The 57,671-nt window shown below is 40.5% G+C and carries 42 protein-coding genes and 1 tRNA gene (2 of these 43 running past the window's edge); 18 read left to right on the forward strand and 25 right to left on the reverse strand.

Features of this window, described 5'->3' with window-relative positions; genetic code table 11:
* Nucleotides 1-825, reverse strand: partial view of a DUF3530 family protein gene (locus tag ABMY35_RS16445; protein ID WP_349287196.1) — the 5' portion only. It extends 24 nt beyond the left edge of the window; 825 of the gene's 849 nt are visible here — the first part of the coding sequence; it begins with the start codon at nt 823-825; its stop codon lies beyond the left edge, outside the window.
* Nucleotides 826-977: 152 nt separating this feature from the next.
* Between ABMY35_RS16445 and ABMY35_RS16450 the strand changes: the two genes are divergently transcribed.
* Nucleotides 978-1,913 carry a DUF368 domain-containing protein gene (locus tag ABMY35_RS16450; RefSeq protein ID WP_349287197.1) on the forward strand — a complete coding sequence of 312 codons (936 nt, stop codon included), beginning with the start codon at nt 978-980 and terminating at the stop codon, nt 1,911-1,913.
* A gap of 96 nt (nt 1,914-2,009) precedes the next feature.
* Nucleotides 2,010-3,446: a sodium:proton antiporter NhaD gene (nhaD, locus tag ABMY35_RS16455; protein WP_349287198.1), complete on the forward strand. Its 1,437-nt coding sequence runs from the start codon at nt 2,010-2,012 to the stop codon at nt 3,444-3,446.
* Here nhaD and ABMY35_RS16460 read toward each other — a convergent pair.
* From ABMY35_RS16460 to ABMY35_RS16480, 5 genes are all read right to left on the reverse strand, one after another.
* Nucleotides 3,438-4,052: a 6-phosphofructokinase gene (locus tag ABMY35_RS16460; RefSeq protein WP_349287199.1), complete on the reverse strand. Its 615-nt coding sequence runs from the start codon at nt 4,050-4,052 to the stop codon at nt 3,438-3,440. The two genes, nhaD and ABMY35_RS16460, sit on opposite strands and share 9 nt — an antisense overlap.
* Entirely contained in the window at nt 4,033-4,368 is a 336-nt protein-coding gene (locus tag ABMY35_RS16465) for a 6-phosphofructokinase (protein ID WP_349287200.1), read from the reverse strand. The genes ABMY35_RS16460 and ABMY35_RS16465 overlap by 20 nt, the downstream gene beginning before the upstream one ends.
* Before the next feature lie 160 nt (nt 4,369-4,528).
* A complete protein-coding gene (locus ABMY35_RS16470) occupies nt 4,529-4,912 on the reverse strand; it encodes an MmcQ/YjbR family DNA-binding protein (protein WP_349287201.1) in 384 nt (127 codons plus the stop codon).
* 634 nt (nt 4,913-5,546) lie between these two features.
* A complete protein-coding gene (locus ABMY35_RS16475) occupies nt 5,547-7,808 on the reverse strand; it encodes an EAL domain-containing protein (RefSeq protein ID WP_349287202.1) in 2,262 nt (753 codons plus the stop codon).
* A 74-nt stretch (nt 7,809-7,882) separates the two neighbouring features.
* Entirely contained in the window at nt 7,883-10,555 is a 2,673-nt protein-coding gene (locus ABMY35_RS16480; protein ID WP_349287203.1) for an insulinase family protein, read from the reverse strand.
* 162 nt (nt 10,556-10,717) lie between these two features.
* Between ABMY35_RS16480 and sixA the strand changes: the two genes are divergently transcribed.
* From sixA to yegD, 6 genes are all read left to right on the forward strand, one after another.
* Entirely contained in the window at nt 10,718-11,185 is a 468-nt protein-coding gene (sixA, locus tag ABMY35_RS16485; protein WP_349287204.1) for a phosphohistidine phosphatase SixA, read from the forward strand.
* Between the two features lie 379 nt (nt 11,186-11,564).
* Nucleotides 11,565-13,844, forward strand: a complete 2,280-nt coding sequence (locus ABMY35_RS16490) for a TonB-dependent receptor (protein WP_349287205.1) — start codon at nt 11,565-11,567, stop codon at nt 13,842-13,844.
* A gap of 178 nt (nt 13,845-14,022) precedes the next feature.
* Complete coding sequence (locus ABMY35_RS16495; protein ID WP_058029251.1) at nt 14,023-14,322, forward strand: hypothetical protein; 300 nt, start codon at nt 14,023-14,025, stop codon at nt 14,320-14,322.
* A 30-nt stretch (nt 14,323-14,352) separates the two neighbouring features.
* Nucleotides 14,353-15,012, forward strand: a complete 660-nt coding sequence (locus ABMY35_RS16500) for an HAD family phosphatase (RefSeq protein ID WP_349287206.1) — start codon at nt 14,353-14,355, stop codon at nt 15,010-15,012.
* A gap of 94 nt (nt 15,013-15,106) precedes the next feature.
* Nucleotides 15,107-15,937 (forward strand): DNA ligase, encoded by an 831-nt coding sequence (locus ABMY35_RS16505; protein ID WP_349287207.1) that lies wholly within the window; start codon nt 15,107-15,109, stop codon nt 15,935-15,937.
* 53 nt (nt 15,938-15,990) lie between these two features.
* On the forward strand, nt 15,991-17,352 hold the full coding sequence (yegD, locus tag ABMY35_RS16510) for a molecular chaperone (RefSeq protein WP_349287208.1): 1,362 nt from the start codon (nt 15,991-15,993) through the stop codon (nt 17,350-17,352).
* A gap of 24 nt (nt 17,353-17,376) precedes the next feature.
* Here yegD and ABMY35_RS16515 read toward each other — a convergent pair whose 3' ends face one another.
* From ABMY35_RS16515 to ABMY35_RS16525, 3 genes are all read right to left on the reverse strand, one after another.
* The gene (locus ABMY35_RS16515; protein ID WP_349287209.1) at nt 17,377-17,838 is read right to left on the reverse strand and encodes a methylglyoxal synthase; all 462 of its coding nucleotides are present in this window, start codon (nt 17,836-17,838) and stop codon (nt 17,377-17,379) included.
* Between the two features lie 22 nt (nt 17,839-17,860).
* A complete protein-coding gene (locus tag ABMY35_RS16520) occupies nt 17,861-18,490 on the reverse strand; it encodes a LysE family translocator (RefSeq protein WP_349287210.1) in 630 nt (209 codons plus the stop codon).
* 265 nt (nt 18,491-18,755) lie between these two features.
* Nucleotides 18,756-19,949 carry a multidrug effflux MFS transporter gene (locus ABMY35_RS16525; RefSeq protein ID WP_138634700.1) on the reverse strand — a complete coding sequence of 398 codons (1,194 nt, stop codon included), beginning with the start codon at nt 19,947-19,949 and terminating at the stop codon, nt 18,756-18,758.
* 189 nt (nt 19,950-20,138) lie between these two features.
* On the opposite strand from ABMY35_RS16525, the gene ABMY35_RS16530 reads away from it, so the two are divergent.
* On the forward strand, nt 20,139-20,603 hold the full coding sequence (locus tag ABMY35_RS16530) for a hotdog fold domain-containing protein (RefSeq protein ID WP_349287211.1): 465 nt from the start codon (nt 20,139-20,141) through the stop codon (nt 20,601-20,603).
* On the opposite strand, the gene ABMY35_RS16535 is transcribed toward ABMY35_RS16530, so the two are convergent.
* The 12 genes from ABMY35_RS16535 to ABMY35_RS16590 form a co-directional block, all read right to left on the reverse strand.
* Nucleotides 20,590-20,976: a polymer-forming cytoskeletal protein gene (locus ABMY35_RS16535; protein ID WP_138566459.1), complete on the reverse strand. Its 387-nt coding sequence runs from the start codon at nt 20,974-20,976 to the stop codon at nt 20,590-20,592. The two genes, ABMY35_RS16530 and ABMY35_RS16535, sit on opposite strands and share 14 nt — an antisense overlap.
* Complete coding sequence (locus ABMY35_RS16540; protein WP_349287212.1) at nt 20,966-22,027, reverse strand: M23 family metallopeptidase; 1,062 nt, start codon at nt 22,025-22,027, stop codon at nt 20,966-20,968. The genes ABMY35_RS16535 and ABMY35_RS16540 overlap by 11 nt, the downstream gene beginning before the upstream one ends.
* A gap of 133 nt (nt 22,028-22,160) precedes the next feature.
* On the reverse strand, nt 22,161-23,474 hold the full coding sequence (gene fahA, locus ABMY35_RS16545) for a fumarylacetoacetase (protein ID WP_349287213.1): 1,314 nt from the start codon (nt 23,472-23,474) through the stop codon (nt 22,161-22,163).
* Between the two features lie 149 nt (nt 23,475-23,623).
* Complete coding sequence (hppD, locus tag ABMY35_RS16550; protein WP_130253968.1) at nt 23,624-24,670, reverse strand: 4-hydroxyphenylpyruvate dioxygenase; 1,047 nt, start codon at nt 24,668-24,670, stop codon at nt 23,624-23,626.
* Between the two features lie 428 nt (nt 24,671-25,098).
* Nucleotides 25,099-26,535, reverse strand: coding sequence for a peptide MFS transporter (locus tag ABMY35_RS16555; protein ID WP_349287214.1), 1,437 nt, complete (start codon nt 26,533-26,535; stop codon nt 25,099-25,101).
* Nucleotides 26,536-26,828: 293 nt separating this feature from the next.
* Nucleotides 26,829-30,914, reverse strand: a complete 4,086-nt coding sequence (locus ABMY35_RS16560) for a poly-gamma-glutamate synthase PgsB (protein ID WP_349287215.1) — start codon at nt 30,912-30,914, stop codon at nt 26,829-26,831.
* The gene (locus ABMY35_RS16565) at nt 30,904-35,157 is read right to left on the reverse strand and encodes a hypothetical protein (protein ID WP_349287216.1); all 4,254 of its coding nucleotides are present in this window, start codon (nt 35,155-35,157) and stop codon (nt 30,904-30,906) included. The genes ABMY35_RS16560 and ABMY35_RS16565 overlap by 11 nt, the downstream gene beginning before the upstream one ends.
* Complete coding sequence (locus ABMY35_RS16570; RefSeq protein WP_349287217.1) at nt 35,136-35,909, reverse strand: hypothetical protein; 774 nt, start codon at nt 35,907-35,909, stop codon at nt 35,136-35,138. The genes ABMY35_RS16565 and ABMY35_RS16570 overlap by 22 nt, the downstream gene beginning before the upstream one ends.
* A complete protein-coding gene (locus ABMY35_RS16575) occupies nt 35,896-38,190 on the reverse strand; it encodes a hypothetical protein (protein ID WP_349287218.1) in 2,295 nt (764 codons plus the stop codon). The genes ABMY35_RS16570 and ABMY35_RS16575 overlap by 14 nt, the downstream gene beginning before the upstream one ends.
* Nucleotides 38,177-41,287 carry a poly-gamma-glutamate biosynthesis protein PgsC/CapC gene (locus ABMY35_RS16580; RefSeq protein WP_349287219.1) on the reverse strand — a complete coding sequence of 1,037 codons (3,111 nt, stop codon included), beginning with the start codon at nt 41,285-41,287 and terminating at the stop codon, nt 38,177-38,179. The genes ABMY35_RS16575 and ABMY35_RS16580 overlap by 14 nt, the downstream gene beginning before the upstream one ends.
* Nucleotides 41,287-43,257 (reverse strand): hypothetical protein, encoded by a 1,971-nt coding sequence (locus ABMY35_RS16585; protein ID WP_349287220.1) that lies wholly within the window; start codon nt 43,255-43,257, stop codon nt 41,287-41,289. The genes ABMY35_RS16580 and ABMY35_RS16585 overlap by 1 nt, the downstream gene beginning before the upstream one ends.
* 21 nt (nt 43,258-43,278) lie before the next feature.
* Nucleotides 43,279-45,513 carry a CapA family protein gene (locus tag ABMY35_RS16590; protein WP_349287221.1) on the reverse strand — a complete coding sequence of 745 codons (2,235 nt, stop codon included), beginning with the start codon at nt 45,511-45,513 and terminating at the stop codon, nt 43,279-43,281.
* A 222-nt stretch (nt 45,514-45,735) separates the two neighbouring features.
* Between ABMY35_RS16590 and tyrR the strand changes: the two genes are divergently transcribed.
* Complete coding sequence (gene tyrR / locus ABMY35_RS16595) at nt 45,736-47,292, forward strand: transcriptional regulator TyrR (protein ID WP_138483239.1); 1,557 nt, start codon at nt 45,736-45,738, stop codon at nt 47,290-47,292.
* Nucleotides 47,293-47,327: 35 nt separating this feature from the next.
* On the opposite strand, the gene ABMY35_RS16600 is transcribed toward tyrR, so the two are convergent.
* On the reverse strand, nt 47,328-47,813 hold the full coding sequence (locus tag ABMY35_RS16600; RefSeq protein WP_349287222.1) for a hypothetical protein: 486 nt from the start codon (nt 47,811-47,813) through the stop codon (nt 47,328-47,330).
* Nucleotides 47,814-47,938: 125 nt separating this feature from the next.
* Here ABMY35_RS16600 and ABMY35_RS16605 point away from each other — a divergent pair, with 125 nt between their 5' ends.
* On the forward strand, nt 47,939-48,478 hold the full coding sequence (locus tag ABMY35_RS16605) for a thioesterase family protein (protein WP_349287223.1): 540 nt from the start codon (nt 47,939-47,941) through the stop codon (nt 48,476-48,478).
* 40 nt (nt 48,479-48,518) lie between these two features.
* Here ABMY35_RS16605 and ABMY35_RS16610 read toward each other — a convergent pair whose 3' ends face one another.
* A complete protein-coding gene (locus tag ABMY35_RS16610) occupies nt 48,519-49,169 on the reverse strand; it encodes an OmpW family outer membrane protein (protein WP_349287224.1) in 651 nt (216 codons plus the stop codon).
* Between the two features lie 263 nt (nt 49,170-49,432).
* Between ABMY35_RS16610 and dapE the strand changes: the two genes are divergently transcribed.
* From dapE to ABMY35_RS16625, 3 genes are all read left to right on the forward strand, one after another.
* Nucleotides 49,433-50,602 carry a succinyl-diaminopimelate desuccinylase gene (gene dapE / locus ABMY35_RS16615; RefSeq protein WP_349287225.1) on the forward strand — a complete coding sequence of 390 codons (1,170 nt, stop codon included), beginning with the start codon at nt 49,433-49,435 and terminating at the stop codon, nt 50,600-50,602.
* Between the two features lie 167 nt (nt 50,603-50,769).
* Nucleotides 50,770-51,588 carry a MipA/OmpV family protein gene (locus ABMY35_RS16620; protein WP_349287226.1) on the forward strand — a complete coding sequence of 273 codons (819 nt, stop codon included), beginning with the start codon at nt 50,770-50,772 and terminating at the stop codon, nt 51,586-51,588.
* Nucleotides 51,578-51,970: a DUF3019 domain-containing protein gene (locus ABMY35_RS16625; protein ID WP_138483227.1), complete on the forward strand. Its 393-nt coding sequence runs from the start codon at nt 51,578-51,580 to the stop codon at nt 51,968-51,970. The genes ABMY35_RS16620 and ABMY35_RS16625 overlap by 11 nt, the downstream gene beginning before the upstream one ends.
* Nucleotides 51,971-52,049: 79 nt before the next feature.
* On the opposite strand, the gene ABMY35_RS16630 is transcribed toward ABMY35_RS16625, so the two are convergent.
* Both ABMY35_RS16630 and ABMY35_RS16635 read right to left on the reverse strand, forming a co-directional pair.
* Nucleotides 52,050-52,556 carry a hypothetical protein gene (locus ABMY35_RS16630; protein ID WP_349287227.1) on the reverse strand — a complete coding sequence of 169 codons (507 nt, stop codon included), beginning with the start codon at nt 52,554-52,556 and terminating at the stop codon, nt 52,050-52,052.
* Between the two features lie 31 nt (nt 52,557-52,587).
* The gene (locus tag ABMY35_RS16635) at nt 52,588-52,782 is read right to left on the reverse strand and encodes a hypothetical protein (protein ID WP_349287228.1); all 195 of its coding nucleotides are present in this window, start codon (nt 52,780-52,782) and stop codon (nt 52,588-52,590) included.
* Between the two features lie 540 nt (nt 52,783-53,322).
* On the opposite strand from ABMY35_RS16635, the gene ABMY35_RS16640 reads away from it, so the two are divergent.
* The 4 genes from ABMY35_RS16640 to infB form a co-directional block, all read left to right on the forward strand.
* Nucleotides 53,323-53,399: transfer RNA gene (locus ABMY35_RS16640), tRNA-Met, on the forward strand.
* 240 nt (nt 53,400-53,639) lie between these two features.
* The gene (gene rimP, locus ABMY35_RS16645; RefSeq protein WP_349287229.1) at nt 53,640-54,095 is read left to right on the forward strand and encodes a ribosome maturation factor RimP; all 456 of its coding nucleotides are present in this window, start codon (nt 53,640-53,642) and stop codon (nt 54,093-54,095) included.
* A 38-nt stretch (nt 54,096-54,133) separates the two neighbouring features.
* A complete protein-coding gene (gene nusA / locus ABMY35_RS16650) occupies nt 54,134-55,636 on the forward strand; it encodes a transcription termination factor NusA (protein ID WP_349287230.1) in 1,503 nt (500 codons plus the stop codon).
* Between the two features lie 27 nt (nt 55,637-55,663).
* On the forward strand, nt 55,664-57,671 hold the 5' portion of the coding sequence (infB, locus tag ABMY35_RS16655; RefSeq protein WP_349287231.1) for a translation initiation factor IF-2. It continues 644 nt past the right edge of the window; 2,008 of the gene's 2,652 nt are visible here — the first part of the coding sequence; it begins with the start codon at nt 55,664-55,666; its stop codon lies beyond the right edge, outside the window.

Below are 57,671 nucleotides of genomic sequence, written 5' to 3' on the forward strand. Positions count from 1 at the left end.
CACTTCTTTTCTCAGTCTTTGGTGTTGCCTCAGCTCGTGACTTAGCCCAAACAGCTCCCTTTGTCTGTAATCGTACTTACTGTTTCTCTTTGCCCAGCGCTTTCTATTCGAAATACTCTGCGTGACCGCAGGCCCATCATTGCTATAAAAAATATCTAGCAAAGGGGGGCTAACAAGGGAAAATGTTGCGGCTAAATCTTTATTGCGTTTTGGGTGGGGGAGATGCGCGCTGATAGTGACTAATGCATCAACGGGAAGCTGCGGTTGCTCTGATATCAGCTCTGCAAATACGCCCGCACTGGTACCGAGTGCTATAACCACAATATGTTCATCAGGCATTTTGCTCAGCTCCTGTGTCAATGCTTGAAAACGTGCTGCCAGCTCATTCTTGTATTCGTTAAGCATGCTTTCAGATTGAAAAAACACCGCTTTAGCAAATGGATTAGGTTGTTGCTCTTGTGTAAAGTCAGGTATTTCTAAAGATTCAAATAGCACTGCTGGTGAAGGCAAAACATACGTATCGTAGCCATCATCAGCGAGGGCCTGTTGTAAAAATTGGCTTCCATTTGAAGACAGCAGTGAGTGGCCAATATCAGGTAAGATAATCGCTATGCCACGTTTGGTTGCATTCATGTAGGTTTGAAATAACACATCTAAGGGTTGCTCGTTAACCGTTATATTGATGATATTACTGGCATCTATATAATTTTTCAGATCTTGTTGGTGCCACACTTTGGGTTCCGTAGGTATTACATGCTCACTCGGTGCTGCGTTGAGCGCAGGCGTGGCAAATAGCAACATCATAAATGCAATAAAATAGGGCATAGTGATTTTAATTGGTTTACATAATTACATTATCGGGCAATGTAAGCATTACTTTAGAAACATAATTTGCATTATCAAAGCTGAGAGTGGTTCTTGTCTAAACCAATTTAGGATAACATGACTCGCTGTTTTGATTAGGAGAAAAGGACACTATGTCGCAGTTGCAAAGTAAGCGTGACTTTTTATTTTTATTTTTGAAAGGTGCTGGCATGGGGGCCGCTGATGTTGTGCCAGGCGTATCGGGTGGTACGATAGCATTTATTACTGGCATCTATACCAGATTATTAAATGCCATAAAAAGTGTTAATTTAGATGCACTTTTATTACTTAAAAAAGAAGGCATTAAAGCCACTTGGCGCTATATAGACGGGACCTTCTTAGTGACGCTTTTCGCTGGACTATTAACAAGCGCCGCTTCTTTAGCAAAACTGATCACCTACTTACTGGAACATCATAAACTACTTGTGTGGGCATTTTTCTTCGGCTTGATCATTGCCTCTTTTATCTATGTTGCAAAGCAAGTTAAAGCTTGGAACCTAAAGACAGTGACAAGTTGTCTTTTAGGCGCGTTAATCGCATACGCTATTACGTCAATGTCACCTGCTGAAGCGAATCCGAGTTGGTGGTTTTATTTTGTTGCCGGCTCGATTGCCATTTGTGCGATGATATTACCTGGTATATCGGGCAGTTTTATATTATTGCTATTGGGAATGTACGGCCATGTTCTGACAGCCGTGACAGAAAAACAATTTGCGTTAATTGCCTTATTCTTGATGGGCTGTGTTGTTGGCCTGATGGTCTTTTCTCGTTTTCTGGCTTGGTTATTGAGTCGCTTTGAGCAGTTAACTTTTGCATTATTGGCAGGCTTTTTAGTTGGCTCTTTGAATCTACTTTGGCCGTGGAAACAAGTGCTGACGACTTACACTAATTCAAAGGGCATTGAAAAGCCGCTCATGCAGCAAAATATTTCGCCTTCAGAATTTGCAACATTAAATGGGCAAGACCCAATGACATTGTTATGTATTGCGCTTGCCATTACTGGGTTGGTATTAATTTTAGCTATTGAAAAATTAACCGCGGAAAAATAGTAAATATAGACTTCTGTACAATTGGTAATCACTGCCGTTGTGCTATTTTATTGCCTACTTAAATACTCTCTTTTGACTATCATAGTAGGCAATAACATGTCCTTTCGGCGCTATACACTTCTACTTCTATTAGCTTTGATAGCTAGCTTTACTCCTTCAGTTTGGGCAGCAGGTGCTCACTTAGACTTAACAAATTCTGCGGTAGGTTTTGCTGCAATCGCAATTTTTATTCTGGCTTATACCCTAGTTATGTTGGAAGAAAAGTTACATTTGAGAAAGTCTAAGCCTGTGCTGGTGGGTGCAGGTTTAATCTGGATCCTCATTGGCAGCTTTTACGTCAGTGAAAATATCCCTCATGTTACCGAAGAGGCATTTAGACATAATTTACTCGAATTCGCAGAGCTGATGCTGTTCTTGTTGGTAGCAATGACCTATATCAATGCGCTTGAAGAACGCCGAGTTTTTGATGCTTTAAGAGCTTGGATGATCCGCAAAGGCTTTAACTATAAAAATCTATTTTGGATCACGGGCTTTTTATCATTCTTTATTTCACCCATTGCGGATAACTTAACTACCGCGCTATTAATGTGTGCCGTGGTGATGAAAGTGGCTGAAGGTGATAAACCCTTTATCAATATATCTTGTATCAATATTGTCATTGCAGCTAATGCTGGTGGGGCATTCAGCCCGTTTGGAGATATTACGACCTTGATGGTTTGGCAAGCAGGTATGGTGACCTTTGGTGAGTTCTTAGTCTTATTTATACCTTCTTTAGCAAACTTCTTAGTCCCTGCGGCTATTATGAGTTTTTATGTTGAGAATAAACAACCAACTGCGGCTTATGAAGAAGTTGAATTAAAACGTGGTGCCTTACGTATTTTGTCATTATTTTTATTTACCGTGGCAACAGCAGTTGCGTGCCATAGTTTCTTACACCTTCCACCTGTATTAGGCATGATGATGGGGCTAGGTTATCTTCAGTTTTTTGGTTATTTCCTAAGAGTAACATTACCGGGGTCTTTGGCTCGCAAAAAAGCACTGGCAGAACAACAGGGTGATAAGGAACGTTTAGCGAAATTAGGCAGTGTCGTGCCGTTTGATGTATTTAGCAAAGTGTCGCGTGCGGAGTGGGATACATTATTGTTTTTCTACGGTATTGTGATGTGTGTTGGTGGGCTAGGGTTCTTGGGCTATTTGAGCTTGATGTCTGAAGTACTGTACGGAGGTTGGTCAACAACCGCTGCGAATGTGTTTCTTGGTGTCATCTCGGCTGTGATTGATAATATTCCAGTGATGTTTGCAGTACTCACAATGCAGCCAGAAATGTCACATGGTCAATGGTTGTTAATTACTTTGACTGCAGGCGTTGGTGGTAGCTTGTTATCAATTGGTTCAGCGGCGGGTGTGGCACTGATGGGGCAAGCTCGAGGTTATTATACTTTCTTTGGTCATCTTAAATGGACCCCAGTTATTGCACTGGGGTATGCAGTAAGTATTGTTTTACACTTATGGCTAAATGCTGACCTATTTTAAATAGTGGGTGAGTGGACCTTTGTGGGCGTTGACTAGTTCATCGCTCACTGGTTTATTTATTGAAACAGCTTTGTTTAGGTCAGTTTTGGTCAGTTGCGCTGCACTTAAGCCAAGCATAACCTTATCTTCACCCTTGATTAAGGCATCAACAGCTTGTAGTCCAAGTTGAGTGGCAAGCACTCTATCTTCAGGGACGGGGTCTCCCCCTCTTTGCGTATGACTCAAAATACAAATTGCACTTTCAATGTTCCCCTGAGACTTTAATTGCTCTTGAAGGGCATTAGCACCACCAGGCCATAAGTTCTCTGCTATTAAAATTAAATAACTTGCATGGCGATTTAGCTGTTGTTTCTGTATTTTCTCAATTAGGTCTTCGAGTATGATGTCGTGTTTTTCATTGCTGTAATTCTCGAATGAAAAAATGCTCTCAGCACCACAAGATAAGCCAACTTGAAAGGCGATATGGCCACTGTGTCTACCCATAACCTCTACAATAAACACTCTATCAAATGCGTTAGCGGTATCTCTGATTTTATCTATTGCTTGCGTTGCGGTATTAACCGCAGTCGCAAAACCTATGGTTTTATCACAGCCATAAAGGTCCATTATCTATGGTGCCAGGTAAGCCAATAACTTGACCATGCCAATGGGCCTTAATTGCTAATAAGCCATGAAATGAGCCATCTCCCCCAATTACGATTAGGGCGTCAATTTCGTGCTTTAATAGCGTGTTACATGCTTGCTTTACACCCGTGTTAGTCATCATGGCAGGACAACGCGCACTTTTTAATAGGGTGCCACCATTTTTTATTTCGGCATTAACTAATTGGCTAGATAAAGGAAGCAGATGGTCTTCTATTTTGCCGTTATAACCATGATAAAAACCAAAACAAGATAAATTGTTATATTCACAATTAAGCACAATTAAGCACAATTGCACGAATAGCAGCGTTCATGCCTGGGGCATCACCACCGCTGGTGAGTAAAGCGACTTTTTTCATATTGGTAGTCTTCATACGAAGGGGAAGTGGAATGGCCCTCGTCAGATAACGAGGGAGGCCATTACACGTATACTCAGGTTATTAAAGATTCGCTAATGCTTCTTTCTGAGCTGTAGGTAGGTTATCAACAACAATCTGATAAGAGTCATCGATAAACTTTTTGATTTCGTCTTCAGGTACCGTGCCATCAAGGACAATCGTATTCCAAAGGCGTTTATTCATGTGATAACCCGGCAAAATTGATTCGTACTTATCTCTAAGTATTAATGCCTCGTCAGGATCACACTTCACATTTAACCAAAAAACAGGCTCATTGTTTTCGTCTAGCTGACCTTCTTTACCTTCGTAAAGGGTGGCAAACATTTTATGTTGCACTTTGTAAACATCGCTATCCTGCGAAAAAGGCTGCGTTATAAACGCGCCTGGTTTACTTTGCAAATAATCATGTACGCTTTGTTTATTCATAGCTCTTATCCTTGAAGTAACTATTAATTAAAACCACATGGTTTGAGTTTAGCACTTAATTCGTAAAGACAATAATCTTAAGAAAAAACATTTTAGTCTGTTTACTGAGTTTGCTTACACAATTGGGTAAACTGGGAACTCAGTTTGCTCGAAAGTGATGAGCAATAGTCAATAAACGCCTTTCTTTACACTCACAAAACCTGTGCGTAAAAACTGTGCTAAAACCTCGCCATGACGACCAGTTTAAATTTCACTTAACCTCACTATAAATCAGTTAGTTATGAAAAAATGAATAAAATACCATTTTAAGAGTGAAATTATGGCTTGGTATTAAATGAAATAATGCAATATTTTGCAACAATTAAACGTTTTTTTGTGCTTCTTTTATGCTGGTTGCTGTATAATTCGCCAGTTTGAAGGGGAGTGCTAATGTTAGTGATGTTTTGTTTGCTTTTAAGTGCAATGGCCATATATTGCGAAACTATTCGCCTAGGCATGCCGACAAAGCGTTGGGTTGCATTTAGTTTGGCTGTTGGTCCTATTTGTTGGGTGTTTTTGAGAGTGCATTACAGAATGGCTATTTTAAGAAATATGCAAATGGGAAAACTAAAGTGCTTTAAGGTAACCTGAACAGCTAGCTAACTACTTTTAAATCTGGTTTAACTTGTTTATTTTTGACAACTCTTTGTTGTTTCAAAAACTCAGTAAACTCGTCAGCTGAAAGGGGCTTAGAGTAATAGTACCCTTGCACAGTTTGGCAATTTAACTCTTCTAATATTGCCAGTTGCTCCGCCTTTTCAACACCTTCTGCGACAACGTGTAACTCTAGGTTTTGAGCTATTGTTACAATCGAGTCTACCATATTCCGACCACGCTCATTGTGCATGTCGTCGACAAAAGCTTTATCGACTTTTAACGTATTCAGAGGAAACTGCTTTAGATAAGCCAGTGATGAATAACCTGTACCAAAGTCATCAATCGCCAGGTGAATACCTCTGGCACTGAGCGAGCGCATAATATTAATGGCTTCTTGTGGGTCGTCCATGACTGTACCTTCAGTGATTTCAAGCTCAAGAAAGTAAGAGGGCAAATGGTTTTTCTGTAAGATGATATCGATGCGCGTGGTAAGGTCGGGCAAACTAAATTGCTTTGCAGATAAATTAACGGCAACGCGACCGTCAAATAAATCTTGATCTATCCATCGTTTTACATCTTTACAAGCTTTGTCGAGCACTACCTCACCAATATCAATGATTTGTCCTGTTTCTTCTGCGATAGGAATAAACACACCTGGGCTTATAATACCTTTTTTAGGGGTAATAAAACGCACTAGCGCTTCCATGCCGACAAGCAGACCTGATTTGATGTCCATTTTAGGCTGGTAATAAACGACAAAATGATCTTCTTTTAAACCAAAACGCATCAGGTTTTCGATTTGTAACCGTTTAACGGCTTGTTCGTTCATAGAGTCGTTAAAGAATAAGTAGTGGTTACCTTTTTGTTTTGCATGATACATGGCTGTATCTGCATTCTTAAGTAAGATTTCTGGCGTTGCTCCATCTTCAGGAAATAGCACAATACCAACGGAAGAGGTGATCACAAGTTCATGGTTGGCCATTTTAAATGGCGTTGCAATGGCTGCCAAAAACTGCTTAGCAGTTTTGGTAATGGTGTGAATATCATTCGTGCCTGTCATCACTAATGCGAACTCATCGCCACCTAAACGATAAAAAGTATCTTGCTGGCGAGCTAATTTGTTGAGGCGCATTGCCAGTTTCGCAAGCAAACTATCGCCAAGTTGATGGCCTAGAGAATCATTAATCTTTTTGAAGTTGTCTAAGTCAAAGACAAGTAGTGCGTGGTGGACATCTTGTTGCGCTAACTTTTTTAAGTTGGTGAAAAACAAGTTCCTATTTGGAAGACCTGTTGTTCTATCTCTGTTCGAGAGATTGTGAAGTTGTGACTCTGCTTTTTTACGTTCGGTTAAATCTGAAAAAATAACCACATAGTTTGTTACCTGGCCATGACTGTTTTTTATTTCATCAATGCTGACTTCGATTGGCAATAAGATGTTCTTAAAGTTTCTGAGTTTAAGTTCTTCTTGCCAATGTTCTGACTTTCTTAGGTTTGATTTGATTTCACGGATGTATCTTTCATCATACCCAGGGAGAGTGAACGGCTTTCCGATATTGTGAGTTCTCAACCCCCCAAAGAGCTTTAAGTAGCTCGGGTTAACATCCACAAGTTGATAGTTTTTATCATAAATAGCAATGGCGTCAGTAAGAGATTCGACACATTTAGCGAATAAGTTGAGTCTCTCTTCGGTACTTTTTAGGTGGCTAATATCACGCACAGTGCCTGTCATTCTTACAGGATTTAAATTGGCATCTTTTTCAATGATTTTTCCACGATCTAACACCCAGTGATATTGACCTAATGTATCTTTTAGACGGTAACTTGCCTCAAAAAAAGCAGTTTGCTCGGCAAAATGTTGCTTAAGTAATTTGTCTACTAAAGAAAGATCTTGAGGGTGAATGCGATGTGCGTTGGGTAAAAAGTGTACATTTTTTTCAGGTGGGTCTTGGCATACCATGTACTTATCGTTTATGCGTATAATTTCTCCTGAGCTGATGTTCCAATCCCATAATGTATCACCACTACCCTCAACAGTCCGCTTTAAGCGTAATTCAGACATAGCCAAGTCTTGCTGTGAACGCCTTAGCCTGCGGTTTATAAATAGCAAATAAGTGGTGAACAATGTCATTAAGCCCACAGGAGCTAGCCAATAAATACTAATTCCTAGGCTATGCTGATTAAACTCAAATGCCATCAAAGGCATACTAAATAATGAGCTTAATAACGCTATGAACATCATTATTGTTATATTTTTAATCATAGATGTTTATTTCTTAGAACAACGCTTAATCTAATCTATGCTGAACTGAGAGTAAAGTAGATAACAGAACCTTATCAGTTGAAAGTTAACGTTGCGTGAGAGTCTTTATTACTTATCAAAGATATAGCACTGTTGATGAAAGCATCTTTTGTTAATGCGCGAAGTGCTGTGAGTAATCTAGATTGCATTGAAAAGTTGTGGTCTTCATTGGTTATTGCGACCCAAAGTCGCTGAGCTCTTAGTCTCAAATTTTTGTCATTTTCTGCAATTTGTAGCTCTAAAGCTTGTTTAGCATCTAAAAATTCGTCCAAGCTCAATTTAGACAAGTTATCTAAGAACATGTTGATAAACTCCTCATGACTTTTCAGTATTAATTGGCCTGAACTATTTGGAGATTGGACGTAAAACGCAAGCCCTGCACGAGTATTAAAGGGAGCGTAACCTGCGCCTACTAAATAACCTAATTGTTGCTTGGTTCTGAGTTCATCAAAGTACAAATGTTGTACTAGTTGATTAATGAGCATAAGTTGCACTTTTTCACCAACATCCGACGTTTTTGCTTGAATATAATACAGTAATCCATGTTCAGCCTGTTCTTTAAATAAAGTATGCGTCATGTGTTGTTTCAGTTTTATAAGAGGACGCTTTAAATCTTCTAATATTTCGCTCTCTTTAAAGATTTCTTTAATACTACTAAGCATATTTTCTGCATCACTTTCACGCCAGTTACCATACATGAATGCTTTTATGTGTATGGCTTCAAAAAATGCACGCCTAAATTCATTGAACTCATTAAATGTAATGCTTTTTAGACTTTGCGCTAAGTCCTCAGGCGCAGGGTTCCATGGCATTAGACTTGCACCTAAAACGCTAAATAGCGCAGACACAGGTTTATTATGATTATGTTGAAGCCAATGTCTCGACAGTTGTTTCTTATATTCAGCAAATCGAATTGGGCTAATGCCCTGAGATAAAATATAGTTGAGTAACTCTATTGCAAATTCCGGCTGATTTGCCGAGAGGCCTGCTGTATTTAGCGTCAAACCACCTTGATGAGAGGTAATATGATAATTAAGCCCAGCAAGCTCTGCTGAATAGAAAGGCTCAGCGAGACTGTCCATCAATAAATCAGCCAATAACCTTGTGAGTGCCATGTTTTTAACACAACTGACCGCGACTTTTGAATCTAACTCAATATAAAGGTGGCCTTTTGTGACTTTAAACTCTGTGTCTTGTTTAAACCAGAAATTTAACCCCTCTTTAAATGCAAGTTTTTTTGGTACAGAGAAAGAAGACGCGCTAGTGTGTAAAACTTGTTTTGCTTTTAGATAAGGATTGACGCTAGGCAGCTTCATTTCAGGAAGAGGGTGTTTTATCCTATCAAGTGTCTCAAGCCAATGTTCGGGTAAATCTTCTACTAGATAAGCGGTGTTATACCACTGAGCTCGTCTATTAGTTGCAACGCCTTGGTGAATTAAAACAACTCTCATGTTCTTCGCAGACAAATACTTGCAAAGTTTTTTATGTAATTGGGGCTCAAACCCTGTCATAACATAATCACCGTACAAGTAATCCGCTTCATCGAAGTGGTGCATATTAACGCTTAACGCATTAACCCACTCAACTAATTTGCTCGGTTCTTGATTGTTAAAGGCGATTTCTAATAAAGCTTGTTTGTCGGCATAGAGTGCAGGTAAGTCGGCAAACTTATGCTCGATAAGTGCTATGTATTCGAATAACATTTCAATAATGTCTTCGTAAAATTCAATGCCTTGTTCTGTGAGGGCAAAGCTGACATTGAAGTCTTTATAATTACTTCCACTGACTCCGCCACCGGCTGAAAGTGCATTGATCCAACCCTGAGCTTTTAATATGGAGTACAGCGAGCCCGCGCCCTCAAAACCAATCAAGTGAGCTAGAAAGCTTAAACTTTTGGATTTGTAAAGATTATGAATATTTGGCATAGCAAAGCTAACAGTCAGTTTTTGCATTTGCTTTTTAGGCGTTATATGAATGAGTTTACCCAAATCATTGCTTCGATAAAGAGGAACAGAGATAGCGGGTTTATTACTTTGGCTTGAAGGAACCTTAGAAAAATATTGTCTAGCCATATCGGCTAACTCATTTAAAGATTGAGGTCCTGCAATGGTTAATGTCATCCATTGGGCAAGATAATGTATGCTGAAAAATTGACGTAACTCGTCTGAGATACAAGTGTCTCGGTCTTCTAAAGTTTCGAGGTTGCCAACGGCAAATTTTGCAAATGGATGAGCAGGGTTTGCCGTTTCTTTATGAACCTGATAGATGCGTCGACCATCATCTTTGGTTTTCATCTTGTATTCGGCATCTATCGCATTCCGCTCACTCGTTGCTTGAAGTTTGTCGAATAAAGGAGCAATAAAAAACTGGCTGAAAATGTCTAACGCGGCATGTAATTGTTGATGATCACAATCGAAAAAATAGCTACTGTGTTCTGTGCCTGTCCATGCATTACAATGCCCGCCTGCTTGACTTATGAATTGAGAGAATTGACCGGGGTCTGGGTAGGCTTTGGTACCGAGAAACAGCATGTGTTCAATAAAATGTGCCATACCTTGACGATCTTTAGGATCATCAAAATGCCCTGCATTGACAGTCAGTGAGGCTGCAGATTTTTTTGAATCTAGGTCTTGTACAAGCAGTACTTTTAGACCATTGTCGAGTGTAAGAGTTTGATAGCTGCGTTTATCATTATTGCTAATTTTCAAGTGTCTGCCGCCGATATAAATTAAGAGATGAGGCCAATTTGAACTAACTTACCGCTGCTAAGGTTCTTTGGATTGTCATGTGTTTTGTTTTAATATAGCGAACAAAGTGGCTAAGTTGCTACTGCTTTACTGAAAATTATTACTCTAAGTGTTTGAGGTTTTATGAAAACAATCTTAATTATGCGCCATGGTGAAGCCGAGCCTATGCAAGCTGATGATGCCGCAAGAGCGCTGACCCCGCGTGGAGTAAGCCAAGCGAGTGAAATGGCGCTATGGATTAAAGCGCATTATCAGCCCAAAGCGATACTCGTAAGTCCTTTTATTAGAGCGCAGCAAACAGGCGAGCAAGTTATTAAACACAACCCCGTAGATTATTTTGAAGTAAGTAAAGATATTGTCCCCAGTGGCGATGCGCGATTTGCGATTGATTACCTCGAAACTTTAATGAGCTTGAATCCAGAGATTGATACCTGGCTTTTAGTAGCGCACATGCCAATTGTAAGTTATTTGGTCGATCAATTGAGCCCAGGTGATATGCCAATCTTTTCTACAGCTGGCATTGCGGTTATTCGCTATGATGAAAAAAACAGAAAAGCGGATTTTTTAAAAATAGTCTCTCCTTCACTTTAGTCAGTTTATTTACTGTACAAATCTTAAAACTCTCCCTTACCCAAATAAAGCGTTAATTTTAACGGTTTTCACTATCGATACAGGACAAATGTCCTTGTTTTGTTTTTTTGGTGGCAAAATAAAAGTTGTTAAAATCGGTAATATTGTAGATAAAATTTATTATTTCTGGCTTTTTTGGGGTTATTTGAAGCAAATTTGAAATTTGCTGTTATAATTATGCTGTTAGATTCAGCCTTAGAATTCGTTTTGCACTCTCGTCTCTAAGGTCCGCATTGTACGTTCAGTATAGGCGAAAAATTGAACTAATCACGCCAATGTGATACGGCGCCCATATTTTACCGTTGAACAATAGAGTGCTTATAAAAGGTTTACCCCAAACATGAAAGCAATCAAAAGATCTACGTTAGCAGTTTTAGTCAATGCAGCGTTGTTCTCTACTGTAGCAAGTACTTCGTTCATCTCGCATGCTGAAGAGCAAGAAGCTAAAAGCAATCAGCTAGAAGTTATTCAGGTAACAGCACGTAAACGTGTTGAAAATGCGCAAGAAGTACCTGTGTCTGTGTCAGCCCTACAAGGCGATGGATTAGACGCATATAGCTCAGCGGGTATGGATATTCGCTTCATGAACGCAAAAATCCCAAGTTTATCAGTTGAATCATCATTCGGCCGTACTTTCCCGCGCTTTTATGTTCGTGGCTTGGGTAATACCGATTTTGACTTGAACGCGTCACAGCCTGTTTCATTAGTTGTAGACGAAATAGTTCAAGAAAACCCTATTCTTAAAGGTTTCCCTGTATTTGACATCGAGCGTATCGAAGTACTTAGAGGCCCACAAGGCACACTGTTTGGCCGTAATACGCCAGCAGGTCTTGTAAAGTTTGATTCAGTTAAGCCAAGCCAAGAGTTCGATGCATACAGTGCGGTGTCATACGGTAGCAAAGGGTCAGTAGACTTTGAAGGTGCAGTAGGTACTGGTCTTACTGACAAACTTTCAACGCGTGTTTCTCTACTTATTCAAGATCGTCCAGACTACATCGACGTTAAAGCACCGGGCTTCGAAAAAGAAGATTCGCTTGGTGGTTACAATGAAAAAGCAGCACGTGTTCAGTTTTTATATGAAGGTGATGACTTCACCGGTCTTTTAAATTACCACAAGCGCGACCTTGACGGTCGTCCAATTGCATTCCGTGCAAACCTAATCGAAAAAGGCACAAATAACATTAACCCATTGTATGACAATGATGTTGTTTATCACGACGCCGCTTCTCGTTCTACTCAACAGGTTAATACTCAAGGTTTAAGCCTTAAACTTGAATGGGATCTAAAAGAGCACACAGTAACGTCGATCACTGGTTGGGAAAGTGCTGAAATCTATTCTCGTGCAGACGTCGATGGTGGTTATGGTGCATCATTCTTACCAGCAATGGGCCCAGGGGTTATCCCGTTTGCATCTGAAACTGCTGATGCAATCCCTGAGCATGACCAATATACTCAAGAGCTTCGTCTTTCAAGTAACTTCTCTGGCGATATGAACTACCAAGTAGGTGTGTTCTTATATGAAGAAGATTTAGTAATCGAAAGCTTCAGTTTTGATACGTTTGCTTGGGACGCAGCAGCAAACAATTATGGCTTACAAAACGGTTATGCAATCCAAGACCAAAGTACGTCGGCATGGGCACTATTCGGTTCATTTGATTACACAGTATCTGATGAACTAAAAGTAACAGCTGGTATTCGTTACTCTAACGATGAAAAAGAGTTTTATGCGAAGCGCACGAAAACACCAGTGCCATTTACAGGAGCAACAGACTTTAAAGAGGGCTCTGCAAACCCGGATGACAGCCATGTATCTTGGGACTTAAGTGCAACCTATAAGTACACTGATGATATTAACCTATTCGCACGTATCGCTAACGGTTTCCGTGCGCCGAGTGTTCAGGGGCGTATCTTATTTGGTGATGAAGTAACAGTTGCTAAGTCTGAAACGACTAACTCAATTGAAGCAGGTATTAAGTCTGATGTTTTAGATGGTCAAGGCCGTGTTAACGCGACAGTATTCTATTACCAGATGAATGACCAACAGTTAACAGCTGTAGGTGGCGACGCTAACTTTAACCGTCTGATCAATGCTGATAAGACAACGGGCTACGGTATCGAGCTTGACTCAGAGTGGGTTTTAACTGACGAGTTAAACGCAACATTTAACCTGAGCTACAACAAAACTGAGCTGAGCGATAAAGACCTAGCTGTTCAAGTGTGTGCTCAGTGTACGGTAACAAACAAAGTAGAGAACGGTTTAGCGGTTTTAGATGGTAACAGCTTACCACACGCGCCAGAGTGGATTGCGAACGCGACTCTTCGTTACACCAAAGAACTTGAGGGTGGCGATTTCTTCGTCTACTCAGATGTGTCTTACCGTAGCGAAATTGACTTCTTCTTATATGAAGCGGTTGAGTTCAAAGGTGAAGCGTTATTTGAAGCAGGTGTACGTGCAGGTTACCAGTGGCTAGCTGGCGACAACGAATATGAAGCATCTGTATTTGTACGTAACTTATTTGACGAGCAAGTGGTTATTGGTGGCGTAGACTTCAATAACAACACAGGTATGTTAAATGAAGAGCGTTACATTGGTGCTGAATTTAAAGTACGCTTCTTCTAATCTTATTTCGAAATAGAAATTTGTTTTAGTAAAAACCCGCATTTTTGCGGGTTTTTTTATATTTCGAAAACATAGTCTTTAGTCTTTTGCCGATTACTCTCAAATAAGTCACATTGAGGATTGGTATTAATAAAATGAGCTGGTAAAGTTGCCCTAAATTGAAAGTAAGAGAAAAATTATGTCTGGATTTTGGAATTACCGTGTTATTTTTTGTGAAGCAACTAAAGATGAAGCGGCGCTTTATCAAATTCACGAAGTTGAATATAACTTAAATGGTAAAGTAACAAATTGGTCTGAAACAGGTGCTGCACCTTTTGGCCGCACAGTTGAAGAGCTTCAAGCTGATACAGACCGTTTAAAGTCTGCGTTTGAAAAGCCAATCTTAAAAGTAGTACGCCAACCTCGGGGCTATACGCTTGTAGAGGTTGAATCAGGTGAAGAAGCAACAGCAGAAGTACCAGAGAGCTTAAAGCAATAAGCTAAAAGCAACTAATTCAAGGAGAGAAACGTGGAAAAACGAGCATTATTGATAGATTTTGACGGTACCTTGGTTGATTCTGAGGTCGTTCATTATGACAGCTGGCAACATGTTTTATCTCCTTTTGACATTCGTTATACAGAGCAAGCTTTTTGCTTAGAGTTTGCGGGTGTCCCTACCTTACAAGCCGCAACAGTAATAAAAGCACGGCATCATTTAGATGTCTCAGCTCAGTGGCTATGTGAGCAAAAAAATCAGCAGTTTGTTTCTACATCTGAGCAGGTAAAGCCAAGATTATTAGCAGGCGTGAAAGCTTTCCTTAATGCAGCTAAACAGCAGTTTACCTTGGTGTTAGTAACAGGCAGCACACGCAATGAAGCTATTCCTTTATTAACGCACTACGAATTATTTGATTTGTTCAATGCGACGATATGCAAAGACGATGTAATCAACCCAAAACCCGATCCTGAGCCATATTTAAAGGCACTTGAATTCTTGTCTATAAAGCCCCTGGAAGCATTTGCTTTAGAAGACAGTGCTACGGGTCTTCAAAGTGCGACAGCAGCGGGCGTACAGACAATTGTTATCCCTCATGAATACTCGAAATCTCAAGATCACAGCAAGGCTAGTTTTATTGCCAATGATCTTAGTGAGGCTTGGGAGTATATTCAAAAAAATACCTATATTTAAACGATATAAAGGTCACAATACTTCAGATAATGAGGGCAGCTAGGAAGTATAAACTCATTATTAATTTTACTTCAGCGCATAAGGAGCAATGCGTATGTATTATTCCTATTTTTTAGCTTTTTTATTGTTAAGCTCAGCTTCTTGGGCGAATACCTCCCCCGCACAATTAGCTTCTGTATTCAACGATACTCACCAAGTCGAACATTATTTAGTGAGTGAAAAATATGATGGTGTGCGTGCCATTTGGGATGGCACACAACTTAAAACTCGACGCGGTAACCTAATTTATGCACCAGCTTGGTTTACAGAAACGTTGCCAAACACCTACCTAGATGGAGAACTTTGGGTCGATTATGGGCAGTTTGAATTTATCAGTGGATTAGCAAGACAGCTGAATGGTAATGACGAGGATTGGCGCAAAGTAAAATATATGATCTTTGATATGCCAAAAGTCTCAGGCGTTTTTGCTGAGCGCTATAAAAAGTATCTACAATTGGTCACTGTACTCAATCGGCCTCATATTCAAGCAGTACAACAGCAAAGCTTTGCCTGCAGAGATCAATTAAATGATTACTTTGATGAAGTGGTAGCAAGAGGTGGAGAAGGTGTCATGTTACATTTAGCCACCGCTACACATTTAGCTGGCCGTTCACCACAACTATTAAAATATAAGCCCTACACAGACGCTGAAGCAGTGGTAATTGGTTATAGCGAAGGCAAGGGTAAGTACCAAGGCAAAACGGGCGCTTTGCTCGTGCGCAATTTAGATGATGGCATTGAGTTTAAAATTGGGTCGGGGCTTACCGATGCAATCAGAGCAAAACCGCCCCAAATTGGTACAGTGATCACCTATCGTTATCAAGATAAAACTAAATACAACAAGCCGCGTTTTGCGCGGTTTTTAAGGGTGAGAGAAATATTTTAAACTCGTTTTATCTGTGATACTCTGCGCGACCTTTTTTGTGTCGGAGGTTAATAATGATAGTTGGATTTGATTACGGTAGTTCTAATTGTGCAATGGGTGTGATGCGTGACTCTCAAGTGACACTCGTTAAATTAGAAAACAACAAACACTATTTGCCTTCGACTTTATATGCACAGCATAACGCATTGATCTCAGACTATGTCGCACATAATTTAAAGCAGGGTGATGTAGAGGGCTTTAGACAATCTAGGGCGCACCTTTTAAATACTGTACCGGCTATTAAACGTGACTTAGACTTGGAGTCTTATGATACCGGTATTTCTATTGGTCAGGCTGCCATAGAAGAGTATATCGACTTTCCAGAAGATGGCTATTTCGTTAAATCGCCAAAATCATTCTTCGGTGCAGTGGGTTTAAAGCCACAACAAATCGCCTTTTTTGAAGACATTGCCAGCACCATGATCATGCAAATCAAACGGCGTGCAGAGCAACAGCTGGGATATGAACTGACACACACTGTTATTGGCCGTCCGGTAAACTTTCAGGCCATTGGTGGTGAAGAAAGCAACCAACAAGCGGTTAGCATTTTAACCACAGCAGCAAAACGTGCAGGCTTTAAAGAAGTAGAATTCTTATTTGAGCCTTTGGCTGCGGGTGTTGATTTTGAATCTGGCTTAACGGCTGACAAAAAAGTACTGGTGGTCGATATCGGCGGAGGTACTTCAGATTGCTCGTTTGTACAAATGGGACCAAGCTTTAGAGACAATGCTTGTAGAAATGCCGACTTTTTATCGCATACTGGTAAGCGTATTGGTGGTAATGATTTAGACATAGCATTGGCGTTTCATGAACTAACAGATTTACTGGGCCGTGACGATAAGTTTAAGTCTGGTCTTCCTATGCCTAACCAGTTGTTTTGGCAAGCATGTAAAATCAACGATCTGCAAATGCAAAGTGACTTCTACTCAGATAAAAACCATCGTGATTTAACCGCGATGCTTCGCGAGATAGAGCAGCCAGAACGGCTACAGCGTTTAATCAAAGTACAAGAAAACAAGCTTTCACACCGTTTAGTAAGACAAGCTGAATTAATGAAAATCGCATTAAGTGCTGATCCGCAGAGTCACTGTGATATGGGCTTTATTGGTAAAGACTTAGCTAAATTGATTACCGATGCACAATTAGCCGGAGCTTTAGAAAACAGTTTAGAGCAAATCTGCACCTTGGCCGAACAGGCCATTCAAGAGGCCGGAACACAACCTGATGTGATTTATCTAACGGGCGGTAGTGCGCAATCGCCACTATTAAAGGCGGCGTTAAAACAACGACTGGGTGATATTGAGATGTTAAGCGGTGATAACTTTGGTAGTGTCACCGCCGGTTTAACGAAGTGGGCAGAAAAGCTGTTTAGATAAACACTTTCAAATTTATAAAGCTTGTTAGGTATTTAGTCGCGTTGCCAAGTATTTGTCGTAATCGGGTAAAGCGCGACTAAATTCAGTACTCATCAAAGATGAATGCAACAGCATATCGGCGGTTGCTTCATTACATGCCACCGGAATATTCCACACAGCAGCCAAGCGCAACAGTGCTTTAACATCTGGGTCGTGCGGCTGTGAAGCAAGGGGATCCCAGAAAAATACCAGCATATGGATTTGATGTTCTGCTATTTTCGCCCCAAGCTGTTGATCGCCACCCATAGGGCCACTAAGTAATTTATTAACGTTAAGGCCTGTAGCCTGCTCAATAACATTACCCGTCGTGCCTGTAGCAGAAAGTGTATGACGTTCTAAGGTATTCTTATGGGCTAAACACCAGGCTTTTAGAGCGCCTTTTTTACCATCATGGGCAACCAGCGCTATGTGCTTATTTGCAGGAATTTTCTCAACCTTGGTTTCCATACTCATTTCTCTTTTTTATTAGTTAGAGTAACAAGTTAATCGCTAAGGCGATAAAAATAAAGCCTGAAAAGCGGTCTATCCAGATTGGCGCGCTAGGGTGCTGCCTAAAGTAGCCTGCGATTTTGTCACCGCTGTAAATGTAGGCACAATCTATCGGAAAAGCCAAAATAGGGTAAAGCAAACCAAAGATCGCTAGTTGCAAGGTAGTTGAAGAGAGTGTTGGGTCGACAAACTGCGGGATAAAAGCAATAAAGAATAACGCCACTTTAGGGTTAAGTACTTCGGTCATCATGGCTTGAACAAATACATTGCCTTGTTTTTTAGTACTCACATGGGGTTTATCTTCAGAATCAATTTGCTTTTTAAACGTATCTTTGAGTGTCATAAAACCCAAATAACATAAATAGGTTGCGCCTAGGTATTGCACCGTCGCATAGGCCGCCTCAGAGGCTTTTAAAATGGCCGACAGTCCTACTACAGCAAAAATGGTGTGAATAACCCCACCGGCTGCAAACCCTAGCGCACTTTGCATACCAGCCTTACGACCATGGGTAAAAGTTTGTGCCATTAAGAATGCATTTGAAGGACCTGGTGCCACGGCAATAACTGCGCTGGCAATTAAAAAAGAAATGACGGATTCAGGGTTGAGCATCGCACTTATATTATTGTTGTTATTGAGTGGGGCAGAGTATAAGCGGGTTTGAATAAAATATACAGAGGTAAACAAAAGCGGGCACAAAGCCCGCTTAAAAATGGTTGGTTAGGATACTACAGTCTGAGTGCTTGAACAGGCTGAAGTACTACCTTGTTCTGCTTAGTAAAATAAATGAAACTATTACTACAGCAAGCGCTATTTCTGTAATATGTTAAGTATGTCTTATAGATATGACACTTTTAAGATTGAAGTCATAATTAAATTAGCTTTTATCGGCAGAATAATAAAGATGGGTCTTTGAAGATTTTAGAAGGCCGATATAAATTAGACAAGTGACTAAGTGAATACCGACTTGAAAAGGCGCACTAAAACTAAATTGTTGTGTTAATACAGCAAGTACTGCAGCGCCAGACATTTGCATCACACCAATGAGCGCAGATGCGGTGCCCGCTTGTTGTGCAAAGCCGCCAAGCGCTTTTCCAGCTGCAGAGCCCAATGTAAATGCAAATCCGATAGAGGCAATATACATTGGCAACATAAATGCAGCTGGCTCAGCGACACTACTAAGCGCCATCATGAGTAGGCCACCAAGAGTTAGCAGCGCTAAGCCAAAAATTAGGCTCTGTTTAGGTGCGCTTTGAATGTATTTAGGGGCGATAAAGCTGGCTGCAATGCTGATTATGGCATTCACAGTAAACCAAATCGTAAACTCCGAGATATCTTTACCCAGCTGAGTCATCACCCATTCAGGTGCTGTAGTGACAAATACCAACATAGCTGACATAGCAACCATAGTAATAGAGGCATTAAACATAAACTCACTGCTTGCAAGCATAGGCTTAAAGCGTCTTAAATCTAAAATATGGCCGGAATAAATTGTATCTTTTGGACGCGTTTCAGGGCACAGCAAAAACAGCAAGATAAAACCAAGTACGGCAAAGATAACTAAAAAGATAAAGTTACTTTGCCAGCCAAATTGCACGGTTAACCAAGCACCGAAAATAGGCGCCAATGCTGGTATAAAGCATACGATACCATTGAGGTAGGTGATCATTTTACCACTGCCTTTATGACCGAATTGGTCTCTGACAATGGCAAAAGCAGTAACAAAAGTTGCACATGCACCAAACCCCTGCAATGCTCGGGCAGCCATGATCACGCACCAGTCATTGGTGTTTGCTGCAAGCAAGCCTCCGAGTGCGAATAAAAAGATACCACTCAATGCAATGGGTCTTCTCCCGTACTTGTCGGCAAGTGGACCGGCAATAAGTTGTCCTAAACCGACGGTGAGCATATAAATGCCAACGGTTTGCTGAATGTGCGCATTGCTCACTGCTAAGCCAGACTGCATGGCAGGAAATGCTGGTAGATATAAATCAATACCAAGCGGACAGAAAATAACGAGTAAAATGAGAATAAAAACGCTGAGTTTTGAGTTAATTTGGGGATCAGACATGCGCACTCCTTATTAAGGGCGCATATTGTAACGCTCTAAAATAAAAACGACAGGACTTAATACCGAGAAACGATAAGATATTTTCATTTATGGTTTTTTACTTGAGGTTATAGTCAATTTAAACTTGCTGAAAACTGGTCTGATGAGTTATGTTTGCTAATTAAATAAAAATAATTACTGGAGCAAAACATGGCTGCATCATTAATGGGGATTTATAAAAGTGTGCGTTGGTTACCATTCGGTAATTGGCTTTTTAGTAAGGCTGTATGTATTAAGGCACCTTACTTTGGTTCAATTAAGCCGACTATTACACATTTAGAAGCGGGGAAATGCGTTGCAGTTATAAAGAAACGCCGCTCGGTTCAAAATCATATTGGCACTATCCATGCCATTGCACAGTGCAATCTTGCCGAGCTGGTGGCAGGTGTCATGACAGATGCAACCGTCCCAGTTAAAACCCACCGTTGGATCCCAAAGGGCATGACGGTTCAATATTTAAAGAAAGCCGATGGAGTCTTAACCGCTGAGGCTAGAATAGAGTTGCCAAGAGTATGGCAAGATAAAGAAGACTTGATTGTGCCTGTAGAAGTATATGATCAGCATAAAACCAAAGTATTTCATGCTGATATTACTATGTATATTACTGAGCGTTAGCTTGCTCTTTGATGGGGGTGATATTGTCGGGGGCTTGCTTATGAGTAAGCTTGCCTTCTAAATGCGCACCGGCATCTATAGTCAGTGTGTCATGGGCAACGTCACCATGCACTTTGGCGGTTACTTCTAGATGTACTGATTGCGCGTCAATGTTGCCGTTGATCGTGCCTTTAACTTGTACTTTTTCAGCCGTAATATTGCCGTTTACTTCACCATTTTGACCTACGATGAGTATCGACACTTTTAAATCGCCAGTTACTTTTCCATCTACTTGTAATTCCCCATCACAGTCTATCTGCCCAGTCACATGGGTGTTGGGTGAAATTAATGCGGGTAAACTTGCGCTGCTATTATTTTTAAATTTATTGAACACGAGAAAGTACCTTAGCCAGTTTTATCGGATTGATATGCTTACCATTTTGTAAGACTTCATAGTGTAAATGAGTGCTGGTGCTTCTACCAGTACTTCCCATCAAGGCAATCACATCTGACTTTTCGACTTTTTGGCCTTTTTTAACTTTAATGGTGTGAAGATGACCAAAACGGGTTACTAAGCCATTGGCATGCTCAATTTCAACAAATTTTCCATAACCGCCATTTTTCCCGGCTTTTGTCACAACCCCAGCGGCAGGGGCATGAATGTCTGTTTTATGCCAACCAGCTAAATCGACACCTTTGTGCATGGCTCTGCGGCCTGTAATAGGATCTTTGCGATAACCAAATTGACTGGATACATAAAACTTTTCTTGTTTTACTGGCATGCTATCTGGCAGCAAAGTGATCATCTGCTCAAGTTCATTAAGTTCAACCAGCTTATCAATCACGCTTAAGTAATCGGCAGAAATCTGTTGCGTGTCTAACTGGTGGTAAGGACCACCCTGAGCGATTGGTGAAGGGGCCAATTGCTTATCTAAACCAATTTCATCTAAGTGGGTATGCAATTCGCTTGCTCTTGCGGTGATGCTATTTTCGATGTAGTTAAGTAATGATGTTTGCTTATCGGCTAAGTTTTTTGACTGTTCTTCAAACTCATCGTTTCCAGTGACTTGATCTTCTGATGTTTCTGGCGTAGCAACACTTTCTGGTAAAGCCTCAACTAAGCCCTCTAATAAGCTCTGTTGTTGCGAAAGATTATGAAGTGTTTTTGTTTGCTCGGCTAATTTTTGTTCTAGTTGTTGTTTTTCTAGCTGCCAGTTTGATTCAGCCACCAAATGTTGGTTTTCTAACGTTTGTATTTGCTCTTGTTGTTGTACATAGCCATAAGAGCTGACACTAACCCAGCAAACCGCACCTACAGCGGCGCATAACAAGCTTACTTGCAGGCTGCTAGGTAGGGTAAACATACTTACGTCACCATTTTGACGAAGTAATAATTGTTTTGGCTTAAATGCGCTTTTTGCTAGGTAACTGATCTTGTTCAACATATTTCTTAATAACCTGTTAACAACGTTCTACCTTAACAATATTTATGCAAAAATCCAGCTTAAAAACACAAAAAAAAGCGTGTTTTATGCACGCCTTTGATTTGAATAGTGTTTTTTATTAAGTTTTGACAGTTTATTTTGCAGGTAAAACCGTGCCTTCAACTGAACCAAAACCAATACGATTAAAGCCGTCGGCTTCACACCAACCGCGCATGATGACCTTGTCACCATCTTCTAAGAACTTACGCTCTTCACCGTTGTTAAGTGTGATGGTTTCTTTACCGCCACGAGATAATTCAAGCATTGAACCTGCTTCTTCATGCTCAGGACCAGACTGTGTACCAGAACCCAACATGTCACCAGGAATAAAGTTACAGCCATTTACTGTGTGGTGTGTCACCATTTGTGCCACAGTCCAGTAGCTATGTTTGAAGCTTGATTCAGAAAGCTTGCTCGGTGAAGCACCTTCAGAGCGCATTTTTTCAGATTCTAGCAGTACATCCATTTGAATGTCGAAAGCACCCGCTTCACGGTTGTGTGAAGATTCTAGATACTCTAGTGGCTGAGGATCGTTTTCATCACGATGCCATTGTGTACGGTATGGTGCTAGCGCTTCAGTCGTTACAATCCAAGGTGAAACCGTAGATGCGAAGTTTTTAGCAAGGAATGGACCTAATGGTTGGTATTCCCATGCTTGTAAGTCACGTGCAGACCAATCGTTAAATAGACAGAAACCAAATACGTGATCTTCAGCATCTTCAATGCTAATTGCATCGCCAAGTTCATTACCTTTACCAAGGTATATACCTAGCTCTAATTCGTAGTCCATACGTTTTGCTGGGCCAAATGATGGCACATCTGCATCAGGCGCTTTAGTTTGACCTTTAGGACGTGGGAAGCTTTGACCAGATACATCAATAGAAGATGCACGGCCGTGATAACCAATTGGTACCCATTTGTAGTTAGGTAGAAGCGGGTTATCTGGGCGGAATAAGCTACCAACTGCAGTTGCGTGATAGATTGACGTGTAAAAGTCTGTGTAATCACCAATGTGGCAAGGCAGTGCATATTCAACGTCATCTTGTGCAACTAAAGCCGACTCAAGTGCACCTTGATGCTCAGAACCTTCACGCAGTGCTTTAGAAAGCGCTAAACGTAGTGCTGACCAATGTGCTTTGCCCATGCCCATAAATTCGTTAAGTGCTGGTGCATTAGCCGCTTCAACCGCTTCTTGTGCTTCGCCAGAGAAAATACCAGCAGCCGCAACTACCGCTAAATCTAAAACTTGGTCGCCGATAGCAACACCACCGCGAAACTCTTCAGATACGCCTTTACGACGAAAAGAAGCGAATGGTAGGTTTTGGATTGGGAAGTCATTACCCGCAACGTTTGCGCTGCTTACCCAGCTTTTTAAATTAATATCGTGCGTTTCATTAATAAAAGACATGGTCTTTCCTTTTGCATTAATTGGCTAAGTCTAAATATGGAGATTCAAGAAGGTAAATCAAGCTTGAAAAACGACTTAGCTTTAAAAACTACAAAAGCAGCTACGTTTTTAAACGTCAGCTGCTTTTAACTTATTCCGCTTATCTAAAATTAGATAACACCACGGCGCTCTTGGTCACGCTCGATTGATTCGAATAGCGCTTGGAAGTTACCTTCACCGAAACCGCCGTCATCAACACGTTGGATCATCTCAATGAAGATAGGGCCAAATAGGTTCTTAGTGAAGATCTGTAGTAAGTAACAGTTTTCGCTTTGGCTATCTACTAAGATTTGGTGGTCTTTGATCTTTTGCTTGTCTTCAGCAACCCAAGGAACACGGTCAAAGATAGTGTCGTAGTAGTGGTCAACGATATCTAGTGTCGCGATGTTCGTTTTGTCTAGTTTATCTAGTGAACCAACAAGGTCGTTTGTTAAGAACGCAAGATGCTGTACACCTGGACCGTTGTACTCGTCTAAGTACTCGTCGATCTGGTTGTTGTTGTCATCTTTGCCTTCGTTGATTGGAATAGAGAAAGTACCACAAGGCGACTTAAGCGCGTAAGAAAGTAGTGCCGTCTTTTGACCTTTGATGTCGAAGTAACGTACTTCTTCAAAGCCGAATACGCCTTTATAGAAGTTAGCCCAAGTTTCCATCGTACCTTTGTAAACATTGTTTGTTAGGTGGTCGATGCGGATGAAACCTTTATCTTCAACAATGTTTTGCTCAGCTAGGTCTTCAAAATCATTTTCAAAGATTGAACCTTTGTCACCGAATACGTCGATGAAGTAGATTAAGCTGTCGCCAATACCGTAAATAGCAGGGTATGGTAGGTCTTTGTTTGCTGAATCTGTCGCAGGTTTTGCACCACGCTCTACAGCAATGTCAAACGCTTTTTGAGCGTCTTCTACACGCCAGCCCATTGAGCAAATCGCAGGACCATGAGATTTTGCGAACTCAGCAGAAAAACCGCCGCGCTCGTTGTTTAGTAAGAAATGGATCTCGTTCTGGTTGTAATGAACTATATCTTTGCCTTTAAACTTTTTAAGTTTAGAGAAACCAAAATCAGCAAAGATTTTGTCCATGTAATCTGCATCTGGGGTTGCGTATTCAGTAAATTCGATACCAACCAAACCTAGTGGGTTTTTTACTTCACTCATTGTAATACTCCGCAATTAAGCACAATTGGGTTGCTTGTTAGATTTGTTGTTGGAACGAATCATTAATCAAAAATCGCAATAGGGGAAGATAGGACAGTGATATTGTCAGGGGGGCATTTGTAAATTTAAAAACACACATTAAAAACGACTTTGCTGTATTTCGACTAGGGCAGGTGATGGAATCTCCTCAAGTGTGCCAGAACAAAAATCGATCACTATTTGCTGTTTTAAATCGTGGAGTTTAAAACTTTTAAGTCATTGATATTAAATGACTATTTTCGGTTGCTGGTTTTTCCAGGAAATGGGTTTATAAGTTCAAAGAATACCTCTGAACTTGCATCTAAAAGGAGTGGGTGTAAAGAAATTAGTACAGTTAGAAAGCAGATACAAAAAAAGCCGCATAAGCGGCTTTTTTGCTACAAGGAGAATTACTGCTTAGAACCTGATACTTCTAGTTCTTCGCTTAAATAATGCTCTTGAGTGTGTGGTTCATGGTTGCCCTCTGCGCCATGCATCCAGTCAACTAAACGGTCACTTAGGAAGTACATTAATGTTGCCGAGATTAAGCCTGTTGCACCTAGACCAATAAAGATACCCATGGCATTTTCCATAGCAGCTTCACCTTCACCGATGAACGCACCTACGAATGCAGCAATTTTGTTTGCAACTGCAGTACATAAGAACCAGATACCCATAAGCAATGAAGCAAGGCGTAGTGGCGCAAGCTTACTTACCATAGAAAGACCGATTGGTGACAAGCACAGCTCACCTAGAGTATGGAATAAGTAGAAAAGCACTAACCAAATCATGCTGATTTGCAGTGCATCTTGACCATTACCACCTTCAGTCGCAAGTGCTAGCATCATAGTGAAGAAGCCAAGTGCTAAGAAAACTAAACCAATGGCAAATTTAACTGGCGAGTTTGGCTCTTTGTTATCAAGCTTAAGCCAGATCATAGCTACAATCGGCGCGAAGATAATGATGAAGATAGAGTTAAGAGATTGGAACCAAGAAGCTGGAATTTCAAAGCCCATCAACATACGGTCAGTGTAATCGTTGGCGAAAATATTCATTAGACCGCCAGCTTGCTCGAAGCCCATCCAGAAAATGATGCTGAAAACACTCATTGTGAAAATTACCTTGATACGGTCTTTTTCAACTTTAGTTAGAGGCTCTTTTTGACCTGATTCAGACTGTTGCTGAGACAGTTTTGCTGAAGGTACTACACCAATATCGCCTAAATACTTTTTACTTAAGATCATCTGCATCACAACAGAGATAACCATACCGATACCTGCCGCGATAAAACCAGCCTGCCAGTTAATTACAGCTGCAACGTAACCTGCGATAAGTGGGCCTAAAGCGCCACCTAAGTTAATACCCATGTAGAAAATAGTGAATGCACTGTCACGACGTTTGTCGCCTTCTTGGTACAAGTCACCAACCATAGTAGAGATATTTGGCTTGAATAAACCATTACCAATACAAAGTAATGTTAAACCAACATAGAAAACATTTTCTTCGATACCACTTACCATGGCATGAGGAATACCCATAGTAAAGTGGCCAACAGCCATTAAAATACCACCAATAATGATGGCTTTACGTTGACCTAATACGTTGTCGGCTAACCAGCCACCGAATAATGGTGTTAGGTATACCGCCATAGTAAATGTACCGTATAGACTTAATGCATCGGCGTTGCTCCAGCCGAAGCCGCCGTCTTGTGCCATAGCAACAAGATATAACACCAAGATGGCACGCATGCCGTAGTAACCGAATCGCTCCCACATTTCTGTGCCGAATAGCAGGAAAAGCCCCTTAGGGTGCCCTAAAAACTCACCTGCTTTAGGTAATGTGCTCATATTTCTTCCTAAATTATCAAAATGTGTAGTGTGGCCTAATTATAATTATGCACTAAGTGCTTGAGTGACGTTTGGCCAAACGTCTAATAACAATTTCATTAAAGCGATGTATTGTTAAGATGCGCATTGCTTTAATGAAATTGGTAAAACCTTGAAACAGGTACATTCGCATTATTTTTGCGTAAATATGCACTGCAACGATGCAGTATACCCAGCGCTAGGCGTTAGGGGAAGTCTGACAAGACAAACCGAGTATTGTATATGATAAAATCTGCTAGTGCCGGTTAAGAAAGTTATAAGTCTTGTTGCTCATTCTTTGATGTTAACCAACCTGGCTTTTGACTTCGGTTCAGAGTCGCTAGCACTGAGATAGCTTTTTCTATTGTGATGCGTTGATCTGCAATATCTTGATAAACCTGTTGAGCTGTTTTTTTACGTTTAACAGCAGCGCCAGCATCTAAAAATGACTCGATAACCTGATTAAAGAATCCTCTAAACTTACTTTTCGGCTGTTGGTCGTCATCTAGATGACTCTCAGTTTTAGCTGTGGTGACTTTTTCTTGAATATACTTAATTTCAGCTTGACTAAATTCATTTTGCGCGTGTTCTGAGTGTGCAATGTCTTCAATTACTAGATTTAAATAGTCAATCTCAATAGCACTGAATTTAGGTTGTTGAGCGAGTTTTAAAAGTAGCTTCCTAAACTCAGACTGTTTGGTGGCCGAAGACTTAAGGGTTTCACAGATCTGATATATCTTTTGCCATTGCTGCCACATGTAAACATAGTTGAGGCCCGCACCTTTAATATTTTGCATACCCACGATGAGTTGATGTTGGTTTTTCATCGCAAGGCTGGCGATATGGCTTGTTAGTTGATCTGGTTTTACATAAGCGTTTTCTACCAAGACTATTTTGCTTGCAACGATGCTTTGCACTGTTTCCTTTAATAACTCTGAATGATTTGATAAATCATCTATTTCAAGCAGTGAATTAGCCATTTGCCAGTTTTCATATTGAGTGACAATTTTTTGTATATGTTCGGCATCGTTTAACAACCTAGCATTTAACACGGCTGTTAAAGTTTCTAAAGAAGTAATATCAGTTGTTTGTAGCGGTACGTCTAAGGTGTGATTAATTTTCTCAAGCCAAGTCTGAGCGCTGTAAAGTACATTCAACTGGTTAAGAAAGGCCTTTAGGTCGTTTACATCGTTATTTTTCAGCAAGGTGTCAAGACGTTCGTCAATGGCATGCTGTAAATATGAATTGAAGCCGTCCACGTTGGTGCCTATTACGACTAGGTAGTCGAAGCGTAAATCTTCAGCTAATATCTGCGCGAATACTTTTGAACGAGCAATACGGTCATTGCGGTTATTGATTAATGCAATGGTTTGAATATGGGGCTGGTCGTTTAAATCAAATAGCTCCAAACGCTTCCAGTTTTCTATGGTTGCTAGCCGCTCATTGGCCGACATACTATTCACAAAAGATTGAGAAATAGCGCCAATAGGGGCTGACTGAAAATGTTGTAACACACCAATGTCTGGCACGATGCGCTCAGCCGTTTCTTTATATACATAGTCTTTTTCTATGCCAATATACTGAGCCATTTTGCACACAAGTGCGATGTTGTCAGGGTGTTCTTCATAGGGATATAATGCACGAATATCAGGGGTTATTTGATAGCCATCTCCCCAATGAGTTTGAATTAGGGTCGTGTGTTTGGCATCTGCGGCATCACTTAAAATCGGCATCATCGATTGTTCAGCAGTGAACACTTGTGTGTTACTCCCTATAAAGGCTGACATCTCTTTGGCAACATCAATACCTGTTGGGCCCAGAATATCTTCATGATCTGGATAAGCATTAGTAATGGTGGCAAAGTTATCTTGCATCCAGCGGCGTAGAATTCTTACATATCTTGGGGTTAGGCCCATACATTCCCATAGAAAGACATCGGCTTTGGTTTTTCTTGCAAAATCGAGTACTTCGCTTTGCTCCCATATGCTGGCCTTATCGAAAGGTCTGAATAGTGGCACTTCGTACTGCTCTCCGCTGCTCTTACCATAAATCATCATGGCTTCGCACCCTGTGGTTTTGGCGATAACACGTAAATCTAAACTGCTGAACAGTGAGGCTTTTAATCGTTCAGTACCTGATTTTCCTCGCGTTCCCCAACCTCCGATACTGACAGGAATTGCATTGCGGTTACGTTTTATTTTTTTGCTAACATGGATGTGGCGACCCCAAAAATAAGCCATAAAGCCGGTAACGAAAAAGACCAATTGCGAAATTGAATTTTGATAAATTGAATACAGGTATTCTTTAAAGCTAAACCAGATATTAAGTAACACAGGGGTCAATGCAGTTTTACTGTAGAGTTTGGCAATACTTTGCTCGACAGGAAATGATGCACCAAGAACATCCCCGTACGCATTAAATTTTATTTCGAAACCGAGTTCTCTCAAGGTTGAAATGAACTTCTTTTGCTCAAGTTCACTGCCTTTTCTTAAGCTATCGAGTTGCTCAAAATGAACTGAGATGTACCAATATGCTTTAATTCGTTTGATGAGTCTGGCAGGGCGATGTATTTCTAAAATACCGTCTGGGGTGTAGCTAAAGACTGGCTCTTTGCTTCTATCTTGGCTGAGCACTGACAATAGGTAATCTAATAGCGGTAAATGCGGTCTTGCTGAATGCTCAGTTAGGTTAAACAGCGCCTCACCAGGGACGTTGGTTTCACTAATTTCAGCGACACTACAGCTGGCAACATGTAAATCAGCTGAGGGCTTTTTTGTCTGTGTATGGTTAAAGCTCTGACGTTTATCTGTACTTGGGTTAAAGAACTCATGCCAAATTCGCCAAAAGCGCCGACCTCGTCGATAGCCAGGTATAATATGCCAGTGCTTTTTTGTGGCTCTACCACTAAATGCTTCTGCATGTTGTGCTTTAAAGCTCAAGGCTCGGCCTAGGGTGTGACGATCAATTCCCCCTGAGAGCGTTATGCTTTGTGTTTGTGAAAGCTGTTCTTCGATATTTGCCAATAAAGTTTGCTGACTAAAGCTGACTAATTGCTCTCTTGCTCTTGTAATATGTCTTTTTAATGCAATATGGGACTCTTTGTCGAGCGCCATATTAAGCGTTTGAATAAATCGCTGAAAAATCTGTTCAGGTTTATCAGATTGTAGCTGTAGATTAAGCATTACACGGGCACTGTTTTCGATATTGAGCCGTTTTACTTCAAAAGGCAGCGGCTTTTGAAGTACTTGTTGCCAAAGTTTAAAGATGAAGGCATCTTCGGCATATTGTGGTTGTGTGAATTGCTTTACCAAGGTAAATAGCACTGCACCACAGGTCTCTTCTTCGAGCCTTCTCACTAGCAGCGCTTTTGCTTGTCCTAAGTCAATGACATTTAATTGCTCAATTAACGCTTGCCTTACACGTGGGTACGGGTGTTCACTTAGGCTATTTAATAAGTCTATTTCTTTACTGGTAAGCTTAGGTTGCTTGGCAATGATCTGTGGGAGCGCAGCGAGTACAAATAAGCTGTCATTATTTTTAGGTTTGTCAGCAAAGTCGATGACAGTTTCTTGTATGAGTGCCCAAATGTGCGCTCTGATAAAAGTGGGGCGCTGAACATATAAAATCTCAAGAATATCAATCACAGCTTGGTAAGGAGTACTCGGTTCTTCGAGTAATTCAATTAACTCAGCAGCTAGCGCCTCATTGAGTTCAGGATCGGCGTGGCATTGATGGATGACCGCTACCTGATTCACTAAAGCACGAATAAGACTGTGCTTGATGTGAACACTGTGATTATTTTGCAGCATCTGCATAAAAAAGGGTTCAAGGTCGAGCTTTTTCCAGTTGTCTAAGATTTCAGCTTCATTGGCGCGCAAATGAGATGTGGTTAGAGCGCCAAGTTTACTGATCAGAAACTTAAGAGTTTGTTCGGTATCGGCAACTTGTCGTTCATAACGGTCTATCACAGCACCATCATCAAACCAGCGTGATAAGGCTTGTTTATCTTCTTTTAACTGGGCTTCAGTGGCGCCGAGCTCTCGTGCATAACTCAGAATATGAAGTTCTTTTTCTGCACTTATCTCTGCTTTTGCTAAGCGCTGTACAAATAATTGATAAGACGCGTCTAGCTTTTGAGTTTGTGTATTAAGCTGTTCAATTTTATGTCTTAAAAATGCGATAGATTGTAGTTGTAACCAAGCTTGCAGCGATTCGTTCTCAGGAATATTTCTAATTAATGGCCATTGCAAAAGCTCATTGATCAGATTCTGATATTTATGACGATAGAGTTTGAGCCAAAACTCTTCGATATTGGCGAATAATATTAACTCAAGTTGCTGCTTTAATTCATTATTGGTCATAAATATCTTGTTCTAAAAAATGCGTCAATTGGAGTGATTCAAAGAGAATTTCATCGTGAGCAAATGGCCCAAACCCGGTATTTTTCAAGTTCCCTAGATTAATTTCTAAACGTAGTGAGTGGTCTTTTCTAAACCAATCCTGTGTCCAGCTCAGTTTTATCCATCCTGCTGTATTGTCTGAAAAGTCAAACAGGGTTTGCCAACTTACTTGGGTTAAATATTGCCACGTATTGTTAGGCCTATGCTGATCGGCAAATTTATATTGTGATGCGCCTGCGAGCGTAAAAATATGCCCTTGATAAAATTGCTGCAGCTCAATATCAAAGCCTAGGCTGTCAAAAGACGTCCAGTCTTCATTTGAAGTAGTAGAAAAGCTAGCGGATAGCTGATTATCTACCCAAGGTTGATAGCGATATTGATAAGCCGCCCGCCAACCATGCATATGATCTTCGCGATAAAAACTAAACATTGACGGACTCATCAGTCTGTCAGCAATATATTCATCTGCGGTGATACTAGTGTAGTAATAAAATGGCTGCCACCACCATTGATGACGATGAATGTTGTCGTCACGCCAAGTTTCGCCAATTTTAAAACTGACATTAGAACTGAGATGGCTCTCGCTAATGGGCGTGTCATTTTGCCAACGGTTATTTATTCTAGCTTCACTAAACCAATGACTTTCTTTTGATAACCAATTGTGTTGTGCGTTGATAGAGAGTGTTTCGTAATTTTGATTATCGAGTGTGAATAACGATTCTAGCAAATACCAATTTTGCTTATCTTTATTTCTTAGCCTTAGTCCAAAATCGGTATAGTGGCGAGCTGACGGGCTTTGTTCACTTTCGAAGATACCTGCTCGGTTGTATCTAACGAGTCCTTCAACATGGGTCAGGTTTTCATCAGTAGATAAAATATCTTCATAAAATGGCTTTTTCGATGGTTTATGAAAATAAGTAGGTTTTTCAACGAATAAGGGCTCGATTGTTGGTGCAAAACTGGTTTTAGTTCGATTGGGGTCGAGTTGCCATTTAAAAACGCGTGCTAACTGTGAAGTCTTTGCTTGAATATTGATTTTTCCTGCAGGATAAAAACCGATTTGCTCATCTCTGACTTGGCCTGAGAGGCGCTCAATTTTTATTAAACTATCTGAATTCAGTTTTGCGCTTATTTGTTGTTCAGCTTCTGCAAAATAAAATAGCTGGCGTGTATCTAACTTCGCATCTTGCCAGCGGCCTTGTTGATAGGTTTGAATTTTTACACTGACCAGTTGAGAAATAAACGGGTTCATCCAGCGTAGGGCGATTTGCCCATTTGCAAGCTCGGCATCTGTTAGTGCTAACTCACTATTGTGATTACTCTCTATGGTCCAAAGTACACTGTTTTTGCTGGTAGACACAAGAATATTAGCGTAGTTGGTCTTCACTAACTCTGCAGCTGCGAAATCAAAAATGAGTTTCACTTTATGACCTGCTAATTCTCTCAGGTCTAAGTTTAGAGTGTGATTTGGACGAACTAATAGCCCTTCTAAGTTTGAATTTTGGCTTGTATGGCGGCTTATTTGCTCAGCAAAACTGCGTCGCGTTATGGCATTCATATCAATGAGTTGAGTACCAGAATAATTTAAGTACTGCTCAATCGGTTGCCATGACCCATAATGCTCAATACGGTTCTTAAGTGAGTTTAAACTGTCGGATAGCTTTACGTATTCAAGTTTGGCAAATAGCAAGTTGAACTCATAGTTGTTTAGAGTCTCATGGCTTAATCGATATAACGCATTTATGAGTAACGTTTTATTATCGATATCAGGCTGGTGGAGCAGGTTAATAAATGGCTGCTTAAGAAAAAATGCTACAGCGTTGGAGCTTAAGTGCGATTTATATGCAAGTGGTTCAGGTAATACCCTTAAACTCAAGTATTGCTGTTGCTCACTACTTAAAGTCAGTTGATCACCTTTATTTAGCGTGATAACTGCTTCACTGGCCACAGAAAGTTTAAGTTCATTGCGCTGAACTTGTGTCGTTGAAGCGACATCCGCAAAGACAGGTAAAATGGATTGTGTTGAGTTTGTATCTAAATGCAGCCAATGTTGTTGCTGTGTACCATCGTGGATGTAAGGTGTTCTGACTCTTAACTGTAATGTTAAATCTTGCTTAGCATAAAGCTGTATTGGTGAACCTGTTTGCAAAGTATAAGCATTGTAATCAGATGTATCTCCTTGCAAGTTCACGGCACCAAAATGTTTGATATCAAATGAAAAGGTTGTTGGCTCTTTTAAAGGGGTTAATTGTGCAATACGGCTTTGCATCCAGCTATGTAAAGCTGTGTCTGTAAAATTATGATTATCATGCTGTGACCACAGTGCTTGTAAGTTTTTTTGTTGTGCTAACAAGAATTCTCTCATCAAGCTGTCGCAGCCAGTTAAAACATCAAACTTGTATGCACATAAACCTTGAAGTTTATATACCTGTTTAGCTTCTAAGTAGCGGCTAAAGAGTGCCTGTGCAGCATAATTACTGAGTAGTGGACGCTCGGATTGCAGCAAGCTTTCTAAGTAGGCGTTGGCTGTCGAGACTCTATCGAGCTCAGTCAATAAATCAATGCGCATTCGCCAAGCATCGAGTGCAATGCTGGCAATCTCGCTATTGACTAAATCTTTCAGCAAGGGCAAAGCTTTACTCGGTTCTGACAACGCTAAGTTCATCGCTTTTGAGATTAAATGGTAGTCGTTTTCATGCGGTCTTTTGTTAACAGATGTCTCGAGTGGGAGAGGCAGACTATTGATGAAAGCCCGCGCCTGCAGATTGTTTTGTTGCTCAAGTAATGTTGCTAGCGTAGGGCTTTTGGCCGCTACTTTTCCTTGCATTAAATAAAGTAATGGGTTGTTTGGCAAGGTCAATAAGTCATCTACTTCAACGGCAATACTTACCATTTGTTCATCGGCACTGAATAGTTTTAAAGAGTGTGATTGCAAGCTTACAGGCAGCACAATTCGGCTGAATGCTTGGCTTGGTGAAAATTGAATAGTGTGCCTTTGATTGTCGTATTCAGCGACTAGGTGGCCGCTATGCTCAGCTTTAACATAGAGAAATAACGAGTTTCTGATCCGCTGAAACTGGCTGATATCAAAACTTAGCGTGTCTTTTAGTTGATGGCTGGTGAGTACCTTGAGTTGTGACACTGAATAGAGTTGCTCGCTTGCAGCACGTAAACCAGACACGACCCTTTGTTTGCTATTGTTACTTTCTATAGGTAACCCACGATTACTAACTTGCGCATTTCTTCGTGTTGAAATGGTGCTCACCAGATCTTGGTAACGTCGCTGTTCAAGCACTGAAGCGTCAGCAATTGAGAAGTGACTAATTGAAGATACGTCTTGTTGTGAGTAAATTTTTACAAAGGCGTCATCTAGGTTTGCTGTCCAATAAGGGTTAAGCAGTGCTTCAGGTTGTTTGTCTAGTGCATCAAGGTCGTAAATGCCGCGATGCATTTGTTCGAGTTTTATAAGTGCTTGATCTTGAGCTGTGACTTTTAAGTAACTACCTTTAGGCACGGCGAAGTAATCAGTATTTATAGTGCTGACTTTTTCATCTTGATATTCACGTGCATGGGCGTTCGATACATTCACTAAACTGACAGGTTGATCGTTCACTTCAACAAAGACTTTATTATCCTGCTTTAGGTTTGACATCCACTTTCGAACTGAAAGCTTGAGCTTTTTAGCCTCAGCGAAATATAAACGCATGCTTTTCTTCGGCTCTAACGTATAGTAAAACTCGTGATCTTGAGCAAGGCTTAATTTTGTGGCTTTGAGAGGCAGTTTTATAGCGCGGCGAAAAGCATCGCGATGAAAATGAAACTGACCTTGTTCAATATCTAAATTTATCCAATCTTGAGTTATATTTTCAAATTGAATAAGTCGGTTGTATTGTGATGCAGGTAATTGGCAACGATGCGCTTTACACATCAGTTCACTTGGGTGGAGCTTGCGCATTGCATATTGTGTTTGACCTACCCAAACCATGGTTTTGTTGAATATATCGTCAGGTAAAGTTAGCCAGCGAGCGGCAGGTAAGTACAGGCGTTTCGATTGATTTTTTTTAATACTAATTAGACTTTTAGGCTGACCAAGTGTTAAATCTGATTTTACCCACGCAGGTGCAGTTTGCAGCGGTGCGGGCGCTGCAAACAACTGACAGGTAAATAAAAGACCGATTAAAATTAAATAACTTGGTTTATGCATTCAGAAAATTGACTCATTGTATGTTGTTCTTTTACTAGGCGTTTTCGCATAGGCTTGCTTATCTCTATGTGAATAAACGAAAACGGTGCTAAGTTAAGTTTATGTAGTATGTTCTTCGTTCCGCCAAGTTCTTGTATCAATTCTGGGTAGAAATAGCTATTTTTTGATATTTTACTTAAGCATAGAGTTAATTGCTGCTTAATGACATTGCCTTTTCTGCCTTGACTGATAATAAAATCGGCTTGCCTTCCATTATCGCTTTTTCTTTTGCTTTGATTAAAGCCATGTAACTGTAAGATTTTGGCATTCGGATGAATCGACTGAAAGGCTAAAATGGCACTGTTATGTAAATTATCGCGACGTTTAGAGTAATCCATTGACTGCTTATCCAAACTGTCACTGTGTCTGTGATGCGTGTTCGCTAACATGAGTTGGCAGTGCTTATTATATATTTGCTCACCTATTGTATAAGTGTGTGTATCAAAGAAACGATGTGGAATAGAAATAATACATGCTTTGGCATTTAATCGATAAATGAGCGCTCCGCCTCCATTTACTGTTGAGGTAGCTTGCAAATGATGCCTGTTATTTTTAAACGTATATTGCCAAGAATCTAAGTTGGCCTTATTCGCAGACTGAAACCAATTCGATAAATCTTTCGTCAGTTTTTCTAGTGTTGATTTTGGCTCTGCACAAGCGACGGTCACACTACAACTTAGTATGATGGAAAAAATCAGCTTAATCATTTTCATATTGCCTCCACTGCGCTTCAGAGGGGGCTTGCATAAGTTCATCAAGCACACTGATCCAAATATCTTGTTCGGCGGTGATTGTGATACTTTTAAGTGTCTGTAAATCATCGTTTATCGCAAGTGAGACACTGTTGTATGGGATCACTTGTGCAATTGCAGGATGCAGTGAATAGACTTTGGTTAATTGTGCTGGCATCAATGCAAAACGTTTATTTTTAATTGTGTATTCAGGACTTAAACCGTCTTTGAATCGACCTCTAATGTGAGTGTTTAGTACCACGAAATCTTTGAACTCTTTGGTTTTAAGCACTTTAATAACAACCGATTCGGGTTTGTTTGAATAGTTTAAAGTTAAAGTCTGGCCAGCTTTAAGAAAGTAGCCACGCTGTTTTTGCCAAGGACGCTCACTGCCTTCGTTAACAAATAAAGTATGTTCAGGGCCTTTGAAAGAGAGCAGTTGAGTCTCAGTTAAATCTGTGAGGGCGCGCTCTTTGAAAAACGGGGCTTTTTTATTTATCTCAATAAGACGCTTATCTCTAAGTTGGTTGTTTCTTTTAGCCTGTAATAATTGTTCAAAATTAAAAACCTGATTGAATTGATGCTCTGTTGGATCTGCTTCAGAAAACAAATTAGCAAAATACTTATCTGGGCTATTGACTAAAAATGTATTTGATAGAGGTAAGGTTTGAATTAAATCCCGACTCATGTAGGTGGTTGTCATGTCTTCATTACTAGGTAATGGAGGCGGTATTTCAAACAAACGCACATTGGTAATGCGCTTTTGTTCGGTAAAAGTAAAATCATTCTGCGCTTTTTGCGAAAACCAAGCACCTATAGCGGCAAAGTTATCTAACTCAGGTTTGCAGAGCTGTTCGCATAGCTCGGTTTGATAATGAAAAGATGACTGTCTGGCTTGCAATTTCGCTAGCACTGACTGTGGCGATGAAATTTTGATACGATCCACTGTGTTAGGTAAGCGAACATAGTATTGCTCAGATCCGAAAACAGGCTGTCGGATGGTTGTTTCGTCTATGATCCTGTCAAAGTTGCTTGTCTCGCCTTGCAGAAATATACGGTATTGCTCTATCTCAATATCGTTATTATGAAGTGTGATATCAACAGGCGTGCCTTTTGGGCCTCTAAACTCAAAGTTGATATCACTACCTTTAGCAACTTGGTATTCAGCATTAAAGTGCTCGTCAATGTTATAAAAGTAGCTATGCAAAGCATTAAATTGGGCATCGTTTTCAGCAAACCATCTAGTTAGTATAGCCTTGGCAGATTGAACCACAATCAGGCCGGGCTCAACACTTGAAATACGATAAGTATTGGGTGTGTCAGTGGCAGTGAAATTTAGCTGAATAGGCGCCTTGAGTTGTTTAATGTCATACCAAGTTGCGAATAATGTCGCGTCGCTCTGCTCTTTAAAGACAAATAAGTCTTGAGTTTGATAGTTTCTGAATGAGGCACTCAGTTGGCTATCAGTATAGAAGCTATCTAGGTTTAATTGCGCCGTACTAAAGTCATAACTTAACACGTAATAGGGCAGTGTTTCGTATAGGGTGTCGCCGGTAAAGTCGATGCCGGGGATCCCTTGTGGCGCTAATTTTTGCCACTCAAATGTAACGGCATTTAATATTTCTTGGCTCGATAAAGCGTTGTTGCCAATGGTGTGGTAATTAGTCATACGTTCACGCCAATCAGTAGATTGACTTAGCCAAGCTCTATTGATGTCATTGAGGCTTACTGGGGTTTTCGCGTGCAAACGAATAACAACCCCTCTCAACTGATTATTTTCAGGGATCAGTTTTAATGCAATTGCAGATGCATTAGTAAGTTGCTCATTGCTGATAAAAAACGACTGCCCAGAAGAAACGGCCAATGTGTCGCGATTTTCAATAATTTGTTTTACTTGCTTTTGTTCATTATCTAAGGCCAATTTAGAAGCATGATGATAAACATGCGTACTGAGAGGGGTCGCTTTACTGTCTAAAAGCGTGTATTCAATGGCATAGTGTACGGGTTCTTCAAATTGCTGTTGCTCCGAAAAAATTGCATTTGACAGCACACGAATAGAATACGTTCTATCAGCGGAAAAGTTAAAAGTGAGCGCCTTATCTTGTTGTAGCCAATGCACTGTTGAGCGTGTTTCATCTTCGGAGCGCAGCGCAACCGGCTCTGCAGACACTACCCAAAAATAACCACGGACCACGAGCCAAAGTAGCAATAAGATTAAACTGAGTCTAAAAAGTAAAGTCACCAGGTACTTAATTAAATACATTAAGTCCTCCTGTCATCATTTGAGTAAATCTTTGCAAATCGACGACTTTATTCCTCTTAGGCAAGTAAATGAGTGCAATCTTATTGTTTTGCTTGATCAATAAGGCGAGTTCGTTTGGCATAGAAAGTTGTGTGGCCTGCAGGGTACACGCATTTTGTTGCTCACATAAAGATTTAATAAAAGGTAAATGCTGAGAGAGCGCATAATGCTCGGTAATATCCTTAAAGGCTTTTAATTGAGTAGTCTCAATTGCTTGCCAGTCACTAGGAGAAAGGGCTGCGATATTAGTGTGCTTCAAATTAGGGCGCTGCGATACCGCTAATAGTCGTTGCAAAAGTGCTTCGTTCGATATTGAAAAGTGTTGCTTAAAGTCGGAAGCAAGCCATAGTGTGGCGAGCTCACTCGCAGGCGAAAATATCTGGTATCCGGTTTGGGGAGAGGTACCTAATTCGAGACCTCTTGTTGCTGCTTGACCTAAAACAATCTGATGCTCAACTCCTAGCTCTTTGAGTGACTTCCGTACCTTGCCCAGACTTAACTTATGGCTCGGATGAGGTTCTGTGTACTGAAAAGCTAAAGCACTTGGCCGAATGTGTGACGGCGCACTGTGGCTACGTATTTGCAAGTTTAAAACGCCGGATTGCGGGTAATGACGCAATGCACTCTGATGCACAATATTAAATAAGGTTTTTACATTGGCAGCGGCCATAATATTGGCCTCTTCACTGGCAAATGGGTGCGCCCCTGCGATTAACAACAGCTTTGCATTACTCTTTTGATACAGCTGACTGGCAAATTGTATGGTATTGCTTTCATACAAAGGACGAGGTACTTGGATATTGAGTGCATTAGTCGGGTCTAAATGAATGAAATAGAGGCCTTGACCTAATTGGAAATACTGTAAGTCATCTAAAGGAGAAACCTTGATATATCGACCGCTTGCAGTATTGAGTAAACTTAATTGGTACCCGACCATACGGGCAATATTGTTTATCTTATTTAGTTGGTTAAGTACATCAGTCGTGATTTCTTGCCCTGCAAGCTGATCAGATAAACTGTATAGCGGACGAAGGATCTCATACTCCCATAGTGCCGCCTCATTATCAGATAAGCTTTGAAATAGTTGGCTACCTTTGGCTGTTATCTTTGGTATAAAAGCGTTTATTTCCTCTTCTAAGCTGGTTTCAATTTGCTCAACTGGAGACTGATATATTTGGTCACTTAAAGCGACTTTAGACAGCAGAGAAGTATAAGCAGAAGTATCAATGAAGGTTTCGATCAATCTACCTTCAAAGTTTGGGTTTGGCAGGCTTTGATTGTTTAATAAGCCAAAACTACTTTGCGTAAACCCTAATAGCTCGGTGAGTAGAGATTGGTTTACCGCAGCTGGAATGCGATTGAAGATCCAAAATTGTCCTGTTGCACCATGCGGGCCAGTTTCAAGCAAGGCTGTAGTACGTGCGTTAACTGAGCGTAATTGCACTATGTCTTCGCTTTCAAGCGCATTTATAAAGGCCCAATAATAGTTACTTTGCTGGCTGGTATTATCGGCGCTAAAAGCCGGCGTAGCTTGAGTGCCTAAAGCCAATGCATCTGCTTTTAGGAGTATCATAAGCAGTGCTGAAGAGTCTGTTGCTACACGTTCTGTGGAAGGGTGAGGGACCGATAGCAATAAACCTGTATTAGTTTGTTTAGATAAGACAAACAGTCCTCTAATTGCATATTTTCTGGCATCTTGAATATAAATATATTCTCCATCTAGACGCAGTGAAAAGTCTAACTTTAGTAACAGCTCTGTGGCTTTGTTAATGTTGTCTAAATTACGCCTGTCACGGTTTAAAATGCTGATAGCAGCTCTAAAGGTTTGCAAGTTTTGGGTCTGCTGATACTGGCTGATCTCTACTTTATTTTTTTGGTCGGTATACAAGTAACTTTTGTACTCACTGAGCTGTTGGCTGAGATCTTGTATTTCAGCATAACTCTGTAAAGACTTTATTTGGTTGCCAATGAATAGAGAGGGGACAAACATGATCACAAAGCCAATGAAAATAGCGACAAACCCACCGACAACAGAGGTTTGAAACGTTGCTCTAATGATTAATCCAAGGGCATTTTTTTGATAGATTTTTAACGCCAATAAAGTGGATAGCATGTATCCGAAAGCAAATGTATCAGTCACTTTTAATGCAGGGTAATAATTGACAATAAAATAGTTAAGCGCGAGCTTGTAGGCAAAGCCAATATTGAAGAAAAAGAGTAGCAAGCGCGCGCCTTCAAAGTTGGCGTTTTTAAGGCGTGTATATTGAAGAAGTAAAGTCCCGATGATCAAGATCACGGCTGTTTCAATGAAAGAGGTCAGTAGTTTACTTGGCTGCATGAGTTGCAATGCCAGTAATGCAGGTAGCATGATACCGTTAAACTCCCAGCCGTATTTTAAGTTGGCACGAGATGCGATAAATGCGGTGATCACTAAAATAATATAGGCCTTTGGTGCTGCAATTATCGAAGCTGCCACGTCTTCATACATAATGGCTAGATTGGCAATGCTGAAGTTGGTCATCGGCATTAATACATATCGTACTAAAACATAAGTAAAGATAAGCTGTATCAGTGTGACTTTAGTTCCATATAGAAAACCGCCGTTCCACATAACGTTTGCTGTGAGGGCAATGATGACTAACCCTAAGCTATACAGTTGTGTCGAGTAGTCAAACGTGATGTCCCAACTGCCTAGTACATTGGCGACACTAGGCCAAAATAGCGTGTCCATAACCACACGCACTAAAATACTGATCAAGATAATAGCAAAGAACCTGTCTCGACCAAACATCTCAGCATAGCCGAAGCGCTCCATTACAGTTTTGGCAGTAATCCGCATGACGAAGTACACGACGAACGCTTCAATTATGATAACAGCTGCAGAAGTCGGGCTCACAATGAGTAATGGCACAAGGTAACCAGGTACAACCAGACCTGTTAAAGGGAAACCAAAGCGAAGGTTTAAGAAGCACACAACAGCTATACCTACCCAAACAGTGGTGATAACTGATTGGCCTAAACCGCTACCGGTCGGAAAAATACTCAGCATCCAATCCATTAATTAGATGCCTCAGACTCGGTGTTATTTTTTTGCTTTTCACTGTTTTCTGACAGCAAACCAGCTTGATCTTCGTCTTGGTGTATTTGGCTCATCAGTTCAGAGAGGTTAATGAACTCAAATAAAATCCCCCCCACTTCAAAGGGCTCTCCTGCACTACTTTTTTCATCCGATGATTCAATGGTACGTACGTTTAATACAAACTGCTGTTCAGCCAATTTGACGGGGAGATAAATTTCGCCTTTGTGCAAAGTCAAATAGCGCAGCTTTCCTTTGGCATTTTCATGATCTAACTCACTGACCTGACATAGCAAATCGAGCGCTGTCATCTCGAAAATTGGCAGGTGATGCTGTTTCGCTAGCTGTTCAAGCGCATGATTAGTTTGTACTACCTGACCGAATAAATTGAATAGCACCGACGCTGAGCGGATCTGATTGAAAACATGCTCTAAGGTTGTCAGCTTTTGTTCCATTTCGTTAATCGAGAGCTTTATTTGCTGACTCAATGGTTTGGCTAAATTCAAGGTGAGTAAACGAGCAATTGCGTTGCTTTCGGCTTTGCCTTGCGTTTCGAAAACACGATAATGGAATAAAAGCTCCCCTACCTGATTGGCAAATCGATTTACATTTTTAATAAACGCAGCTTCGTTAAATCGTTCATCTGGAGTAATGGTCATCGCCCAGAACCCACGAATATCACCAGCATACATAAGTGGGACTATGTACTGGGATTCGTTTTCTTCAAGTGCTTTAAAGAAAGGGCGCGTAATTTTGACTGTACCAAATGCCTTGATTGCATCTGAATAGGGCGTACGTTCGTAGTCTCTGCGCATCTCATGAATATCAGAAAGATGGCAATTAATGGCCCTAATTTCATATAAACGATGATCTCCCTCAAGGCGAGCAAGCAGAATACTTTTATCTAAAGCCAACTGTTGATTAATCAATTGAATAATGGAGTCCCAAGGAGTGCTTTGATCTGTGAAAGATTTGGGCAGATAACGACCAGACATTTTTTGCCTGATATTATTCATCAGTCGTTTTAGATCGTCCTCCTCAACCCATTTTGCCGATAAAAACACCCAAAATAAGGTAAAAAAGTTAAGTATCACGCCTTCGGCAGCAGGTAAAAATATATGCATACCTGTCATAACAAAATAACAAAGGGCTAGCCAGGTTACGGAAAGGATAGATGCAACCACAATACCTATATTAAAGGCAATTTTTTGATAAAGAACGAGCAGTAAAATGATGCTGACTAACTGAATAGTCAGAGATAGCTTGCTACTGATAAGTGAAATAAACGACCCTTCAATGAGGTTATGGGCAACAAAAGCATGAAGGTAAATTGAGTTTACTTCAGCGGAGAGTTTTGGTGCCCGAATTGGTAAACCAAAACTGTGATTCGTTTGTGATATTAACACTAATTTATCGGTGATTTGCCCAGCTAGTAAGTCTTCACTTTGCACTCGTTTGCTATTAAATTTTGGCAGAGCATGTAAATCTAGTGAAAAGCTGAGTAATGGTGAATGATCTAGGCGACGCTCTGGAAATAGCTCAGCCCATAGGCTGGTACATTGGTTATGTGTTTGGTGATTGATTTGAATCGTATAACCAAGCCATGCTTTTAGGTCTGCAAGGCACAAGTTATTATCTGGACGAGGGTAAAAGACCCTTTCATCTTGTATATGTGTTAATTTCGAGTCTGAAACAACAATAATTGCTTTTGGATTGTGCGCAAGTAAGGAATAGACGAGTTGGTCATGTTCAAAAATAAGTGCATCAGCTTCAATGACAACAACATCACTGTGTTTTTCTGATTGAATTTGGCTAAAGTATTTAAAAATAGGTGCATTAAAGCGCTGCAGTGAACCAGTTAGTTCTGCCAACAGGGTAAAGCCAATCAAACTAATGATCAGCCAAAATGTTTTATGCCTTTGTACAAAGAAAAATTGTTGTTTTATCGACACCAAGCGTTCCTTAAAGGTCAATCAGAATTGACTAAAGGTTAAATTTAATCGAACAGCCTTGTCAGTTGATACTTTTAAAAATGATTTTCCATGTAAATGAGTAGTACGCCACGACCGATCCGTTAATTCAATAGAATCCTGCCAAGAAATTAAAGCAATATCATCTAATTGTAGTTCAGCATTGCCATTTTGGGGAGGTGAATGAATAAACGCGAAACGGATCCCTCTAGGCGGTAAATTCTCCGGGCCCAATACATTTCTGTCATCTGGTAACTCGAAGTCTATGTTAAATGGCTGCCAATCAAACTCCCCACCTTCTAATACCGGTAAAGTTTGCTCTGAGAAAATAAGTGAGTCCTCAGAAGTTAAGATACTTAAATCTAATTCTAATTTGCCTGCATTGATGCCTTTAGCATACCCATAAAGTGTATGTTTATGAAAGACTTTACTAACGTCATCCGCAGGAGTGAGTGGAAAAGCCCTCACCGTTTGCTTAAACGGTACCCTTAGGGAAAAGTTATCAAATTGGTCTCTCGTTAAGCATAATCCTTGATTGCCTCGGTATGCACCTGTCAGACATGGCATTATATCTTCATCAGAATGATCCCAGTGATTTATTTCAAACTGAGTATCGTCATTATCCCAGTCTTCGAAATCACCAAATACTAATAAATCTCTGCCCAATATCAGTGAAGTGACCTTAACATCAGTTGTTATTTGGCTCAAAAAGCTATGGCTAGGTGCCAGCTGGCGCAAATCTATAATATGTTCACCAGGTTCAAGTTCGATAACTTCTTGATTTAATAGCGTCGGGGCAATTTGTTGAGAGAATAAAACGTCAGCATATCCTTGCCTAGGGATCACTGAGACATTACTTGAGAATTCAGCAACACGTTTTATTAAGTAATTACTTAGATCACCAGAGATTAGGCGAGGTTTATATTCTTCGATATAGATAGGGTAGGCCCTTGCTGAGCTCACTTTAGGGGTAGTGTTTTTGTTAACTCGAACTTCAACAGCAAGGCCTAAAACTGTTTCTAATCGGTTTTGATCAAACACAAAATTACCAAGTCCTAATACAGTTGGTACATTATTAAAGACGTCAAAGCCTTGCGCAACGTGAGGGTGGTGGGTCACCATTAAGTCAGGCTTTGATTCGAGCTTAGAAATCAGGTTATAGCGATTCTCAATATAGTCTGTTTGGGCATAAGAATACTCATCACCACCGTGTAATTGTATAACGGTGAAATCACTATTTTCTTTGCTTAACTGCAATGCTTCAGCTAAGGACTTTGAATCAGATAAATCAGCTGCACCACCTTTTTCTTCGTCTGCGACATAGGTCACCGCGTGATCACCACCTCTAATTGAAGTGGCAGAAACTAAACCTAGGGTCGTTCCCTTAACATTTTCAAATACTGGGGCATAAGCGGCAACTTTATTTAGACCCGCACCACTGTGAAGAAGCCCAGCCTCTGATACAAACTTTAGAGAGTCATTTAGCCCATCTAATTGGTAATCGTAAACGTGGTTGTTACCCAGCGCGACATAGTCGATGCCAATTGACTTTAAACCCTCTAACGTTTCAGGTAGAGAGAAAAAAGAAAACTCTTTTGTTGGATGAACACTTACTGGCTGATTGAGCACTGGGGATTCTAAATTTACAGAAGCAAAATCTTGATTTAGAAAGAGTGGCTTTACATGTTGAGTGATTTCAATTGCAGCGGTTGCTGCATTTGATTTATTAATTAAGGCATCTGGTAAATCGGGCACCGAGTTATTCATGGTTGTGATATTTGGATCCATAAAGCGGCGGCCAAACATAGTGTCACCGGCGAAAATCAAACTGATCTCATTTTCTGTTTTTTTAGATAGAACAATTACTTCGCTGTCGTTAGCTTCAGAAATATTGATGGTTGACAAGAGAATATGATAATCGGGATGGATGATCTCAACAGGGTAATTACCTAGAGTTAGTGTATCTAGATGTACTATGCCTTGAGCATTCGTTTGGTATAAGTTTCCTGCAACTTTCACATCTAAGTTAGTGATAGTTGTGTCTGATGAATCTGTTACCTTTAAAGAGAAAGGTATAACAGTTTCAACGACTTTGTCACGTTCATCTGATTCTTCTTGCTGTTGCTCAGAAGGGCCCGTCTCATATGGGTCTTCAACTGAACACGCCGATATGAATATGAGTAGCGAATAAGCTATAAAGAGGTTTACAAATTTTTTTGGGTAGCTAGTTAATGACATTTAAAACTCACATATATCAGACGTTAGTATTATAAAATATTTGTTTAGCTTTATGCAATTGTTAAATTTGTATTTAATATGTGTACTTAGCAATTTATTAAAATAGCTTACATTAAGAATAAGTATAGTGAAACGTTCAATAATGTTTACATTTTTCTAGTCTGACGACTATTCTTAGAGTATCATTTCGCCGTGTCATGTATAGCCCTGTTTGAGGAACGAATGCGTCTTGAAATCCTGTGTGCCGATCGGATAGGAATTGCACAAGAAGTTTTGAATATATTGGTAAATTATCAGGTTGACCTTAAGGGCATTGAGGTCGATTCGGTCAATTGCAAAATGTATGTCAGCTTCCCACCTATCGAGTTTGAACAATTTCAGAAAATAATGCCTGAGATTCGCTTAATTGATGGTGTTGAAGATGTGCGTACTACTGCTTTCTTACCTTCTGAGAGAGAGCATAATGAGCTCAATACTTTGCTTAGTGCGCTCCCTGATGGTGTGATATCCATCGATGCAAAAGGGTGGGTTCGTCATTGTAATGACGCAGCTTGTAAAGATCTCAGTTTGAGCTTAGACGATGTGCTGGGTGAGAATATTAATAACCTTCTAAAAGGATTTAACTTCACACGTTGGCTAGAAGGTAAAGAAGTATTAGGGCAAACCACGCGTGTTGAAGTGGGTGGTGAAGATTATATTGCTGACATCTTACCGATCACTGTGCCGCAAAAACCAGATGGCGATATTCTTGCCGGCGCGGTAATTAATATTAAATCGCAAAGCCGTTTAGGCCAGCAAGTCAGTGCCTTCAGACGATACGGACAAGAAAGCTTTGCAACCATTCACAGTAATAGCACGGCGATGCGCCGTGTTGTGCGAGAAGCGCGCAAGATGTCCCAATTAGACGCACCGATCTTGATTACCGGTGAGACCGGCACAGGTAAAGAGTTGTTGGCTAGAGCATGTCACTACGCATCAAATCGATCAATTAAGCCCTTCATCGCTTTGTCATGTGCTTCTCTACCTGATGATGTTGCAGAGTCAGAATTATTTGGGTACGCAGGCTTTGAAGAGAATGCTGCGCCGAAACGTGGTGTGTTAGAGCAAGCCGATGGTGGCACTGTCTTTTTAGATGAAGTGGGCGAAATGTCGACCCAGTTACAGACAAAGCTGCTTCGCTTCTTGCAAGATGGCACGTTTAGAAAAGTCGGCGATGAAAATGAGGTCAAAGTCAATGTCAGGATCATTGCGGCGACACAGAAAGATCTACCGGCGATGGTTCAAGAAGGCTCTTTCAGAGAGGACTTATACTACCGTATTAATGTATTGACATTGGATATCGCACCGCTTCGAGACAGAAAAGCTGATATCGGGCCACTCACAGAGCACTTTATTCAAAAGTATGCACAGCAAAATGGTCAGCCTGCACCAACACTCGCGCCAGATTGTCTAGTCTTTTTAGAGCAATACCCTTGGCCTGGTAATGTGAGACAGCTTGAAAATGCAGTGTATCGCGCAGTTTCTTTACTGGATGACAAAGAACTTCGTGTTGAGCATATGCAATTGCCAACATTCACCCATGAACTAGGGTATTTGGAATCTGATTTTGAAGGCACCTTAGAGCACGCAGTTAAACGCTTCGAAGCTACTTTATTGAGAAAGCTTTATCCGGCATACCCTAGCTCTAGACAGCTTGCTAAAAGATTAGGGCTGAGCCATACCGCAGTGGCAAATAAATTAAGAGAATACGGTATAAACAGAAAGACCGTAAAAGTTTAGCTTTATCTGGCTAAGTCACTTACTAAGATATGGGACTACTTTTTAGCGCCCATATCTTTAGTCACGCCATCTACTTTGATGTTATCAATTCCTTTTTCATTAAACTTAATCTGAATACTGACGTTATTTTTAACCAAAAAGTAATCAATCTTATTAAGAGAAAGCACATAGTTTCCTTTTACTGGCACCTTAAATTCTTTCTTCTTTAAAGTAATTGTTTGCTCACCAAGTTGCCATTCAAAACTGTCAATAAACCCGGCATTGAACTCTTGCACCCATACTTTTTCATTGTCTTTACTGAGTGTAAGGGCAATAGAATATGATTCAGGCAAACTAGACATGTTGTAGGTCTTTTTACCTATTCTAAATGTTTGTTTTTGCTCATCCCAAGCAAAGCCAAATGCAAAAGTTTTGTCTACGCCTGTTGGGTAAGTGACTTTTCCTTTTCCCTCAAAATCAAAGTTGGCAAAAACACAGGAAGAAAAGAGCAAGCTGGTAAGCACAAAAGGATACAATTTCATATTAAGATTCTTGTGATAATAGTTATCTTTTAAGCCTAGTGGAGCAAATACGGCTTAGCAACAATTTATTGTGAGTAACTAAGCTTATGTTAAACTTTATTTTTTACTTACTGGTTGGACCATAAATGAACCTGTATTTTAGGCTGATACTGCTACTTTTAAAGATTAAAAGAAATTATGAATACAAAGGCTTACTGGATGTTAGCAAAATAGATTTTAAAGTAATGCCTAGTGATTGCGATATTAATATGCACTTGACCAATTCGCGATATCTTGCCTTTATGGACTTAGCTCGAACTTGGATGACAGAAGAGATTGGCCTATTTAAGGTAGTGATGAAGCGTCGCTGGTTTCCAATTGTTAATGCAACGGCCATTACTTATATCCGAGATATTAAACCGCTTGAATCATTTAAAGTCAGTACTCAGTTAGTTGGGTGGGACCATAAATATTTTTACATTGAGCAAAAGTTTACAACGGCGAGAGGCCTTCATGCGATAGCCTATGTAAGAGGGGTGTTTAAAAGCAAACAAGGTATTGTCTCTGTTGAAGATATGCTTGCAGCAGCAAATTACTCGGGTCCAGCCCCTGTATTATCGGAAGAAATAGAACATTGGAAAGCAATGTTAGAGGCGAAGAAAAGCAATAATAAAAAAGGCCACTGATTGTGGCCTTAGGGATCGAGAAAGTAACTGTATTTTTTACTTAGAACTTGTACTTAACACCTAGCATCGCAACAACGGGGTCAAGTTCAACATCTGATGTTAGTGCTTTTGCACCGTTTGCATATACTGTTGCATCAGTGTTGATATCAATTTTTGATACCATACCATGGATACCCCACTTTTCATCAATGTCATAATTGAATCCAGCTTGAAGTGCGATGCCGAAAGAGCTATCAAGCTCAACTTTTACATCATCAGTTTTCAGTGTCGCTTTAAGCGCTGCACTTGGGTCTTCACTGAAGAAAACCGTATAGTTTATGCCTGCACCAACAAATGGGCGAAATTTTGCTGTTGAATCAAGAAAGTGATACTGAGCTAAAAATGTAGGCGGTAGGTGTTTAACCTTAGCGATTTCAGCACCAGCAAGACCACCTGCACCATTAACGGTATGAGAAAATGGGGTCGCTGCAACTAATTCAAATACAATGTTATCAGTGTATTTATAATCAAAAGTAATACCCAGCTGTGTATTTGAATCTGCTACTAATCCAAGTGCTTTATTTTGATCAATAGCTGAAGCTGTGTCGCTAGGGTTAACATTAATTAGACCAACATTAACACTTAATTTTGCTTGTGCTAAAGGAGCTGCTACTAGAAGTGTAGTAAGTAGAGCTGCGCCAAGTTTTTTCATTTTCATCTCCTGATGCCTTTGCAAGGTATGTAATTTTTTTCTTGAAGCCACTATAGGCCAGTCCAGAAAACGAAAGCTGTTCTAGATCAATTTTTATTTCAGGTTATTTCAGAAATTTTTGAAACTTTGATTTAGATTAATTTTTGGGTATCAAAATCAATTTTTACATGCGGCATAGACTTAAAATTGCAAGTAAAGTGACACACGAATGCAATACTGCAACGTTTAAATAACATTCAATCTTTTATGTATAAACGAACGTTATGATTAGTGCAGCTATAGAAAACAAAGCAGACCTTGAAGTCATAGATTTTGTACAAACCTTGGTCAGGGCCAAGTCAATCACCCCCGATGATGCAGGTACTTTAAGTTGGCTGTCTGAGCAACTGAGTCTACTTGGGTTTGACATAGACATTTTTGATGTCAATGGCGTTAAAAATTTAGTTGCCGCAAAACAGTTCGGTCCTGGACCGAGCTTAGGCTTCATTGGTCATGTCGATGTAGTGCCTGCAAATTCTGATGGGTGGAAAGTATGTCCATTTTCAGGTGAAATATTTGAAGGTTGTATTTATGGAAGAGGCGTTGCAGATATGAAAGGTGGTATCGCAGCTATGCTGTCTGCGACCAAAAAAATGCTCAATCAAACATCACCTCAAATAGGTAGCTTATATTGGTTAATTACCTCTGACGAGGAAGGAGAAGCTGAATATGGCAGTAAGGAAATCGCTGCATACCTGGCCAAGAACGACATAGTACTTGATGCATGTCTTGTCGGTGAACCGACCGCAGATAAAATTGCTGGAGATACCATAAAAAATGGGCGTAGAGGCGCGCTATCAGGTCGTATTCATATAAAAGGAAAAGCTGGGCATGTTGCTTACCCTGAAAACAGTGTAAATGCAGCGCATATTAGTGGCAACATAATCAATAGTCTGACCAACATTGTTTGGGAGTTGGATGAATATGGCTCTAAGACGGGGCTGCAGATAACAGGGTTACAGGTGAATAATAGTGTAGACAATATTATTCCGGACAACTGTGAGATTACTTTTAATATCCGTTATAGTCATAACTATGATAGCAAAGCAATTATAAAGCTGGTTGAGCAGGCGTTAGTTGAAAACCAAGCATACATACAGTGTGAGTGGGAAAGGCCCTGTGAGTCTTATTACACTGGGCATAAACAAAATAATTGCTTCTTAGGCTTAGTCGAGCGGGCTATTTATGACACCTGTGGTCAATACCCCAAACTGACCACTGCAGGAGGTACATCGGATGGCCGTTTTTTTTCAAATAGTCATACTCAAGTCATCGAGTGTGGGGTAGCCAACGCAACCATACATCAAGTCAATGAGTGTATCGCAATACCTGATTTAATTCAGGTGAAGCAAATATATTATGCTATTTTAAAAAATTATTTTAACAGCAAATAGTCGTTGTTCTTTGTTGCATTTGTTTACAACTCTTTTTGTCTGAGTGCTGTTCATAATTAGGGAAAGTGAGTAAAATTGTAAGTACATCATTTTCATATTGTTGGACACAACAAGCTTACGTTATCATGCAAGGAAGAATGACAATAAACACAGCTTTAATAAAAACAATGAAAAAAATAACAACTCTGTTGCTATGTTGTTTTTGCTTCTTTTCTACTGTAAGCCACGCAGATGAACATCTTGAAAAAGACGAATTGCTATGGCAGTTTAGCTTAGGCACGTTTTGGGTCGATTCAACCATGACTCAGCTCGTGGGGGCCAATTCTCATTTTAGTGCACCTGGCTTATTGATTGATGCAAAAATCGAATATAAAAACTTTTACTTGAATACCCACTCAGGCGATTTCTACGGTGGTTCAGACTTAGGGTACCAATTAGTCATTGAAGATGGCTGGGGTATCGATGCCATTTTAGGCAGCTACCAGCAACCGTTTAATGAAAGTGGCTATTATGAAAGTGAAGACCAAGTGCCTGAACTCGCTGGTATCAAAGAGAGAGAGCATGACCTTTCTCTAGGATTTGCTTACTACTTCAATCACGGAGAATTTCAAACCGTCACAGAGCTTGTATTTGATGTGTTTGGAGACAGTGATGGCTGGTTATTTCATTTTGATACAACTCGCAACTTCGAACTACGTAACTGGGATGTTTGGTTAAATATAGGTGCAAACTATTACTCATCTGCCTTTATTGATTATTATTACGGTATTGATGCAGATGAAGCGACTGCTTTCAGGCCTGAATATGTAGTAAGTAATACTTCATCACTTTATTTACAGCTACAAGCAGATTACCCAATAGCTGAAAATTGGGTCTTTAGTGCTGGTGCGTCTGGCTTTATTTATTCATCGCATATTGTAGAAAGCCCAATTGTTCACTCCAGACACGCTCGTGTCTTTTTTGCAGGAGTGAAGTATGTATTTTAAGATGATCTCATTTTGTTCGTTGCTTGTGACTTCTATGAGTTATGCACAAACAAAAGATGAAGGACCAACCGAGATCTTAAACGTCATGCCGAGCAAGTGCGTGGCGTTAAATGAAGGGCGAACCTGCTATACTGATGTGAAGTTTGCTGTCACAGCGCCAGATGTTGGTGACTACTGTTTAAGAGAGAGTGGAACGAAGAAGATCCTTCAGTGTTGGGCAAATACTAGGACATTTATGTATACGCTGAATTTTGGCTCAACAGAAAGTATTAGCTATGAGTTAATTTCTAAGCAAAAGAGAGATACCTTGGCTGTCACCACTATCGAAGTAAACTGGGTACATAAGATTAAGTCTAAAAAGCGTCGTTGGAGAATATTTTAAGGAAGACAAACAGTCTTCCTTAAAATTTGGGTGTCCAATAGAAGGACCTAAAGCATTGAAAAAAGCTTTAAGATAGTAACTATTGGCACTGTTCGATCAGTTCGCGTAAATGCTGACCGACATCCTGAGTTTTATTTTGGCCCTGTTCAAGTAAATTTGTTAATTGAGTTTGTAATTCTGAAAGCTCATATTCACTGAGTAAAGTTTTGAGATAATCAACGGTTTCAGCTCCATGCTGAAGAAGTTGACCGATTGTTTCTAAGCTAAGTTCTTGTTCGGTTAAGTTATTGATTGTATCGACTAACCCAGCCAAGTCAGCACTATCTTGTAATGCGCCCTCAACTTCTACCAAAGCACCCATAGGATCAGCATCTAAGCTAGTAGCAACACAGGCTGCGACACTGCCTTTTTCAGCTGATGCTGCAACAGTTTGTAATCCATGCTCACGAATAGTTTCAATTGCAGCCTTTAATTCTTGATTCTCAGATAAGTATTGCTGTTCAATCTGTGCCTTCGAACTTTCGAAAACATCACAGCCAGTTAAAGACACGGTAAAAATGCCTGCAAAAAATAGTGCTTTTTTCATTTATGTTCCTAATAAGCGAATTTCTTACAGTTTACGGATCTGAATGCAATTTTCCATTCAATTGAGTCGTCATACTACGCTTATTTCGATACTGCAGCATAGATATAACATTACTATAACCGTGGATTTGCGTTTGTACCATATTAGTGAAGACAAACAATATACTTTGCCAAGCTTTGCGCACAGCGAGTGTAAAATTAGATTTTAATGTGGTGCTTAATGCCATTAGAAAAACCTCTCGAAAGACATTTACTTGGTGCTTATCTTGAAAAAGCCGGTTTAAATAAGCTCGATTTTTCTCTATATACAACCAAATGCTCTGTTGAGAAGTTAAGTGTTCAGTAAGTGAGCAAATGTATTGTTTATGATCAAAAAGATTAGAGCAAGAAATAAAAGAGGGCAGCTTCTTTTTAACTAATAAATTAAAGTAAGTGAAGAAATGCTCAAAATTATCACAAATATCTTTACTCGAAGAGGTTAACAGCTGAAATTGGTAAGGGGATAAACTCATAGTGAGTGCCTCATAAATATTAGGCACGTCCATTTGCATTAATCTTTATATCATCTAACTTGATGATATCACCTCGTCTAAGCGCTTAATTAAAAGTATAGAGGGCTTTAAAAATTTTGAGTTAAAAATTCAGGAGTTTCTGTTTTTTATTTATAAATAAAGAAATCAGAGTCTATTTATATGCTTTATGGTTGCTTATTTATGGAACACTCCCTATAATACAGCCTGTTTTGCAGTAGTAGTGCTGCACGTTGGCGCGGGATGGAGCAGCCTGGTAGCTCGTCGGGCTCATAACCCGAAGGTCGTCGGTTCAAATCCGGCTCCCGCAACCAATTTTAGATAACATTTATATGTTTTCTTACTCTGGTAGCGCGCATTCATTGTAATGCGCGTTTTGCGTTTATAGCGTTCGTATTTAGCGCTGACGTGACCAAGCTAGGCCTCAGGCCGCACAGTTTTGTATTTAGTGTGACGCCCCGCTTGGTCCGGGGCGTTGTTGTATCTAAAGCTTGCTAAAGATACATGATTACTCTGGGCATTTTGCCCTTTTTTTGTTTGTATGGAGGATATTTGTGTCAAAAATCGAGCTAGAATTAACAGCTATGCTAGAGCCTGCTGTTGAAGCATTGGGATTCGAACTTTTGGGTCTAGAGTTTGTGCAAGCCGGTAGACACTCAACTCTACGTGTTTACATCGAACATGAGAATGGCATCACGGTTGATAACTGTGCTGATGTGAGTCGCCAAGTGAGCGCGATTTTAGATGTTGAAGATCCGATTACAAATGAATACGACCTTGAAGTGTCTTCACCAGGTGTTGATAGACCATTATTTAAGCCTGCTCATTATGAGCAAGTACAAGGTGAAGAATTAAGAGTTCGTACCAAGCTTCCTCAAGATGGAAGAAGAAACTTTAAAGGTGATTTAGTTGCAGTATCTGGTGACATGATCACTCTCAAAATCGATGGGCAAGATCATATGATCATGCTTAGCAATATTGAACGTGCCAACATCATCGCAAAATTTTAATAATTAGAGCGAAGGACAAGGGCAAGCGAGGCATTATTATGGCAAAAGAAATACTTTTAGTAGCAGAAGCCGTTTCGAATGAAAAAGCGGTTCCTAGAGAAAAAATCTTTGAGGCGTTAGAATTTGCATTAGCAACGGCAACAAAGAAAAAACATGAAGGTGAAATTGAAGTACGCGTTTCAATTGACCGTAAAACGGGTGAATACGATACTTTCCGACGTTGGATGGTAGTAAACCCACAAGAAGATGGGTCATTAGAAAATCCATTTTCTGAAATCACTTTAGAAGCTGCAAGTTATGACGACGACAGCATTGAGCTAGGTGATTTTGTTGAAGAACAAATTGAATCAATTAAATTTGACCGTATCACTACGCAAATGGCGAAGCAAGTAATTGTACAGAAAGTACGTGAAGCAGAGCGTGCGCTGGTTGTTGAAGCTTATAAAGACCAGCAAGGTGAGCTTGTTACTGGTGTGGTTAAGAAAGCAACGCGCGATGCAATTGTGATTGATTTAGGTAACAACGCAGAAGCTGTGATTTACCGTGAGGATATGTTACCTCGCGAAAGCTTCCGCCCGGGTGACCGTGTTCGTGGCTTATTATACGAAGTTAAACCAGAAGCACGTGGCGCGCAATTATTTGTAACGCGTTCTAAGCCTGAGATGCTAATGGAATTATTCCGTATCGAAGTGCCTGAAATTGGCGAGGAAATGATTGAACTTCGCGGTGCAGCTCGAGATCCTGGTTCACGTGCTAAAATTGCGGTTAAGTCAAATGATAAGCGCATTGACCCTGTGGGTGCATGTGTGGGTATGCGTGGTGCACGTGTACAAGCTGTTTCGACAGAACTTGGTGGCGAGCGTGTTGATATCGTGCTTTACGATGATAACCCAGCGCAGTTTGTTATCAATGCAATGGCGCCAGCAGAGGTTGCATCAATTGTAATGGATGAAGATTCACGCTCAATGGATATCGCAGTAGAAGCTGATAACCTTGCGCAAGCAATTGGTCGTAACGGTCAAAACATTCGTCTAGCTAGTCAGTTAACAGGCTGGGAACTAAACGTGATGACAGTAGAAGATATGGAAGCGAAGAATGCTGCTGAATCTGATAAACTGATCAACTTATTTACTGAAAACCTAGACATCGATGATGACTTTGCAACTTTGCTTATCAATGAAGGTTTCTCTTCACTTGAAGAAGTTGCTTACGTGCCTGCGGCTGAGTTCTTAGAAATCGATGGTCTTGATGAAGACACAGTTGAAGAGCTGCGTAATCGTGCAAAAGATGCACTAACAACAAGTGCTCTGAAAACTGAGGAAAGTCTTGAAGGCGCAGAGCCTGCAGAAGATTTACTTGCGCTTGAAGGTTTAGAGCGTCACCTTGCATTTGTAATGGCAAGTAAAGGCGTTGTGACACTTGAAGATTTAGCAGAGCAAGGTATTGACGAATTAGTAGAGATTACTGAACTTTCAGAAGAGCAAGCGGGTGAGCTTATTATGGCTGCTCGTAATATCTGTTGGTTTGGTGAAGACGCATAAAATTTATTAACGGAGGTAACACACACTATGGCAGAAGTAAGTATTGAAAAACTGGCCGAAACTATTGATACATCTGTTGATAAACTGTTGCAGCAATTAAGTGATGCTGGGATCAGCAAAAGCAATGGTGATATGGTCACTGAAGCTGAAAAAGCACAATTACTTGATCATTTGAGCAAGCAGCACGGTGGTAAAGGTGCTGAAGGCCCAGAGCGTATGACATTACAGCGTAAAAGCAAAAGCACTTTAAGCGTGAAAGGTTCGACAGGTAAAGAGAAATCTGTACAAGTTGAAGTTCGTAAAAAGCGCACATATGTCAAGAAGAGCGCCGTTGAACAGCAAAAAGAGCAAGAGCGTTTAGCGCAAGAGGAAGCTGCTCGTAAAGAAGCTGAGTTGAAAGCTCAGCAAGAAGCTGAACAAAAGGCGAAAGAAGAAGCAGAGCGTAAAGCAAAAGAGGAAGCTGAGCGCAAAGCTAAAGAAGAGGCAAAGCGTAAAGCTGATGCTGAGCGTAAAGCCAAAGAACAGCAGAGCAAGCAAGTGGATACAGTACAGCAAGAGAAAGATCGTCTAGAGGCTGAAAGATTGCAGAAAGAAGCAGAAGAAGCAGCATTGAAAAAAGCTGAAGAAGAAGCAAAACGTCAAGCAGAAGAAGCACGTCGTTTAGCTGAAGAAAACGAAGCGCGTTGGAAAAAGGAAGAAGAAGAGCGCAAGAAGCGCGAAGAAACAGCAGATCACCACATGACTACATCAACATATGCTCGTGAAGCAGAAGATGAGTCAGATGCGCGTGAAGAAAAGAGTGCACGTCGTAAGAAGAAGAAGAAAGGTCCAGCAAAAGCTGAAGCTCCAGCAAGAGGCCGTAAAGGCAAGCTGAAGGCACCTACTTCTTTACAACATGGTTTCCAAAAGCCAGTTGCAGACGTAAAACAAGAAGTGCGCATCAGTGAAACAATCACAGTTGCAGAGCTTGCATCTCGCATGGCGGTTAAGGGCGTTGAAGTCGTTAAGACCATGATGAAGATGGGTGAAATGGTTACAATTAACCAAGTACTTGACCAAGAAACAGCACAAGTTGTTGCTGAAGAAATGGGTCATAAAGTTGTTCTTGTTAAAGAGAACGAGCTCGAAGAAAAAGTACTAAATGACCGTTGTGAAGGTTCTGCTGAATTACAATCACGTGCGCCAGTTGTAACAGTTATGGGTCACGTTGACCACGGTAAAACGTCAACACTTGATTATATTCGTTCTAAGAATGTGGTATCAGGTGAAGCGGGTGGTATTACACAGCATATCGGTGCTTACCACGTTGAAACTGAAAACGGCATGGTTACTTTCCTAGATACTCCAGGTCACGCAGCGTTTACTTCAATGCGTGCTCGTGGTGCGAAGGCAACTGATATTGTAATCCTAGTTGTTGCAGCTGATGATGGTGTAATGCCACAAACAATCGAAGCGGTTCAACACGCGAAAGCGGCTGAAGTACCACTTATTGTTGCTGTAAACAAAATTGATAAAGAAACAGCAGATCCAGATCGTGTTAAGAACGAACTTTCTCAGCACGATGTAATTCCTGAAGACTGGGGCGGTGACGTACAGTTTGTACACATCTCAGCGAAAACAGGTCAAGGTGTTGATGAACTACTTGAGTCAGTTCTAATGCAAGCTGAAATTCTTGAGCTAACAGCAGTGCATGATGGTATGGCGTCAGGTGTTGTCATTGAATCTCGCCTAGATAAAGGCCGTGGTCCTGTTGCTTCTGTACTAGTTCAGTCAGGTACGCTTAAGCAAGGTGATATTGTACTTTGTGGTCTTGAGTACGGCCGTGTTCGTGCAATGAAAGACGAAGATGGTAAAGACATTAAGCAAGCAGGTCCTTCAATTCCAGTTGAGATCTTAGGTCTTTCAGGTGTGCCAGCTGCAGGTGATGAAGCGACTGTTGTTAAAGACGAACGTAAAGCCCGTGAAGTAGCACTTTATCGTCAAGGTAAATTCCGCGATGTTAAACTTGCTCGTCAACAGAAAGCGAAGCTTGAGA

This window comes from Pseudoalteromonas sp. BZB3 (genome assembly GCF_040104455.1).
Lineage (GTDB): Bacteria > Pseudomonadota > Gammaproteobacteria > Enterobacterales > Alteromonadaceae > Pseudoalteromonas.

Excerpts from the sequence above, each read along its gene's own strand:
- ABMY35_RS16575 (WP_349287218.1), bottom strand. The coding sequence starts at position 38,190 with ATGTATTTAATTAAGTACCTGGTGACTTTACTTTTTAGACTCAGTTTA.
- ABMY35_RS16515 (WP_349287209.1), bottom strand. The coding sequence starts at position 17,838 with ATGGAAACCAAGGTTGAGAAAATTCCTGCAAATAAGCACATAGCGCTG.
- ABMY35_RS16605 (WP_349287223.1), top strand. The coding sequence starts at position 47,939 with ATGAACCTGTATTTTAGGCTGATACTGCTACTTTTAAAGATTAAAAGA.
- ABMY35_RS16540 (WP_349287212.1), bottom strand. The coding sequence starts at position 22,027 with ATGTTGAACAAGATCAGTTACCTAGCAAAAAGCGCATTTAAGCCAAAA.
- ABMY35_RS16505 (WP_349287207.1), top strand. The coding sequence starts at position 15,107 with ATGTATTATTCCTATTTTTTAGCTTTTTTATTGTTAAGCTCAGCTTCT.
- ABMY35_RS16610 (WP_349287224.1), bottom strand. The coding sequence starts at position 49,169 with ATGAAAAAACTTGGCGCAGCTCTACTTACTACACTTCTAGTAGCAGCT.
- ABMY35_RS16450 (WP_349287197.1), top strand. The coding sequence starts at position 978 with ATGTCGCAGTTGCAAAGTAAGCGTGACTTTTTATTTTTATTTTTGAAA.
- ABMY35_RS16565 (WP_349287216.1), bottom strand. The coding sequence starts at position 35,157 with ATGCATAAACCAAGTTATTTAATTTTAATCGGTCTTTTATTTACCTGT.
- ABMY35_RS16620 (WP_349287226.1), top strand. The coding sequence starts at position 50,770 with ATGAAAAAAATAACAACTCTGTTGCTATGTTGTTTTTGCTTCTTTTCT.
- sixA (WP_349287204.1), top strand. The coding sequence starts at position 10,718 with ATGAAAACAATCTTAATTATGCGCCATGGTGAAGCCGAGCCTATGCAA.
- hppD (WP_130253968.1), bottom strand. The coding sequence starts at position 24,670 with ATGAGTGAAGTAAAAAACCCACTAGGTTTGGTTGGTATCGAATTTACT.
- ABMY35_RS16600 (WP_349287222.1), bottom strand. The coding sequence starts at position 47,813 with ATGAAATTGTATCCTTTTGTGCTTACCAGCTTGCTCTTTTCTTCCTGT.
- ABMY35_RS16570 (WP_349287217.1), bottom strand. The coding sequence starts at position 35,909 with ATGAAAATGATTAAGCTGATTTTTTCCATCATACTAAGTTGTAGTGTG.
- tyrR (WP_138483239.1), top strand. The coding sequence starts at position 45,736 with ATGCGTCTTGAAATCCTGTGTGCCGATCGGATAGGAATTGCACAAGAA.
- ABMY35_RS16475 (WP_349287202.1), bottom strand. The coding sequence starts at position 7,808 with ATGATTAAAAATATAACAATAATGATGTTCATAGCGTTATTAAGCTCA.
- yegD (WP_349287208.1), top strand. The coding sequence starts at position 15,991 with ATGATAGTTGGATTTGATTACGGTAGTTCTAATTGTGCAATGGGTGTG.
- ABMY35_RS16635 (WP_349287228.1), bottom strand. The coding sequence starts at position 52,782 with ATGGCATTAAGCACCACATTAAAATCTAATTTTACACTCGCTGTGCGC.
- ABMY35_RS16630 (WP_349287227.1), bottom strand. The coding sequence starts at position 52,556 with ATGAAAAAAGCACTATTTTTTGCAGGCATTTTTACCGTGTCTTTAACT.
- ABMY35_RS16525 (WP_138634700.1), bottom strand. The coding sequence starts at position 19,949 with ATGTCTGATCCCCAAATTAACTCAAAACTCAGCGTTTTTATTCTCATT.
- ABMY35_RS16625 (WP_138483227.1), top strand. The coding sequence starts at position 51,578 with ATGTATTTTAAGATGATCTCATTTTGTTCGTTGCTTGTGACTTCTATG.
- ABMY35_RS16560 (WP_349287215.1), bottom strand. The coding sequence starts at position 30,914 with ATGACCAATAATGAATTAAAGCAGCAACTTGAGTTAATATTATTCGCC.
- ABMY35_RS16520 (WP_349287210.1), bottom strand. The coding sequence starts at position 18,490 with ATGCTCAACCCTGAATCCGTCATTTCTTTTTTAATTGCCAGCGCAGTT.
- ABMY35_RS16590 (WP_349287221.1), bottom strand. The coding sequence starts at position 45,513 with ATGTCATTAACTAGCTACCCAAAAAAATTTGTAAACCTCTTTATAGCT.
- ABMY35_RS16530 (WP_349287211.1), top strand. The coding sequence starts at position 20,139 with ATGGCTGCATCATTAATGGGGATTTATAAAAGTGTGCGTTGGTTACCA.
- ABMY35_RS16470 (WP_349287201.1), bottom strand. The coding sequence starts at position 4,912 with ATGAATAAACAAAGCGTACATGATTATTTGCAAAGTAAACCAGGCGCG.
- ABMY35_RS16460 (WP_349287199.1), bottom strand. The coding sequence starts at position 4,052 with ATGGACCTTTATGGCTGTGATAAAACCATAGGTTTTGCGACTGCGGTT.
- ABMY35_RS16555 (WP_349287214.1), bottom strand. The coding sequence starts at position 26,535 with ATGAGCACATTACCTAAAGCAGGTGAGTTTTTAGGGCACCCTAAGGGG.
- ABMY35_RS16580 (WP_349287219.1), bottom strand. The coding sequence starts at position 41,287 with ATGGATTGGATGCTGAGTATTTTTCCGACCGGTAGCGGTTTAGGCCAA.
- ABMY35_RS16490 (WP_349287205.1), top strand. The coding sequence starts at position 11,565 with ATGAAAGCAATCAAAAGATCTACGTTAGCAGTTTTAGTCAATGCAGCG.
- ABMY35_RS16495 (WP_058029251.1), top strand. The coding sequence starts at position 14,023 with ATGTCTGGATTTTGGAATTACCGTGTTATTTTTTGTGAAGCAACTAAA.
- nhaD (WP_349287198.1), top strand. The coding sequence starts at position 2,010 with ATGTCCTTTCGGCGCTATACACTTCTACTTCTATTAGCTTTGATAGCT.
- fahA (WP_349287213.1), bottom strand. The coding sequence starts at position 23,474 with ATGTCTTTTATTAATGAAACGCACGATATTAATTTAAAAAGCTGGGTA.
- nusA (WP_349287230.1), top strand. The coding sequence starts at position 54,134 with ATGGCAAAAGAAATACTTTTAGTAGCAGAAGCCGTTTCGAATGAAAAA.
- dapE (WP_349287225.1), top strand. The coding sequence starts at position 49,433 with ATGATTAGTGCAGCTATAGAAAACAAAGCAGACCTTGAAGTCATAGAT.